Source organism: Simplicispira metamorpha, from assembly GCF_004341365.1.
Classification (GTDB): Bacteria; Pseudomonadota; Gammaproteobacteria; order Burkholderiales; family Burkholderiaceae_C; genus Simplicispira; species Simplicispira metamorpha.
This window is the reverse complement of the sequence record NZ_SLXH01000011.1, coordinates 56,674-114,170: the sequence shown is the minus strand read 5'-3', so window position 1 is coordinate 114,170 and position 57,497 is coordinate 56,674. Positions and strand designations below refer to the sequence as shown.

The 57,497-nt window shown below is 63.0% G+C and carries 48 protein-coding genes and 1 other RNA gene (2 of these 49 only partly in view); 19 read left to right on the top strand and 30 right to left on the bottom strand.

The annotated features are described in order from the left end of the window. The 6 genes from EV674_RS07950 to EV674_RS07925 all read right to left on the bottom strand — a co-directional run. A protein-coding gene (locus EV674_RS07950; RefSeq protein ID WP_119012625.1) for a tyrosine-type recombinase/integrase crosses the window boundary here: on the bottom strand, positions 1-315 show its beginning. It extends 930 nt beyond the left edge of the window; the window shows 315 of its 1,245 coding nt (coding positions 1-315); its start codon is at positions 313-315; its stop codon lies off the left edge, out of view. 192 nt (positions 316-507) lie between these two features. After that, positions 508-888, bottom strand: a transfer-messenger RNA (tmRNA) gene (ssrA, locus tag EV674_RS07945). 30 nt (positions 889-918) lie between these two features. Continuing rightward, positions 919-2,205 carry an NYN domain-containing protein gene (locus EV674_RS07940; protein ID WP_119012624.1) on the bottom strand — a complete coding sequence of 429 codons (1,287 nt, stop codon included), beginning with the start codon at positions 2,203-2,205 and terminating at the stop codon, positions 919-921. Between the two features lie 55 nt (positions 2,206-2,260). Further along, positions 2,261-3,391 carry a site-specific integrase gene (locus tag EV674_RS07935; protein ID WP_241524892.1) on the bottom strand — a complete coding sequence of 377 codons (1,131 nt, stop codon included), beginning with the start codon at positions 3,389-3,391 and terminating at the stop codon, positions 2,261-2,263. Then, a complete protein-coding gene (gene pdxH, locus EV674_RS07930) occupies positions 3,388-4,044 on the bottom strand; it encodes a pyridoxamine 5'-phosphate oxidase (RefSeq protein ID WP_119012622.1) in 657 nt (218 codons plus the stop codon). The genes EV674_RS07935 and pdxH overlap by 4 nt, the downstream gene beginning before the upstream one ends. A 65-nt stretch (positions 4,045-4,109) precedes the next feature. Then, on the bottom strand, positions 4,110-4,634 hold the full coding sequence (locus EV674_RS07925) for a superoxide dismutase family protein (RefSeq protein WP_119012621.1): 525 nt from the start codon (positions 4,632-4,634) through the stop codon (positions 4,110-4,112). A 186-nt stretch (positions 4,635-4,820) separates the two neighbouring features. Between EV674_RS07925 and EV674_RS07920 the strand changes: the two genes are divergently transcribed. Then, positions 4,821-5,342, top strand: coding sequence for an OmpA family protein (locus EV674_RS07920; protein WP_119012620.1), 522 nt, complete (start codon positions 4,821-4,823; stop codon positions 5,340-5,342). A gap of 161 nt (positions 5,343-5,503) precedes the next feature. On the opposite strand, the gene gloA is transcribed toward EV674_RS07920, so the two are convergent. Beyond that, positions 5,504-5,917 (bottom strand): lactoylglutathione lyase, encoded by a 414-nt coding sequence (gene gloA / locus EV674_RS07915; RefSeq protein ID WP_241524891.1) that lies wholly within the window; start codon positions 5,915-5,917, stop codon positions 5,504-5,506. 16 nt (positions 5,918-5,933) lie between these two features. Continuing rightward, entirely contained in the window at positions 5,934-6,932 is a 999-nt protein-coding gene (locus EV674_RS07910) for a DNA-binding protein (protein WP_119012618.1), read from the bottom strand. Between the two features lie 111 nt (positions 6,933-7,043). Between EV674_RS07910 and EV674_RS07905 the strand changes: the two genes are divergently transcribed. Then, a complete protein-coding gene (locus EV674_RS07905; RefSeq protein ID WP_119012617.1) occupies positions 7,044-8,108 on the top strand; it encodes a tyrosine-type recombinase/integrase in 1,065 nt (354 codons plus the stop codon). A 2-nt stretch (positions 8,109-8,110) separates the two neighbouring features. Here the strand turns inward: EV674_RS07905 and EV674_RS07900 are convergent, their stop codons facing one another. Continuing rightward, entirely contained in the window at positions 8,111-8,470 is a 360-nt protein-coding gene (locus EV674_RS07900) for an ArsR/SmtB family transcription factor (protein ID WP_119012616.1), read from the bottom strand. 150 nt (positions 8,471-8,620) lie between these two features. Here EV674_RS07900 and EV674_RS07895 point away from each other — a divergent pair, with 150 nt between their 5' ends. The 3 genes from EV674_RS07895 to EV674_RS07885 are packed head-to-tail and all read left to right on the top strand — an operon-like array spanning position 8,621 to position 9,501. Continuing rightward, the gene (locus EV674_RS07895) at positions 8,621-8,830 is read left to right on the top strand and encodes a YgaP family membrane protein (protein ID WP_119012615.1); all 210 of its coding nucleotides are present in this window, start codon (positions 8,621-8,623) and stop codon (positions 8,828-8,830) included. A gap of 50 nt (positions 8,831-8,880) precedes the next feature. Next, positions 8,881-9,261, top strand: coding sequence for a rhodanese-like domain-containing protein (locus EV674_RS07890; protein ID WP_119012614.1), 381 nt, complete (start codon positions 8,881-8,883; stop codon positions 9,259-9,261). Positions 9,262-9,294: 33 nt separating this feature from the next. Then, positions 9,295-9,501, top strand: coding sequence for a YgaP family membrane protein (locus tag EV674_RS07885; protein ID WP_119012640.1), 207 nt, complete (start codon positions 9,295-9,297; stop codon positions 9,499-9,501). A 53-nt stretch (positions 9,502-9,554) separates the two neighbouring features. Here EV674_RS07885 and bioB read toward each other — a convergent pair whose 3' ends face one another. The 8 genes from bioB to scpA form a co-directional block, all read right to left on the bottom strand. Then, complete coding sequence (gene bioB, locus EV674_RS07880) at positions 9,555-10,589, bottom strand: biotin synthase BioB (protein WP_119012613.1); 1,035 nt, start codon at positions 10,587-10,589, stop codon at positions 9,555-9,557. Between the two features lie 337 nt (positions 10,590-10,926). Further along, positions 10,927-11,796, bottom strand: a complete 870-nt coding sequence (locus tag EV674_RS07875; protein WP_206613234.1) for a spermidine synthase — start codon at positions 11,794-11,796, stop codon at positions 10,927-10,929. A gap of 170 nt (positions 11,797-11,966) precedes the next feature. Further along, on the bottom strand, positions 11,967-12,611 hold the full coding sequence (locus EV674_RS07870) for a fused MFS/spermidine synthase (RefSeq protein WP_119012611.1): 645 nt from the start codon (positions 12,609-12,611) through the stop codon (positions 11,967-11,969). Next, on the bottom strand, positions 12,611-13,096 hold the full coding sequence (locus EV674_RS07865) for a VOC family protein (RefSeq protein ID WP_119012610.1): 486 nt from the start codon (positions 13,094-13,096) through the stop codon (positions 12,611-12,613). Before EV674_RS07865 ends, EV674_RS07870 begins: the two co-directional genes overlap by 1 nt. 147 nt (positions 13,097-13,243) lie before the next feature. Beyond that, positions 13,244-15,292, bottom strand: coding sequence for an acetyl-CoA carboxylase biotin carboxylase subunit (locus tag EV674_RS07860; protein WP_119012609.1), 2,049 nt, complete (start codon positions 15,290-15,292; stop codon positions 13,244-13,246). Positions 15,293-15,581: 289 nt separating this feature from the next. Further along, a complete protein-coding gene (locus tag EV674_RS07855; RefSeq protein WP_119012608.1) occupies positions 15,582-17,114 on the bottom strand; it encodes an acyl-CoA carboxylase subunit beta in 1,533 nt (510 codons plus the stop codon). 21 nt (positions 17,115-17,135) lie between these two features. After that, the gene (gene meaB / locus EV674_RS07850) at positions 17,136-18,116 is read right to left on the bottom strand and encodes a methylmalonyl Co-A mutase-associated GTPase MeaB (protein ID WP_241524895.1); all 981 of its coding nucleotides are present in this window, start codon (positions 18,114-18,116) and stop codon (positions 17,136-17,138) included. Between the two features lie 80 nt (positions 18,117-18,196). Then, complete coding sequence (scpA, locus tag EV674_RS07845) at positions 18,197-20,359, bottom strand: methylmalonyl-CoA mutase (protein WP_119012638.1); 2,163 nt, start codon at positions 20,357-20,359, stop codon at positions 18,197-18,199. Between the two features lie 130 nt (positions 20,360-20,489). Here scpA and EV674_RS07840 point away from each other — a divergent pair, with 130 nt between their 5' ends. Next, a complete protein-coding gene (locus EV674_RS07840) occupies positions 20,490-21,125 on the top strand; it encodes a GntR family transcriptional regulator (RefSeq protein WP_119012607.1) in 636 nt (211 codons plus the stop codon). Positions 21,126-21,166: 41 nt separating this feature from the next. On the opposite strand, the gene EV674_RS07835 is transcribed toward EV674_RS07840, so the two are convergent. Together EV674_RS07835 and EV674_RS07830 are read right to left on the bottom strand one after the other, a co-directional pair. Beyond that, positions 21,167-22,501, bottom strand: coding sequence for a ferredoxin reductase family protein (locus tag EV674_RS07835; RefSeq protein ID WP_119012606.1), 1,335 nt, complete (start codon positions 22,499-22,501; stop codon positions 21,167-21,169). Positions 22,502-22,624: 123 nt separating this feature from the next. Then, positions 22,625-23,290, bottom strand: coding sequence for a c-type cytochrome (locus EV674_RS07830; RefSeq protein WP_119012605.1), 666 nt, complete (start codon positions 23,288-23,290; stop codon positions 22,625-22,627). Between the two features lie 222 nt (positions 23,291-23,512). Between EV674_RS07830 and dusA the strand changes: the two genes are divergently transcribed. The 4 genes from dusA to rsxB all read left to right on the top strand — a co-directional run bounded on the left by dusA (position 23,513) and on the right by rsxB (position 28,031). Continuing rightward, a complete protein-coding gene (gene dusA / locus EV674_RS07825; RefSeq protein ID WP_119012604.1) occupies positions 23,513-24,526 on the top strand; it encodes a tRNA dihydrouridine(20/20a) synthase DusA in 1,014 nt (337 codons plus the stop codon). Between the two features lie 29 nt (positions 24,527-24,555). Then, the gene (locus tag EV674_RS07820; RefSeq protein WP_119012603.1) at positions 24,556-25,623 is read left to right on the top strand and encodes a GTP pyrophosphokinase; all 1,068 of its coding nucleotides are present in this window, start codon (positions 24,556-24,558) and stop codon (positions 25,621-25,623) included. A gap of 234 nt (positions 25,624-25,857) precedes the next feature. Next, on the top strand, positions 25,858-27,366 hold the full coding sequence (locus EV674_RS07815; RefSeq protein WP_119012602.1) for a polyhydroxyalkanoate depolymerase: 1,509 nt from the start codon (positions 25,858-25,860) through the stop codon (positions 27,364-27,366). A 5-nt stretch (positions 27,367-27,371) separates the two neighbouring features. Next, positions 27,372-28,031: an electron transport complex subunit RsxB gene (gene rsxB, locus EV674_RS07810; RefSeq protein ID WP_119012637.1), complete on the top strand. Its 660-nt coding sequence runs from the start codon at positions 27,372-27,374 to the stop codon at positions 28,029-28,031. 4 nt (positions 28,032-28,035) lie between these two features. On the opposite strand, the gene EV674_RS07805 is transcribed toward rsxB, so the two are convergent. Next, entirely contained in the window at positions 28,036-29,550 is a 1,515-nt protein-coding gene (locus tag EV674_RS07805) for a methyl-accepting chemotaxis protein (protein ID WP_119012601.1), read from the bottom strand. Between the two features lie 243 nt (positions 29,551-29,793). On the opposite strand from EV674_RS07805, the gene dapC reads away from it, so the two are divergent. The 6 genes from dapC (at position 29,794) to EV674_RS07775 (ending at position 37,381) form a co-directional block, all read left to right on the top strand. After that, positions 29,794-30,999, top strand: coding sequence for a succinyldiaminopimelate transaminase (dapC, locus tag EV674_RS07800; RefSeq protein WP_119012600.1), 1,206 nt, complete (start codon positions 29,794-29,796; stop codon positions 30,997-30,999). Between the two features lie 8 nt (positions 31,000-31,007). After that, positions 31,008-31,832 (top strand): 2,3,4,5-tetrahydropyridine-2,6-dicarboxylate N-succinyltransferase, encoded by an 825-nt coding sequence (gene dapD / locus EV674_RS07795; RefSeq protein WP_119012599.1) that lies wholly within the window; start codon positions 31,008-31,010, stop codon positions 31,830-31,832. Positions 31,833-31,914: 82 nt separating this feature from the next. After that, entirely contained in the window at positions 31,915-33,084 is a 1,170-nt protein-coding gene (locus EV674_RS07790) for a PilT/PilU family type 4a pilus ATPase (protein ID WP_119012598.1), read from the top strand. 19 nt (positions 33,085-33,103) lie between these two features. Continuing rightward, the gene (gene dapE, locus EV674_RS07785; protein ID WP_119012597.1) at positions 33,104-34,288 is read left to right on the top strand and encodes a succinyl-diaminopimelate desuccinylase; all 1,185 of its coding nucleotides are present in this window, start codon (positions 33,104-33,106) and stop codon (positions 34,286-34,288) included. Then, complete coding sequence (gene prmB / locus EV674_RS07780; RefSeq protein WP_119012596.1) at positions 34,285-35,241, top strand: 50S ribosomal protein L3 N(5)-glutamine methyltransferase; 957 nt, start codon at positions 34,285-34,287, stop codon at positions 35,239-35,241. The genes dapE and prmB overlap by 4 nt, the downstream gene beginning before the upstream one ends. A gap of 67 nt (positions 35,242-35,308) precedes the next feature. Beyond that, on the top strand, positions 35,309-37,381 hold the full coding sequence (locus tag EV674_RS07775; RefSeq protein ID WP_119012595.1) for an ABC-F family ATP-binding cassette domain-containing protein: 2,073 nt from the start codon (positions 35,309-35,311) through the stop codon (positions 37,379-37,381). A gap of 304 nt (positions 37,382-37,685) precedes the next feature. Here the strand turns inward: EV674_RS07775 and phbB are convergent, their stop codons facing one another. The 4 genes from phbB to EV674_RS07755 form a co-directional block, all read right to left on the bottom strand. Further along, positions 37,686-38,423: an acetoacetyl-CoA reductase gene (gene phbB / locus EV674_RS07770; protein WP_119012594.1), complete on the bottom strand. Its 738-nt coding sequence runs from the start codon at positions 38,421-38,423 to the stop codon at positions 37,686-37,688. Between the two features lie 133 nt (positions 38,424-38,556). Further along, positions 38,557-39,327, bottom strand: coding sequence for an EAL domain-containing protein (locus EV674_RS07765; RefSeq protein ID WP_119012636.1), 771 nt, complete (start codon positions 39,325-39,327; stop codon positions 38,557-38,559). Positions 39,328-39,474: 147 nt separating this feature from the next. Continuing rightward, positions 39,475-40,653: an acetyl-CoA C-acetyltransferase gene (locus tag EV674_RS07760; RefSeq protein ID WP_119012593.1), complete on the bottom strand. Its 1,179-nt coding sequence runs from the start codon at positions 40,651-40,653 to the stop codon at positions 39,475-39,477. A 41-nt stretch (positions 40,654-40,694) separates the two neighbouring features. Continuing rightward, positions 40,695-42,407, bottom strand: a complete 1,713-nt coding sequence (locus tag EV674_RS07755) for a PHA/PHB synthase family protein (protein WP_119012592.1) — start codon at positions 42,405-42,407, stop codon at positions 40,695-40,697. Between the two features lie 115 nt (positions 42,408-42,522). Between EV674_RS07755 and EV674_RS17730 the strand changes: the two genes are divergently transcribed. Next, entirely contained in the window at positions 42,523-42,846 is a 324-nt protein-coding gene (locus tag EV674_RS17730) for a hypothetical protein (protein WP_119012591.1), read from the top strand. Here the strand turns inward: EV674_RS17730 and EV674_RS07745 are convergent. Continuing rightward, positions 42,766-43,656, bottom strand: a complete 891-nt coding sequence (locus tag EV674_RS07745) for a purine nucleoside phosphorylase YfiH/LACC1 family protein (RefSeq protein WP_119012635.1) — start codon at positions 43,654-43,656, stop codon at positions 42,766-42,768. The genes EV674_RS17730 and EV674_RS07745 overlap by 81 nt on opposite strands. Positions 43,657-43,917: 261 nt before the next feature. Between EV674_RS07745 and EV674_RS07740 the strand changes: the two genes are divergently transcribed. Then, positions 43,918-44,466 carry an NUDIX hydrolase gene (locus tag EV674_RS07740; protein ID WP_119012590.1) on the top strand — a complete coding sequence of 183 codons (549 nt, stop codon included), beginning with the start codon at positions 43,918-43,920 and terminating at the stop codon, positions 44,464-44,466. Positions 44,467-44,760: 294 nt separating this feature from the next. Continuing rightward, a complete protein-coding gene (locus EV674_RS07735; protein ID WP_119012589.1) occupies positions 44,761-47,358 on the top strand; it encodes a chemotaxis protein CheW in 2,598 nt (865 codons plus the stop codon). Between the two features lie 42 nt (positions 47,359-47,400). Here EV674_RS07735 and EV674_RS07730 read toward each other — a convergent pair whose 3' ends face one another. From EV674_RS07730 to EV674_RS07710, 5 genes are all read right to left on the bottom strand, one after another. After that, positions 47,401-49,854 carry a penicillin-binding protein 1A gene (locus tag EV674_RS07730; RefSeq protein WP_374761669.1) on the bottom strand — a complete coding sequence of 818 codons (2,454 nt, stop codon included), beginning with the start codon at positions 49,852-49,854 and terminating at the stop codon, positions 47,401-47,403. 189 nt (positions 49,855-50,043) lie between these two features. Then, on the bottom strand, positions 50,044-52,200 hold the full coding sequence (gene ligA, locus EV674_RS07725; RefSeq protein ID WP_119012588.1) for an NAD-dependent DNA ligase LigA: 2,157 nt from the start codon (positions 52,198-52,200) through the stop codon (positions 50,044-50,046). 14 nt (positions 52,201-52,214) lie between these two features. Next, a complete protein-coding gene (locus EV674_RS07720; RefSeq protein WP_119012587.1) occupies positions 52,215-53,405 on the bottom strand; it encodes a cell division protein FtsZ in 1,191 nt (396 codons plus the stop codon). Between the two features lie 33 nt (positions 53,406-53,438). Then, positions 53,439-56,978, bottom strand: coding sequence for a chromosome segregation protein SMC (smc, locus tag EV674_RS07715; protein WP_119012586.1), 3,540 nt, complete (start codon positions 56,976-56,978; stop codon positions 53,439-53,441). Between the two features lie 325 nt (positions 56,979-57,303). Beyond that, positions 57,304-57,497: the end of an isochorismatase family protein gene (locus EV674_RS07710; protein WP_119012585.1), read on the bottom strand. Its footprint extends 415 nt past the window's final position; the window shows 194 of its 609 coding nt (coding positions 416-609); its start codon lies off the right edge, out of view — the gene reads right to left on this strand; it ends in the stop codon at positions 57,304-57,306.

Sequence of the window (57,497 nt, the reverse complement as noted above, 5' to 3'; positions counted from 1 at the left end):
GGCCAATGTTTCGTAGGTGTTGGTGGCGGCCACCTTGGCGGCGTGCTTTTCCTCGCGCTTGGCGGTACTTGGGTCTATGTCTTGGGCCAGTTGCTCTTTGGCGCGCTTGCGGGCTTCGCGGGCGTCTGCCAACGACACTGCCGGGTAAACGCCAATGGCCAGTGTCTTTTGCTTGCCGTGCATGCGGTAAGCCATGCGCCAGTATTTGCCCGCTGCGGTGACGTGAAGGTACAACCCCCCGCCGTCGCTGTGCTTATCGCCGCTGGGCTTGCCGCTGTGTTTGGCGTTCTTGGTGAAGGTGTCTGTAAGGGCCATGGCTGCATCCTTGTGTTGGTTGTTGGTTGTTGGTATGCGGTTTGTGGGTATGCGCCACCTGCCAACAGAACTACCAACAAAGTGTTGGGATGCCATGATGCCCCGTGACACGGTATAAGGCAAAGAAAAAGCCCCGCTCCTATGGGGGAGGGGGGCTTTTGGGACGGCCTGATATGGCCTGATATGAGAAATTGGTGGAGCCGGGGGGAATTGAACCCCCGTCCGAAAGCCATCAACAAGCAGTTCTACATGCGTAGTCGTCTGATTTGGATCTCGTCTGGTATGCCGCGCAGCGACACGCTGCATACCCAACCAGTAACCTATTTTCTCGGTCTGTTCTAAGTTACCCAAAACAAACCCAGCCGAATTAAATTACCCCACAGCCTGGACAGCTTACGCCGCCCTTGCCCAGCCTATCGGCTTGCTGTTGTGAGGCTCACTGGCAATTAAGCAGCGAGTGCGAAACGTTCGTCGTTTGCAGTTACTTTTTTTCCAGAAAGATTAACGAGCTTACTGGAAGGCTCGGCACGCTCCACTTGAATCAGTACCCCCGTCGAAACCAAAGTCGGCCCCTGGAAAGTTGTCGCATTCTATACCAGAAGCCTAAAAAATGCTGGCGACGTCAGCGCCCACCCACTGGCGAACGGCGCTGCGTTGGCCATCGTCAAGCCACAGCTCTTCGCGGGCACAGAGTTTTTCCAGGTTGTTGGCCATCTGGGTGGCCAGCTGCTGCGGTGTGTCTTGACCTTGACCAAATTGGTGACCGCACATCAGCAGGCCGCGCAGCACCCAATTGACGTCTTCACGGCTGATATCGCATTGGGCAATGCGACATAGGTCACGCACACGCTTGCCGGTCTCGCGCAGGTGGAAGGGGTGCTCTGCCAGGTCGGTGGCCATGGCATTCCAGAGGCCCTGAAACTCTGCCCGCGTCAGATGTGGGGCGTCGGTGGCATCGCACACCTGCTGGAGTAGTTGCGGGTCGGTGGAGTCGAGCAGGTGATTTTTGCTGGCGGGGGGCTGAGGGCAGGCGTGCCGACGCGGGTCATAGAGGTAGCCGCCGGAGTGCGACCAGTCCAGCAGCAGTGGCTCCAGGTTGAGTATTTCCACAAAACGGCGAAAGCTGCCTTGTCCTGCCCAACTGGCGCCGTCCAGCCCTGGAACCTGAGTGGGCAGTTTGCTGGCCAGACGGGCCAGCGGGATGGCCAGATCGGAGTTAGCTACTTCGGTACGGATGATTTGTGTGGCGAGCTCACGCACATCTTGCTGGTCTGCACGGGTTTCCTGTTGGGGTTGGGCGAGGGGTATTGCTGTGCTGCTGAAATAGGTGCTAGGGCGCAGCGGTAAGCGCAGGTGGTCGTTGTCATCGTTCTCGCCCAGGGCGTCGCGTACAAAAGTGTCGGTATCGATCAGTAAATCGGCCGATGCTTGGTATGCCGCCGACGGAAAACCTACCGCCAACACGGTAGTGCGCCGGTCACTGCGGCGCAGTTTGCGCAACACCGGCGTAAAGTCAGCATCAGCAGAGAAGACGATGAATTCGTCGAAACGGGTTTCGTGCTGCAACAAGTCCACCATGTCCAGAACCATGTGGATGTCGGTGCTGGTCTTGCCCTCAGTGGTCATGGGCGGGCAGTCTATGGTCTCAAAGCCTGCGCGGTTGAAGTGGGGGCGAAAACGTTGATAGACGTGTGGGTTGAAGTAGCAGCGGCGCACTAGCAGGCGTCGGGTGTTGCTGCCTGTTGGGGCATGCTCAGGAAGCGGAAGGCGGTCAGTCAACCAGCGCAGCCAGTCCAGCGGCTGGCGGGCAAAGCGCTCGGCGTAGTGCAGGTCGAGGCGGCGCAATGCGCTGTAAACGTTGTCGAAATCGATAAAAAGTGCGCTTTTCATGGGCTGGCAGAAGTTGGGGCGCTGATTGTGCCTGCCTTATGTGTCTGTGCAGACGTTACAGGCCCGGTGTCGGTGTTTCGAGTTGGTGGCGTAAATGGCCCAGTGCGCGGGTGTTTTCGACGCCGATGCGGCGCACGATCTCCATTTCACTGAGGCCTGCGCGCAGCCAGGTAACGATGGCGGTATTGCGCATGACCTGTGGCCCCACCCGGTGCAGAGGCCATTGCTGCGTACTGCTGGGGGTATCAGCATGGGCCTGATGTATCACTTTGGATGCTACATGGAACAATGCACGAATGGACAGCGGCCCGCCACCTTTGCGTGAATGAAAGAGGCGGCCTGTCAGTTCGGGATTGTGGGCTTGGCGGTACTGTAGCCAGGCTGCAAGGGCGGTGCCCAAGCGCGGAGTCAGGGGCAGGGTGCGTTGCTGGGCTTTGCGTGCGCCGACAATGTGCAGGGCTGCGGGTGATGCGCCGCAAGATGGCGTCCAGGGCTGGCGTAGGTCATCAAGCAGACAGTCGTCGGTGAGGACGCGTACTTCCTCCGGAGCCAAAGCCAGGTCGTACAGCAGCAACAAAATGGCACGGTCACGGGCGCCTTGCAGGCAGTCGCTGTCGGGGAATTGTGCTGGCAGACGTGCCCACAGTGCAGGCGGCAGGCAATGTCCCAGTTGTTCTACTGCGCGTGGGCGCTCGGCACGGGGCAGGTGGGCGACAGGGCTGGTTTCCAGCCAGCCTTGCTGTACGGCGTAGGCATAAACCCGGTCGAGTACGCGCCAATAGCGTCTGCGTGTGACTTCGCTAAGTTGTCGCTCTGGCTCATGGTTTGCCCGTTGGCCTGCACGTATGCGCAGAAAACGGGCTACGTCTTCGGCGCGTGCCTCGTTCCATTGGCGTATGCGTGCAGGTGGGCAGGGCTGTGCTTTATCTGTGCTTGGCTGCAAGCTTTCCAGCCAAGCGTTCCAGATGGTTTCGTAAACGCTTTGGGGTTCATCGCGCAAGGCGTGAAAAGCTTTGTTGCTTTCGGCACCGAGCCAGCGCTGAAATACCAATGCACCAGTAGGAGCAGAAGAAGGTGATGGAGGTATGTCCATGACTTTAATGTAACTTACATTATTTATACAAAAACAAAAAATGGAGAAGTAATCAGAAATGGCAATTGAGCCCAACCCTTTTATTTGAATCAAGGTGCCAAGCGCTCGCGCACCCAGATCACGCCATCCTGGCGGTATTGCAGCCTGTCGTGCAGACGGCTTTTGCGACCTTGCCAAAATTCCCAGCGTTCGGGCCGCAGGCGAAAACCACCCCAGTGTGCAGGGCGGGGTGGTTGCAACAAAAACTGTGCACCATATTTGGCCGCATTGGCTACCAACACACCACGCCCAGAAATCACCTGGCTTTGCGGACTGGCCCAGGCACCAATGCGTGAATCAAGCGGACGGCTATGAAAATACGCGTCGCTTTCTGCATCGCTGACTCTTTCTACGGTGCCTTCAATGCGCACCACACGCTCCAGTTCCACCCAATGAAATTGCAGGGCAGCGTAAGGGTTGCCTGCCAGCTGCTGGCCTTTGCGGCTGGCGTAGTTGGTGTACCAGACGATGCCGTGCGCATCGTATCCCTTGATCAGTACCACGCGCGTGCTCGGGCGCAGGTCACTGCCCACGGTGGCCACGGTCATGGCGTTGGGCTCAGGTACTTGGGCACTGATGGCTTCTTTGAGCCATTGGTCGAACTGCTGTAGTGGGTCAGCGTGCGATGCGTCTTCGTGGAGTTCTGCGCGTTCGTAGCTTTTACGCAGGTCGGCGATGGAGGAGGAGAGACGGGTCATAGCGCACATTGTGCCCCCTGCCATCATCACCAAGGCCGACGGCAAGGGCACGGCAGGGTAGGTGAGATGTTGTTTTATTGGCGCGAGATCACTGCACAGGCCAGCCGAGGGCCTGCATTGCCTGTGGGCTGTGTGGTGTAGTCGTCTGGATCGCGGTGAACAATCAGGCCGCGTCCCACCACGTCATTGATGCCGCTGCCAACAGCAATGTTGCGCGATTCAAAGCTGAACGTGGCAACGCCGTGGGTATCGGCACGCAGGCTGGGTAAATCCCCAGTGTGGTGTTCGCCCATGCCATGGTGGCCATGCGGCTTGCCGGATGGATTGAAATGCCCGCCTGCGCTCAGGCCATCGCTGCTGGAACAATCGCCTTTTTCATGGATATGAAACCCGTGCTCGGCACCCGGCTTGAGGCCGCGCACCTCGCCAGAAACATGCACCACACCATTCGAAGATTGTTCAAAACGCACTGTGCCTGTGACGGTACTTGCGCGCGTTGGCTGGAGTTGGGCTAAGGCCGTCGGCCCGGCTGAGTAAGCAGCGCAACCGGCCAGTGACGCTATGGCAACAAGGCCCCAGAAAGCAGAAGAAGTACGCATGATTCAAACCCCTGTCGTAATGAAAAGACCCGATGCGCACTATGTGCTGTTTCTGGCCGCGCAGTCAATCGGTTCCTGGTCAGCGAACGGCATGCACCCGAGCAAACGACAAAGCCGTTGATACAAAACTTTAGAATTTGCAGGGATTTCTCAATCCGCCATTCCATTATTTACGGAGTTTCCAATATGTCTTTCAGCAGTTCCGATGACGACAGCCAGCAACGTTTTGCCTTGGGTTTTTTGTTTGCACTGATTGCGCTGGTCGTGTCTATCGTGGTGGGTACAGTGGTCTACAAACGGGGAATTCCCCACGCGCCGAAGCCCGCAGCAGCAGCGCCAGCGCAGGCAGCAGTTGCCGAGGTCGCAGTCGTCACCGAGGATGTGGCCAGTGTGCGCGTGGAGGGCGGCGTGGTGACGTTCTATTTCGCGTCTGGTAAAGCCGATGTGGCGTCCGGCGCCAGCAACGCGTTGGCAGACGTAGTGCAAGGCGTGGCTGCTGGAAAAAAGGCGCTGGTGTCGGGTTTTCATGACGCTACGGGCAGCGCTGAACTGAACGCCGAATTGTCCAAACAGCGCGCGCTGGCAGTGCGCGACGCGCTGTTGGCGCTGGGTGTGGCCGAGGCCAGCATTGAGCTGAAAAAGCCCGAAGAGACGCAACTCGGCGGCCCTGCTGAGCAAGCTCGCCGCGTGGAAGTGGTGCTGGAGTAAATCTGATGCTCACAGAAAAGGAGCGTGTACCGCTTGGTACATCACGCTTTCAGCACCAAAACTAGCTGAAAGCGTTGCAGGATAAGCGCAAGCAGCTCACTTTTTTGAATCTATGCAAGCGCCCAACGCCTGGAATGCAGGCGAGGGCGCTTTTCTTTTGTTCAGCGCAGGCCTGCGCCACCGGCGCCTTCAGCGCGCTGGATCAGCTCAATTTTGTAGCCATCAGGGTCGGTGACAAAAGCAATCACCGTGCTGCCACCTTTGACGGGGCCCGCCTCGCGCGTCACGTTGCCACCGGCGGCCTTGATTTTTTCGCAGGCGGCGTAGGCGTCGGGCACGCCCAGGGCGATGTGGCCGTAGGCGTTGCCATGGTCATAGGTTTCGGTGCCCCAGTTGTAGGTCAGCTCAATTTCAGCCTGGGCGGGATTGCCGCCTTCAAAGCCCAAAAATGCCAGCGAGTATTGGTATTCGGGGTTTTCGGACTGGCGCAGCAGTTGCATGCCCAGCACTTGGGTATAGAAATCAATCGAGCGTTGAAGGTTGCCAACGCGCAGCATGGTGTGGAGGAATCTCATGGCTGCCATTGTGCCGTCAGCGATTTTTCCCCAGTTTGCGGCGTGGAATACGCGTGGCAAGCGGGATGCTGCGTGCGGCGCTGATGGCGTGGGGTCTGGCCGTGGCTGTAGCTGTGCTGGCGGGCTGTAGCGCAGCGTTTTGCATTTGTGCCAGTAAGGTGTGCGCCTGTGCTGCTTGGATTTGCGTGCTGGCCAGTTCCTGGCGCAGGGCGCTGGTCTGGTTGGCGTGCTCCAGCGCCAATGCGTGGTGTGTGGCGCGCGTGGCGTCCAATTCGGCTTGCAGCGCTTGCTGCTTACGGGTGGCATCTTGCGCAATCAACACGGTTTTTTTGATCTCCTGGCGCGCGCGATCCAGCTCCTCCAGCCAATGGCGCTCACTGCTGCGCCAGCGTTCTTCCAGCGCGGTGCGCTCTTGTTGTGCCTGCACTTGCATGTGATCCAGACGTTGTTGTAGCCCGGCGCATTGCTGTGCGCTGTCGGCCAGGGCTGTGCGCTGCTGGGCAATATCGGCTTCGCGCTGCGCCAGCGTGTGCTGGAGCAATTGCCCGCGCTGCTGGCTCTCGTGCCATTGTTCTGTGGCCTTTTGCAAGGCGCCTTCGAGGGCCCGCAAGCGCTCAGTCCAGGCCAGCTCTTGGGCTTGCAGCCGGGTACTGGCTTCTTGCAGCTGCGCGGCCTCATCGGCCAGTGCCGCACGCTGGGCGGCGCAGGCGTCTTGTGCCTGCGCCAGCGACTCCTGGAGGGCGGTGGCCCACAGCGCGTTGGCCGCTTGCAGCACGGCGGCGGGCGTATCGGTCTGGCCTGGCGGATGTGTTGCGCCGCCCAGCCGCTGGCCCAACCCAGAAAACCATTGCTCCAGCATCGGCCCCACGGTGTTGGGCGAGCCACGGCCTATGCGCTGGCGAATGCGCTCAATGGTGGGGCGCAGGCCGTCTTGCAGCAGCGCATCGGCCGCCTGGGCAACGTCCTCGTACTGGATTCCACGGGCGGGTTTGGATGGGATGGGATGGTTTGGCATAGATTGAAATTAGAATACGATAATAAAATGTTATCGTGTTTTATTATTGATATTTGTAATACATCATACGTAACATGTATTTTTTAATATTTTAGCTAGTGCCATATACCCATGAACCTGTCTTTGCTTGCACCAGCCACGGCTTTGCAGCCGTCCACCCTGAACGATGTCACCCGCAGCGCCATGCAGGATTTGCTGCGCGAAGGCGAATCGCAAAACACCCTGGCCAGCTACCGGGCGGCGCTGCGCTACTGGGCAGCGTGGTACGGCCTGCGCTACGGTGGCCAAATCCAGTTGCCATTGCCCGTGGCGTGCGTGCTGCAATTTGTGGTGGACCACGCCCAGCGCATGACGGCCAAGGGTCTGCAATCCGAACTGCCCCGTGAGATAGATGAGGCGCTGGTGGCTGGCGGCTACAAAGGCAAGATCGGGCCGATGGCGCACACCACGCTGGTACATCGGATTTCTGTGATGTCCAAAGCGCACCAGATGCGGGCCGTGCCCAACCCCTGCCACGACGCCCAGGTGCGCGAGCTGCTCTCGCGCACACGCAAGGCCTACGCCAAACGCGGTGATTTGCCGCGCAAAAAGGCGGCCCTGACCAAAGACCCGCTGCAAGCCCTGCTGGAAACCTGCGATGACTCTTTGCGCGGCAAACGCGACCGCGCCTTGCTGCTGTTTGCCTGGGCCAGTGGCGGGCGGCGGCGTTCTGAAGTGGCCAGCGCCAGCCTGCAATCGCTGCGGCGCATCGGGCCTGCCGAGTTTGTGTACACCCTGGCCCACTCCAAAACCAACCAATCAGGCCGTGACCAGCCGGAAAACCAAAAACCCGTGCTCGGTCAGGCGGGTGCGGCTTTGCAGGTGTGGCTGGACGCCAGCGGCATCACTGAGGGGCTGATTTTTCGGCGGATTCTGAAAGGTGGGCACCTGGGCGGTGCCATGTCCGGTGCGGGGGTGCGCACCATCGTGCAGGCGCGCTGCGCGCTGGCGGGCATCGAGGGGGATTTTTCAGCGCACTCTTTGCGCTCGGGGTTCGTGACCGAGGCCGGACGGCAAAACGTGCCGCTGGCCGACACCATGGCGCTGACCGGCCACCAGAGCATTCCGACGGTGATGGGCTATTTCCGGGCCGAGTCGGTCATCCTGAACCAGGGTGCGCGCCTGCTGGACGAGTAACTTCAGGCCGCGTCGCTCACGACAGCGGCGCGGCTGAACAGGGCCTGCTGGCTTTGCGCGGCACGTTCAAATTGCCGGGCGATGTTGTCGCACACCAAGTCACACAGCGCGTACACGGAAGGATCGGAAATCCGGTAGTACACGCTGGTGCCCCGGCTCTCGCGAGCCACCAGGCCGTGCTGGCTCAACAGCGACAAGTGGCGCGAGATATTGGCCGCTGTGTAGCCGCACAGCTGGGCCAGTTCGCCCACGTTGTGCTCGCCCTGGCGCAAAAAATTCAGAATGCGCAGCCGCGTAGGTTCGGCCAGCGCCTGGAAATACGCTGCAACCTGCTGCAGCGCCTCGGGAGGTAAGTTTTTCATGGGGCATGCATTCTCGTATAGGCCGCCAGCCCGGGCTGGATGGACGCGGATGGATTCCATCTATGATACGCCAATTGACTAATTAGCTGATTAGTTAAACAATAGGCAAATAGACCTGTCCATACATTGCAATCGGGGAGAAACCGCACCATGACCTCTTGGCAAATTGTCCGGCTGATGGCTGGCATATTCATTCTTGTGTCACTGGCGCTGGGGGTGCCCGGCAGCCCGGTGTTTGTCAGCCCGTGGTGGCTGGCGTTCACGGCGTTTGTCGGGGCCAATTTGCTGCAAAGCGCCCTCACCCGCTGGTGCCTGATGGAAACCATCTTGCGCAAATTGGGCGTACAGCCCGGCTGCTGATGCGGCCTGCTCTGCCGGTGCAGAACCTTCATCTACCCAGGAAATCATCCATGAAAAATGCCCACGATCTGGTCGCCACTGCCAAGGCGCGCATCCAGGAAGTCTCTGTGGAACAGGCTGAGCAAGCCATCCTTGATGCCGATGTGCTGCTGGACGTGCGCGAGGCTGACGAATTTGCAGCAGGCCACCTGCCCGGCGCTGTGCTGGTGCCACGCGGCCTGCTGGAGTTCAAGCTCAGCGCCGACCCGGCGCTGCAAGCGCGTGACCTGAAAGTGGTGCTGTATTGCAAAACCAGTGGCCGCGCGGCCTTGGCGGCCTGCGCCATGCAAGACATGGGCTACCTGAACGTGCGCTCCATTGCGGGCGGATTTGACGCCTGGGCCGTTGCGGGCAAGCCCGTGGCACGGCCCGAACTGCCTTCCTTTGAGTAACCGCGCCTGCCCTTTTTTTCAAGGAGAACAATGATGAAAGCCAATGTAGGAACCATAGACCGGGTGCTGCGCATCGTGGTGGGTTTGGTGTTGATGGCCCTGGCCGCCACCGGCACGGTGGGCTGGTGGGGGTGGCTGGGCGCCATTCCTTTAGCGACCGGGCTTTTCCGGTTTTGCCCGGCCTATACGCTGCTGGGCGTGAACACCTGCCCACTGAATCCGTCCGAGCCAAAACCCTGAAATTTGAAGCCAAATCGGCCTCAAACCCTTGCTTGGTAAGCGCTTTCAGCTATTTAATCCATAGCGCTGACCTGGTGCCCCTGCAACCCCAGTTTGTGCAGCAATTGCACATCCGCTTGCACGTCGGGGTTGCCGGTGACGAGCAGCTTGTCACCGTAAAAAATCGAGTTGGCCCCGGCCATGAAGCACAGCGCCTGCACGGCGTCGCCCATTTGCTGGCGCCCGGCTGACAAGCGCACCCGCGCCGTGGGCATGGTGATGCGGGCCACGGCAATCACGCGCACAAAATCAAACGGGTCAATGGGCGCACTGTCGGCCAGCGGCGTTCCGGGCACGCGCACCAGGCTGTTGATGGGCACCGACTCCGGGTAGGGGTTGAGGTTGGCCAGCTGCGCAATCAGCCCGGCGCGGTGTACGGGCGCCTCGCCCATGCCCACAATGCCGCCGCAGCACACGCTGATGCCTGCCGCGCGCACATGCTGCAAAGTGTCCAGCCGATCCTGGTAGGCGCGGGTGCTGACCACGTCCTGGTAGTACTCGGGCGCGGTGTCGAGGTTGTGGTTGTAGTAATCCAGCCCTGATTCCTTGAGCGCCTGCGCCTGGTGCGCTTGCAACATGCCCAGCGTGGCGCAGGTTTGCAGGCCCAGTCCTTTGACGGCAGACACCAGCTCCGACATCTTTTCAATATCGCGGTCTTTGGGCGCGCGCCAGGCGGCGCCCATGCAAAAGCGCGTGGCGCCAGCGTCTTTGGCGGCCTGCGCGGCGCGCACCACCTCGTCCACCGCCATCAGTTTGTCGGCCTGCACGCCGGTATCGAACTCGGCCGACTGGGGGCAATAGCCGCAGTTTTCTGGGCAGCCGCCGGTTTTGACCGACAGCAGCGTGGCCAGCTCGATATCGCCTGCGGGCCAGTGCTGGCGGTGAACGGTTTGCGCCTCAAACAGCAAGTCGAGCAAAGGCTTGTCCAGCAACACCTGGATGGCCTGCACCGACCAGGGGCCGGGCTGTGCAGCGGGTGCCGCCGGGGTGCGGTGCCATTGCACGGTGTGGGACGTGGCGGCATCGGGCGTGGTAACGGGTGCGGGCATGGAGGGGGTCTTTCTTTCAAGGTGGCGGGTCACGGTGGCGCCCCAAAGGCGCTGGCCCGCAGGTCACAAATCACGCCACATGGTGGGCAGTGGCGTTGGCATAAAAACCGGATTTTGCGTGATAAATAAAGGACTTTTATCGCCGAAAGGTGACAAATTGCGCCACTTTTATGAAAGCTATTTTGGTCTTTTGCCAGCAGATGCAGTGCTTTTGCCAGCCGATCAAAACACCCCAGCGGGCCATGCGCCAACCCATGCCATCGTGCAGCGATATGGCGCTATCTCCGGGGCGCCGCGCGTGGCCCGGTGCGGGCTTTTCTGCCGCAAGCGCCCTGCTCTAGCGCAGCAACAGGTTGGATGGGGAGTACTGGTCGGTCAGCACCCGCACGCCGGTTGCGCTGGGCTGCTGTGCAAAACGCGGCAGCAAATCGCGCGATGACAAGCCCAGCAGGGCCAGCCGCTCGTCCCACAGCGCCGCATTTTTTTGCACCTCTGGTAGCGGCGGCAGGCCATCTCGGCGCGCCAGCATGATGCGGTTGCCGCCCTGCATGTCCACGTTGTAGAGCTGGCCAAACACCGCCTGGTAGGTGGCGGCCTCATGCTGGGCCAGCGTACCGGCGGCAAAGGTGTTGGCCGCTAGCACGCCCTGCGGGGCCAGCAGGGATTGGACTTCGTGCAGAAACTCGCGTGTCAGCAGGTGCTCGGGGATGTAGTCGCGGTCAAAGGCGTCGATCAGCACCAGGTCGTACACGGCGGCGGCGCGGCGCTGCTTGCGCACAAACACCCGCGCGTCATCGACATGGCTGCGCAGGCGCGCGTCTTCGCGGTAGCCAAAATGCGAGCGCGCCACGGCCAGCACGGCGGGGTCGAGCTCCACGGTGTCGATGTGCATATTGGCATCGACGGCGCGCAGCGCCATCGGCATCACGCCCCCGCCCAAGCCCAGAATAAGCACCCGGCGCGGCGGCTGCGGCGCCAGGTACAGCGCCGTGAACAGCCCCCGCGTGTAGTTGAGCACCAGCCGGTGCGGCTGGCCGATCTGGATGCAGGTCTGGCGCGCCTGAAAACGGCCAAACTGCATGCAGCGGTAGCCCTCGCCTTCGCGCACCAGGATGTTGCGGTACAGCGATTTTTGCTGGTACACCGTGTCGGTCAGCACAAACTGCTCGCCCTGCCCGGCGGCAGCGCTGCTGGCACCGGCTGTCATGGCCAACGCCAGCGCAACTTTTCCCATACCGTGCCAAAGCGCCCTGGCAGCGACGGGCCAGCGTATTCCGCTGCGTAGTCTGAGCAGCACGGCGGCAAGCAGGAGCGGCCACGCCGTTCCGGTCCAGCACGCCCAGTAGCCACGGCCTGGCGGCGTCTGTCCGCTGGCCATCACGGCGACGCCCGGCGCCAAAGCCGGTCGGCCAGCACCAGGCTGCTGCCCACCAGCGCCGATACGCCCATGAAGCACAGCAAGATGGTGTGAATCTCCAGGTACAGCACCAGGTAGAACGAGGTCAGGATGGTGCCCGCCGCCGAGCCCAGCGTAGAGACAAAATACAGCCGCCCCGCCGACAGCCCCGAGCTGTCCAGCGCCGACACCAGCAGGCGCACGGCATACGGCGAGATCATTCCCGACAGCACCGTGGGCGCGCCAAACAGCAGCAGCGACCCCAGCAGCGAGCCATAGCGCGGATCTGGCACGGCGTCGGCCAGCGCCTCCAGCACCACATCGCCCAGTGCAATCACCGGCAAGGCCAGCAGCGCCTCGCCCAGCAGCAGCAGGCCCAGCCGACTCAGCGTGGGCTGGTGCAAGGACAGCCGCCCGCCCAGCAAATAGCCCACCGAGAGGCAGGCCATGAACACGGCAATCACGCCGCCCCAGACAAAAATGCTGTTGCCGAAAAACGGGGCCAGCAAACGCCCGCCCAGCAGCTCGACCCCCATGACGAAAAAGCCGCTCCAGAGCGCAGCGGCATACACCAGCAGGGTGCGCGGTGACAAAGCGGCGGGCAAAGACAGCGGCGGCGCAGGCATCAGCCCAGCGCGGCAATCACTTCGGGCGGGGCCTGCACCAGCTCGATCAGCACGCCCTCGCCTGCAATCGGAAACTGCTCGTTGCTCTTGGGGTGCAAAAAGGTGATGTCGTAACCGGCGGCGCCCTTGCGGATGCCACCGGGCGCAAAGCGCACGCCCTGCGCCGTGAGCCATTCCACCGCTTTGGGCAAATCGTCAATCCACAGGCCGATGTGGTTCAGCGGCGTGGTGTGGACGGCGGGCTTTTTCTCGATGTCCATGGGCTGCATGATGTCCACTTCCACCTTGTAGGCGCCCTGCCCCATGGCCAGGATGTCTTCATCGACGTTCTCGCGCTCGCTCTGGAAGGTGCCGGTTTGCTCCAGGCCGAACATGTCCACCCACAGGGTTTTCATGCGCTGCTTGTCGGTGCCGCCAATGGCGATTTGCTGGATGCCCAGTACCTTGAACGGGCGGGCGGTGGTGGGCGTGGTGCTCTGGGTCATGGTGTTCTCCGGAAAAGGTGCAGTTTTTACTATGCTTTTAATAGCTTTCAGCGCCCGCTGCGCAAGGGCTGAAGGCCAAAAACATTCAAAATTCAGGCAAAAGAAAGGGGCACGAAGCCCCTTTCCTGTTCAGCGTGGGCGCTGGGTTTATTGGAACTCGATGATGACCTGATCCACGCTGAGCGATTCGCCCTTGGCCGCCACGATCTTGCTGACCACGCCATCTTGCGCGGCAAACAGCACGTTTTCCATCTTCATGGCTTCGATCACGGCCAGCTTTTCGCCGGCCTGCACGGCCTGGCCGGGCGCTACCGCCACATCCACCAGCAAGCCGGGCATGGGCGAGAGCAGGAAGCGCGACAAATCGGGCGGTGCCTTGTAGGGCATCAGCTGGTGCAGGCGTGCGCCCAGGGGCGACAGCACCATGGCTTCGATCTGCGTGCCGTTGTGCGCGATGCGCAGGGCCAGCGGGTTCTTGGGCGTGCCGCGCTCGACCTGGGCGGTAAAGCCCATGCCGTTGCACTGGCCCTGCACGCGGATCTGTCCCAGCGTGGCGGTGCTACTGATTTGGTAGCTGCTAGCGCCCACCGTGACTGCGCTGGAGCGCGATTTGTCTTCAAAGTCTGTGACCGAGACGTCGTGGTAGTCTTTCTGGCCTTCGTGGCCCAGCACGGCCACCACGAACTGCTCGCCCACCTTCACTTCGTGCCCGGCCATCTGGCCGCTGATGCCCGAGGCGCGTGCGCGGTAGCGGCGGTTCATGTAGGCGGCCAGCGCCACCAGGAACAGCGGATCTTCGTGCGGCACATCGGCAGCGTGGAAGCCCTGGCTGTAGTTTTCTGCGATGAAGCCAGTGTTGAAGTCGCCCGAGACAAACTTCGGGTGCGCCAACAAAGCCGCCTGGAACGGGATGTTGCTGCTGATGCCGCGAATGACAAAACCGTTCAGCGCAGCGCGCATCTTGGCAATGGCGTCGTTGCGGTCAGTGCCGTGCACGATGAGCTTGGCGATCATCGAGTCGTAGTACATCGGGATCTCGCCGCCCTCGTACACGCCGGTGTCCACGCGCACGCCCAGCTTTTTGCTGGTGTCGGACTGGAACATGGTTTCTTCCGGCGGCTGAAAGCGCACCAGACGGCCCGTGGACGGCAAAAAGTTGCGGAACGGGTCTTCGGCGTTGATGCGGCACTCGATGGCCCAGCCGTCGCGCTTGACATCGGCTTGCGTGAGCGGCAGCGCCTCGCCAGCGGCCACGCGGATCATCAGTTCCACCAGATCGAGGCCGGTGATGCATTCCGTCACCGGGTGCTCCACTTGCAGGCGGGTGTTCATCTCCAGGAAGTAGAAATCCTGGTCTTTGCCGACCACGAATTCGACGGTGCCCGCGCTTTGGTACTTCACGGCCTTGGCCAGTTGTACGGCCTGCTCGCCCATGGCCTTGCGTGTGGCCTCCGAGATAAAGGGCGACGGCGCCTCTTCAATCACCTTCTGGTGGCGCCGCTGGATGGAGCATTCGCGCTCGTTCAGGTAAATCACGTTGCCGTGGCTGTCGCCCAGCACCTGGATTTCGATGTGGCGCGGCTCCTGCACAAATTTTTCGATAAAGATGCGGTCGTCGCCAAAGCTGTTGCGTGCTTCGTTCTGGCAGCTGGCAAAGCCGTCAAACGCCTCCTTGTCGTTGAAGGCCACGCGCAGGCCCTTGCCGCCGCCGCCCGCCGATGCCTTGATCATCACCGGGTAGCCAATGCCTTTGGCGATTTCCACGGCCTGCTCGGGGCCGCTGATGGCATCGTTGTAGCCGGGGATGGTGTTGACCTTGGCCTCGTTGGCCAGCTTCTTGGACGCGATCTTGTCGCCCATGGCGGCAATCGAGTGCGCCTTGGGGCCGATGAAGGCAATGCCTTCGTCTTCGCAGCGCTTGGCAAAGGCTTCGTTTTCGCTCAGAAAACCGTAGCCGGGGTGGATGGCCTGGGCGCCGGTCTGTTTGGCAGCGGCAATGATTTTGTCGGCCAGAAGGTAGCTGTCGCGGCTGGGCGCGGTACCAATGCGCACGGCCTCGTCGGCCAGCAGCACGTGGCGCGCTTCTTTGTCGGCGTCAGAGTAAACGGCGACGGTGGCAATGCCCATTTTTTTCGCCGTGGCAATCACGCGGCAGGCAATTTCGCCACGGTTGGCAATCAGAATTTTGGTGAACATGTGAATCTCCGGAATCTTTACTGGATGGCGTTGGGGCCCGCCATGGGTGGGGTGCATTTATCTCCGCTCATGTCCCCCGCCCTGCGGGCTCCTCCTTGACTTCGCTGCGATAAACGCACCCCATCCATGGCTACAAAGGAGGTGTTTTCCATCCTTGAAAATGCGGCACCAAGACGGGGCTGTGTGGGCGTTTTGCGCAGGTCAAGGAGGAGCGCGCAGCGCGGGGGACACGGAGCAAAGCGCCCACGCAGCCCCATCCACCCCCTGACGTGTCGCACTGGTGTTGCCTTTACAGCGGAATATTCCCGTGCTTGCGCCACGGGTTTTCCAGCTTCTTGTCGCGCAGCATGACCAGGCTACGGCAGATGCGCTTGCGCGTCTCGTGCGGCAGGATCACGTCGTCGATGAAGCCGCGCGCGCCCGCCACGAAGGGGTTGGCAAAGCGTTCTTTGTATTCGGCTTCGCGGGCGGCGAGCTTGACGGGGTCGTTCTTGTCTTCGCGGAAGATGATCTCGACGGCGCCCTTGGCACCCATCACGGCGATTTCCGCATCAGGCCAGGCCAGGTTGACGTCGCCGCGCAGGTGCTTGGAGCTCATCACGTCGTACGCGCCGCCGTAGGCCTTGCGCGTGATGATGGTGATCTTGGGCACGGTGCACTCGGCATACGCGTAGAGCAGCTTGGCGCCGTGCTTGATGATGCCGCCGTACTCTTGGCTGGTGCCAGGCATGAAGCCGGGCACATCGACAAACGTAATGACCGGGATGTTGAACGCATCGCAAAAGCGCACAAAGCGCGCGGCTTTGATGCTGCTCTTGATGTCCAGGCAGCCGGCCAGCACCAGCGGCTGGTTGGCCACGATGCCCACGGTCTGGCCTTCCATGCGGCCAAAGCCGATGATGATGTTCTTGGCGTAGTCGGGTTGCAGCTCAAAGAAGTCGCCATCGTCCACGGTTTTGACGATCAGCTCCTTCATGTCGTAGGGCTGGTTGGCGTTGTCGGGCACCAGCGTGTCCAGCGACAGGTCGGCGCGGTCTGCCGGGTCGTGGCTGGGGCGCACGGGGGCTTTTTCGCGGTTGGACAGCGGCAGGTAGTTGTACAGGCGGCGCAGCATGAGCAGCGCTTCGACATCGTTGTCAAAGGCCATGTCGGCCACGCCGCTCTTGGTGGTGTGGGTGATGGCGCCGCCCAGCTCTTCAGCGGTCACGTCTTCGTGCGTCACGGTCTTGACCACTTCAGGGCCGGTGACAAACATGTAGCTGCTGTCTTTGACCATGAAAATGAAGTCGGTCATGGCAGGCGAATACACCGCACCGCCCGCCGAGGGGCCCATGATCATGCTGATCTGGGGCACCACACCGCTGGCCATGACGTTGCGCTGGAACACATCAGCGTAGCCGCCCAGGCTGGCCACGCCTTCCTGGATGCGCGCGCCGCCCGAGTCGTTCAGGCCGATCACCGGAGCGCCCACTTTCATCGCCTGGTCCATGACCTTGCAGATTTTCTCGGCGTGCGCTTCCGACAGGGCGCCGCCAAACACCGTGAAGTCCTGGCTGAACACGAACACCAGGCGGCCGTTGATCATGCCGTAGCCCGTGACCACGCCGTCGCCCGGAATCTTGTTGTCCTGCATGCCGAAGTCGGCGCAGCGGTGCTCGACGAACATGTCCCATTCTTCAAAAGTGCCGTCGTCCAGCAGCAGCTCGATGCGCTCGCGCGCGGTGAGCTTGCCTTTGCTGTGCTGCGCGTCGATGCGCTTTTGCCCACCGCCCAACCGGGCCTGCGCGCGCTTTTTCTCCAGTTGTTCCAGGATGCTTTGCATGGTTCGTCCTTGTTGAATGTGCTATGTGTTTGCTATGGATTGTGTAGCTGTAAGCGCTTGCCCCGCGTGGGCTGAGAGCAGATTTCGTGCTGCGGTAGAGGCCGCAATGCGCCCCGCCGACACATCGGCCAGCAAGGCAGGCAGGCGCGCTTGCACCAGCGCGTTCTGGTGGAAAGCGTGTTTCAGGCCGGCCTCGATGCGTTGCCACATCCAGGCCAGGTTTTGCTGCTGGCGCCGGGCAGCGCGGCGGCCATTGGCGGTTTGCAGGGTATTGAACTCGGTCACGGCGGCCCAGAACTCCGCCACGCCCGTGCCCGCCAGGGCACTGATCTGCAACACCTTGGGTTGCCAGAAGCTGGCGTCGTGGCGCTCGTGGCCAGCGCTGCCGTGCAGGCCCAGCAGGCGCAGGCTGGAGGTGATTTGTGCCTGTGCGCGCGTGGCGGCATTCGGGTCGATGTCGGCCTTGTTGATGACCACTAGGTCGGCAATCTCCATCACGCCCTTTTTGATGGCTTGCAGCTCATCGCCTGCGTTAGGCAGTTGCAAGAGCACGAACATGTCGGTCATGCCCCACACGGTGGTCTCACTCTGGCCCACGCCCACGGTCTCGACGATGACCACGTCGTAGCCAGCGGCCTCGCAGACCAGCATGGCCTCGCGGGTTTTTTCGGCCACGCCGCCCAGGGTGCCGCTGCTGGGGCTGGGGCGGATGTAGGCCTCTTCGCGCACCGACAGATGCTCCATGCGCGTCTTGTCGCCCAGGATGGAGCCGCCCGAGACGCTGCTGGAGGGGTCAATGGCCAGCACCGCCACGCGCAGGCCCTGGCCAATCAGGTACAGCCCCAGTGTTTCGATGAAGGTGGATTTGCCCACGCCCGGCACACCGCTGATGCCCAGCCGCAGCGCTTTGCCCGTGTGCGGCAACAGCTGCGTGAGCAGCTCATCACCCTGCGCGCGGTGGTCGGCGCGGGTCGATTCGAGCAGCGTGATGGCCTTGGCCATGGCGCGGCGCTGCTGCACTGGATTGCCATGCAGCAGCGCCTGTTGCAGCGCTGTCACCGCAGGGGTCGGCACCGCCGCGCTCACGCCGCCAGGGCCTTGCGGATTTGTTCCAGCACATCCTTGGCGCTGGCCGGAATCGGCGTACCGGGGCCGTAAATGCCCTTGACGCCCGCTTCGTACAGGTGCTCATAGTCTTGCGCCGGGATCACGCCGCCGACAAACACGATGATGTCGTCCGCGCCCTGGTCTTTGAGCGACTGGATGATGGCGGGCACCAGCGTTTTGTGGCCCGCAGCCAGCGTGCTCACGCCCACGGCGTGCACGTCGTTTTCGATGGCCTGGCGGGCGCATTCTTCGGGTGTCTGGAACAGCGGGCCCATGTCCACGTCAAAGCCCAAATCGGCAAAGGCCGTGGCCACCACTTTGGCGCCGCGGTCGTGGCCGTCCTGGCCCAGTTTGGCGATCATCACGCGCGGGCGGCGACCTTCTTGCTCGGCAAAGGCGTTGATCTCTTCTTTCAGCTTGTCCCAGCCTTCGGCGGAGTCGTAGGCGGCTGCGTACACACCGGTCACCTTTTGCGTGTCGGCGCGGTGGCGCCCGTAGATTTTTTCGAGCGCATCCGACACCTCGCCCACCGTGGCGCGCAGGCGAATGGCGTTGATGGCCAGCTCCAGCAGGTTGCCCTGGCCGCTTTCTGCTGCGGAAGTGAGAGCATCCAGCGCTTGGCTAACACGGGCTGCATCGCGTTTGGCCTTGATATTTTTCAGGCGCTCGATCTGGCCGTCGCGCACCTTGACGTTGTCAATTTGCAGAATATCGACCGGGTCTTCCTTGGCCAGCTTGTACTTGTTCACGCCGACGATGACTTCCTTGCCCGAGTCGATGCGCGCTTGCTTCTCGGCAGCGGCCGCTTCAATCTTCAGCTTGGCCCAGCCGCTGTCCACGGCAGCAGTCATGCCACCCATGGCCTCGACTTCTTCGATGATCTTCCAGGCGGCGTCCATCATGTCCTGGGTCAGCTTTTCCATCATGTAGCTGCCGGCCCAGGGGTCCACCACGTTAGTGATGTGCGTCTCTTCCTGGATGATGAGCTGCGTGTTACGGGCAATGCGCGAGCTGAACTCGGTGGGCAACGCAATGGCTTCATCCAGCGCGTTGGTGTGCAGGCTTTGCGTGCCGCCAAACACCGCTGCCATGGCCTCGATGGTGGTGCGCACAATGTTGTTGTAGGGGTCTTGCTCGGTCAGGCTCCAGCCGCTGGTCTGGCAGTGCGTGCGCAGCATCAGGCTCTTGGGGCTCTTGGCGTCAAAGCCCTTCATGATGCGGCACCACAGCAGGCGTGCGGCGCGCATTTTGGCCACTTCCAGGTAGAAGTTCATGCCAATGGCCCAGAAGAACGACAGGCGCCCGGCAAAGGCGTCCACGTCCATGCCCTTGTCGATGGCGGTCTTGACGTATTCCTTGCCGTCGGCCAGCGTGAAGGCCAGCTCCAGCGCCTGATTGGCACCGGCTTCCTGCATGTGGTAGCCCGAAATCGAGATCGAGTTGAACTTCGGCATGTTTTGGGCCGTGTACTCGATGATGTCGCCGATGATTTTCATCGACGGCTTGGGCGGATAGATGTAGGTGTTGCGCACCATGAACTCTTTCAGAATGTCGTTCTGAATGGTTCCGGAGAGCTTGTCCTGGCTCACGCCCTGCTCTTCTGCTGCTACCACGTAACCGGCCAGCACGGGCAGCACGGCGCCGTTCATGGTCATGGAGACGCTCACCTTGTCCAGCGGAATCTGGTCGAACAGGATTTTCATGTCCTCGACCGAGTCAATGGCCACGCCGGCCTTGCCCACGTCGCCGGTGACGCGCGGGTGGTCGCTGTCGTAGCCGCGGTGCGTGGCCAGGTCAAACGCCACCGACACGCCCTGCCCGCCTGCGGCCAGGGCCTTGCGGTAAAACGCGTTGGATTCTTCTGCGGTGGAAAAACCAGCGTACTGGCGAATCGTCCAGGGGCGCACCGCGTACATGGTGGCCTGGGGGCCGCGCAGGTAGGGCTCAAAACCGGGCAGCGTGTTGGTATGGCGCAGATCGGCGGTGTCTTCTGCCGTGTACAGCGGCTTGACCACGATGCCATCGGGCGTCGTCCAGTTCAGGGCATCGACATTGCCGCCGGGGGCGGATTTGGCGGCGGCGCGTTGCCAGTCTTCGAGGGAGGCGGACTTGAATTGGGGTTCGTCAGGGCTGCTCATGGGCATGTTCTCCGGTCGCTAAGAGAGTTGCTGGCTCGCTCGCAATGCTTCGCAGGCCCGCACGATTGGCGGCGAGTGTAACGCATCCATAATTATTAATTTATAGTTTTCTTCGGTATATTGCGCGCCTATGTCTGCTGTCATCCTGACCCCCCGAGCGCTCTATGAACAAGTGGCTGAGCAGTTGCGCCAGCGTATTTTCCAACGCGAGCTGGAGCCCGGCAGCTGGATTGACGAACTGAAGATTGCCGAAGAGTTCGGCATCAGCCGCACGCCGCTGCGCGAGGCGCTCAAAGTGCTGGCTGCCGAAGGTCTGGTCACGATGAAGGTGCGCCGTGGCGCCTATGTGACAGAAATGAGCGAAAAAGACCTGCGTGACGTGTACCACCTGCTCAGTTTGCTGGAAAGCGACGCTGCTGGCGTGCTGGCCACCACGGCCACTCCGGCCCAATTGCAGACGCTGCAAGCACTGCATACCGAGCTGGAAGCGGCGGCCCCCGAGCGAGAGCGTTTTTTTGCCGTCAATGAGCGCTTTCACATGCAGGTACTGGAGATGGCAGACAACCGCTGGCGCAGCCAGATGGTGGCCGATTTGCGCAAGGTGATGAAGCTCAACCGCCACAACTCGCTGCTCAAGCAGGGGCGCATTGAGGACTCTCTGCAAGAGCACCGTACCATTCTGGATGCCCTGCTGGCGCGCGATGCCACCGCCACGGTGGCCGCCATGCAGGCGCACTTTGCGCAGGGGCTGGAAGCCGCAACCTGATTCCATTGTCTGCTTGGCCCGGCATGTGTCCGCTGCGCTGGTTAGCGCATCTGGAACAGCTCCTGGTGAAAGCGCTCGGGCGGCAGTCCCATGGCCACCAGGTCTTTTCGCAAAGACTGGCCAAACGGTGCAGGGCCGCAAAACCAGATATCGGCCTCGCGCCACGCGCTCACCTGCTCGGTCAGGCGCTCGGCAGTGAGCAGGCCGTCGCGCTGGCTCCAGAGCACATGCAATTGCACTTGGGCGGCATCGGCGTCGCGCTGCACCAGGGAGATGGCGTGCTCGTCATAAACCGCAGTGGGGTGAAACAGATCAATGGCCCTGCCATCGGGCGCTGCTGCCAGCGCCTTCATGCGCGCAATGAACGGCGTGATGCCAATGCCCGCGCCCACCCAAATCTGCCGCTGCGCCGTGCCCTGAAAGTTGAAGCGCCCGTAAGGCCCTTCCATCTTGACCACATCGCCCACGCGCAGGCGCTTGCTCAGGGTGCGGGTGTAGTCGCCCAGCGCCTTGATGATGAAGGTGATGTGCCCGTCGCCCGTCCAGGCCGATGAGATGGTGTAGGGGTGTGGCCCCTCGTCCTCGTGCAGGGTGACAAAGGCGAACTGGCCCGTGTCATGCCCGGCCCAGCGGCCTTTGCACTGGATTTCCACCTCGATCACGTCCAAGGCAGCATGGTGCCGGATACGGGCCACCTCGCCCACCACCTGGCGCCCTACCGCCACGCGCCGAAACAGCACCATCAGCGCAGACACCGTACCCGCAGCCATCCACAGCGCCATCACCGGGCCGAGCAGACCGCTCCAGTAATCAAACTTGAGCAGCACCACCGAATGCCACATCAGCGCCAGATAGGCCACGGCCAGCAGGTGGTGTGTTTTGAAAAAATGCCGGTACGGAAAGCGCTTGACCAGTGCCAGCACCATCAGCAGCGCAGCGGCGTAAAAGGCCCACTCGCCAATGCCCTCGGCCAGGCCACGCTGGCCCATGAAGAACTGCTGCACGGGTGCATCCAGCAACACGGCCCGGGGGCCGCGTGCAGGCCGCTGCAACCAGCCCCAGCCCACCATCCACTTGGGCGCCACGGCCAGCAGCCAATGTGCCACTGACACCACCAGTGCCGTGATGCCCAGCCATTTGTGCAGGCGGTACATCTTGTCCAGGCCGCCCAGATACGGCTCAAATACCACCGGGCGCACGGCCAGCACCATGGCCACGCTCATCACGCCCATGGCCAGCACGCCGCTGTATTGCATCAGCAGCGTGCGCCAGGCAAAAAAGTGCGGGGGTGGCGTCCAGGCGGGCAGTTCTGCCAGCAGCCACAGCGCTGTCAGAACGGCCAGAAAGCCGACAAAAAATCGTTGAATGTTGCGCATCAGGCACCTCTGGCAATGAATTTTTGCACTATAGGCAGGCTGTGTAACAGCGAACGGCGTTGCCTGGTGTCTGCCTGGTAAAGGTCTGGTACGAGGTGGCCCGTGCGCGCGGTGGGGCCGTGTTCAGGGCATGGCGGCGACAAAGGCCACCACGGCCTGTATGTCGGCGGGCGTCATCTGCCGCGTGCTGGGCGTCATCACCGAGTTGGCGCGCACGCTGGAGCCATCGCGGTAGCGCTGCAAGGTCAGGTTCAGGTAGCCCGGCTGTTGTCCGGCAATGCGCGCAATCTGGGCATTGCCCTGGCCATCGGTGCCGTGGCACTGTTGGCAGGATTTGGCATATACCGCCTGCCCTTTGGCTGCCAGCGTAACCGCCGTGGCCGGGCGGTGCACCACCGACTGGCCCGCGTAAAACAGCACCATGCCCACTTTTTCATCGCTGTCCATGGCCTTGATCATCCCTTCCATGAACTCATTGCGCCGCCGCCCCTCGGCAAACTGGCGCAACTGTTCCAATAAATAGGCTGGGTTTTGCCCGGCCAGATTGGGAATATCGGTTTTGACGCTGTTGCCGCCTTCGCCGTGGCAATGCGCGCACACGGCTGCCACCTTGCGCCCCGTGGCGAGCAACGTTTGCGCCAACTGGGGGTCGGCCTGGGCCTGCTGCAACCGCGCATTCAGGTCTACAGAGGCGGTGGCACGGGCCTTGGCCGGTTGGGCCGCCACCGGCTGCCACCAGAGCACGGTCAACAATGCAGTGGCCAAGACCACCGGAAAGCGCTTTGCCATGGGAAACCCCTTTTTGTGAAAAGGTCATTCTAGACAGGTCTTGCGGCTGGCTTGGGTGGCTAGCGCAGTCTGTGCGCCCTACCTGCCTGCAAGGCGGTGTGTGGCGCTGAAAAAAGATTCATTTTTGATAGCTGCTAGCGCCCGTCACGTAAGGGATTGAAGCCAATTTTGTCTTTAAAACAAGCCCCCCAGGCACGGACGAGCAGTGGGATAATGCCACCCATGTCTGATGCCCCCGAAGCCGTTTTTACCCCCCTTTCCGACAGCCACAACCCCTGGCGCATGAGCGTGGCGCCCATGCTGGACTGGACAGATCGGCACTGCCGGTTTTTTCATCGCCTGCTCTCGCGCCACGTGCTGCTGTACACCGAAATGGTCAATGCGGGCGCCATCGTCCACGGCGGCACCGAGCGCCATTTGCGCTTCAACGCCGAAGAGCACCCCGTGGCGCTGCAACTGGGCGGCAGTGACCGCGACCTGCTGACCCAAGCCGCCCGCCTGGGCGCGCAGTGGGGCTACAACGAGATCAACCTCAACTGCGGCTGCCCCAGCGAGCGTGTGCAGCGCGGCGCCTTTGGCGCCTGCCTGATGCAAGAGCCCGCGCTGGTGGCCGATTGCGTCAAGGCCATGGTCGATGTGGTCAGCGTGCCGGTCACGGTCAAGCACCGCATCGGCATTGACAAGGACGAGAGCTACAGCTTTGTGCGCGACTTCATTGGCACCGTGGCCGAGGCGGGCTGCAACGTGTTCATCGTGCATGCACGCAACGCCTGGCTCAAGGGCCTGTCGCCCAAAGAAAACCGCGATATTCCGCCGCTGCGCTACGGCGTGGTGGCGCAGCTCAAGCAAGATTTTCCGCAGCTCACCATTGCCATCAACGGCGGCTTGAACACCGATGAGGCGGTGCAGGCACAGCTGGCGCTGGTCGATGGCGTGATGGTCGGGCGCGAGGCCTACCACAACCCCTGGTGGCTCACCCGCTGGGACGCGCTGTACTACGGCGCGCCGCAAAACACCCTCACCCGCGAGGCCATCGAAGCCACCATGGTGGACTACATGGCGCGCGAAGCCGCGCAGTACGGCACCCCCTGGCCGCACATTGCCCGCCACATGCTGGGCCTGCGCCACGGCCTGCGCGGCGCGCGGCTGTGGCGCCAGGTCTGGAGCGACCACCGCCTCAAAGACCTGCCCGCGCACCAGGTGCTGGCGCTGGCCACGCAGACTTACGCAGACTAAAGGTTACAGCCCTTTTGCCCCTTACCGCTATGCCCTCTTTGGACTTTGACCTGGAAGAATCCGTCTTCCACGCCTTCTACGGCCAGCACCGGCAACTGCTGGAGGCCGCCCTGGCCGACTACGTAGCGCAACTGACCAGCGCCCTGGAGCGTGCAGGCGGCATCGAGGTGTCCAAAATCGAAGGCCGCGTCAAAGACAAAACCGAGTGCGTGCGCAAGTTTTCGCGCAAATACCGCACGGCGCTGGAAGAGAGCAACACCGCCTACACCATCGCCCCTTACATCACCGACCTGATCGGCGTGCGCGTGGTGTGCCTGTATGAGGACGAACTCGACAAAGTGGCGCAGGCGGTGCGCGCGCAGTTTGACGTGATGGAAGTGACCGACAAGGCCGCAGCGGTCGAGAGCACCGAGGCATCGTTTGGCTACAAGGGCCTGCACCTGGACTTGCGCCCCCGGCTGCTGCCCGGCGCACCGCCAGCGCCCCCCGGCGCGCAGCGCTACCCGTTTGAATTGCAGGTGCGCACCATCGTGCAAGACGCCTGGGCCGTGCTGGACCACAAGATCAAATACAAAAAAGCCATTCCGGGCCCGCTCAAGCGGCGCATCAACGTGCTGGCCGCCTTGTTTGAACTGGCTGACCGGGAGTTTCGCCAAATCCGCGACGCCACCGAGGCCGAATTGCTGCAAGCGCCCGACGAAACCGCCACCGCCCCGTCTGGCGAACCCGAACAGCCCCCCGAGAGCGCGCCCGCGCCGGGCAGCCGCCTCAATGCGTTCACCTTTTTGAAAATTGCCACGCATTTCTTCAAGGACTACACCTTCGAACCCCACCATGTGGACAGCTTTGTTGATGACGTGCACCACTGGTCGCCTGACATCACGCGCGCGGGCTTCAACACCTTGGTGCGCGAGAACATTGGCACCGTCAAGCGCTACAAGCAGTACCTGGAAGAGCAAAAAAATGGCCGCAAGCTCAACCCCTATACCGTGATGCGTCACAGTTTGTATCTTGGCAACAACAGCGTATTCAGCGCGGCACTGGGCAAAGGCGCACGTGAATCGTTTGAAACCTGGTTGAGCGACAACCCGACGTAACCTGCAAGCCTGCCAGCGCGGATCAGCGACCCTTTCTATTTTTTGATCAAAAATGCCTGAAAGGCGCATGCAGAAAGCGCATACAGCTATCATTTTTGATAAATTGAAAAAATCCTTATGCCGAGTGTGGTTGACACCAAACTGACGGATAGATGCAGGTGCAGAAGCGCAAAATTTCCCCGTGCCACGTAACAGAGTGCTGTTATATTGCACTGCAACATAACGGATATCCCTATGCTTTATCAGCTCTATGAAACCCAACGCTCCCTGATGGAGCCCTTTTCGGACTTTGCCCAAGCCTCCGCAAAGCTCTTCAGCAATTCGGCCTCGCCTTTGGGCCAAGCGCCGATGGCACAGCGCATTTCAGCGGCTTACGACCTGTTTTACCGCCTGGGTAAAGACTACGAAAAGCCAACGTTTGATATCAAGACCGTCAACGTGGACGGCGTGGAAGTCGCCATCCACGAGCGCATCTATCTGGACAAGCCGTTTTGCGAGCTGCGCCGCTTCAAGCGCTTCTCCGATGACCCGGCCACCCTGACCAAACTCAAGAACCAGCCTGTGGTGCTGATCGTGGCCCCCCTGTCGGGCCACTACGCCACGCTGCTGCGCGATACGGTGCGCACCATGCTGCAAGACCACAAGGTCTATATCACCGACTGGAAGAACGCCCGTCTGGTGCCCCTGTCCCAAGGCGAGTTCCACCTCGACGACTACGTGAACTACGTGCAGGAGTTCATCCGCAACCTGCAAGCCCAGTATGGCAACTGCCATGTGGTGAGCGTGTGCCAGCCTACGGTGCCGGTGCTGGCTGCCGTGTCGCTCATGGCCAGCCGGGGCGAGAAGACACCCCTGTCCATGACCATGATGGGCGGCCCGATTGACGCGCGCAGCTCCCCCACGGCGGTGAACGACCTGGCCGCCAAGCGCAGCTACGAGTGGTTTGAGAACAACGTCATTTACCGGGTGCCAGACAGCTTTCCGGGTGCCGGGCGCCGCGTTTACCCGGGCTTCTTGCAATACACCGGCTTTGTCGCCATGAACCCTGACCGCCACATGGTCAGCCATTACGACTACTTCAAGAACCTGATCAAGGGCGACGACGCCAGCACCGAAGCGCACCGCAAGTTCTACGACGAGTACAACGCCGTCCTGGACATGGACGCGCACTACTATCTGGAAACCATCCGTACCGTGTTCCAGGAATATTGCCTGGTCAACGGCACCTGGGATGTGCGCTCCACCGAAGGCAATCTGGAGCGTGTGCGCCCGCAAGACATCAAGAACACCGCGCTGTTCACAGTCGAAGGCGAACTGGACGATATCTCCGGCGCAGGCCAAACCCAGGCAGCGCACGGGCTGTGCAGCGCTATTGCCGAGAGCGATAAGCTTCACCTGGAAGCCAAGGGCGCAGGCCATTACGGTATTTTTAGCGGTCGGCGCTGGCGCGATGTGGTGTACCCGGCAGTGCGTTCCTTCATCCTGCGCAGCCAGAAAACCATGTCCGCACAGGCTGCTCCGCAGGCGATCATTGCTGCCGCCGTGGCTGTTGCGCCTACTGAGGTGCCAGTCGGTGTGCCAGAGGCCGTACCAGACAACGCACCTGCCGCTGAAGCGACCCGCAGTGCCACGGGCGCGGCCGCTTCGATGCAACACAGCGATGCGGAACACGCCACCACCACCGTGACTGCAGCGCCCAAAGCATCGCCAACAACATCCAGGCGATCGTCGCGCAAGGGTTGAGCACCGTGTCCGGCGCCACACACCAGCGCTCTGGCTGGCAGGCGCTGGCCGTGCGCATTGATGCGGCCTTGCCGCAAACGCAGTGCACACGCTGCGGCTACCCTGATTGCAGGCGCTACGCCGAGGCCATTGCCCAGGGCGAGGCTGCGATCAACCAGTGCCCTCCCGGTGGCGCCGCTGGGGTGGCCCGCCTGGCGGCCCTGACCGGTCAGGCATTGACCCCGCTCAATCCAGAACACGGTGCCGAAGGTTCTCGCGCCGTGGCACTGGTGGATGAAAACTGGTGCATTGGCTGCACCTTGTGCATCAAGGCCTGTCCAACAGACGCCATCGTGGGCGCCAATAAATACATGCACACCGTGGTGTCAGCGCACTGCACGGGTTGCGAGTTGTGTATTCCGGTGTGTCCTGTTGATTGCATCGCGCTGGTCAATGCCAGCGGCGCGGCCACTGGCTGGTCTGCCTGGTCGGCAGCGCAAGCCCAGCACGCCCGGGAGCGCTATGGGCAGCGTCAACAGCGGCTGGCGTTGGATTCCGATGGCTCAAACGCCGACGGCAGTGCTGTCTCGGCGAGCCAAGCGAGCACTCCCCCCACGGCACTACCAGACCGGAAAGCCACGATCGCCGCTGCCCTGGAAAAAGCCCGCGCCCAGCGCATGCGCTGATATATCAGCCGCGCTGCACCAGGGTTTTGTACACCCCACAGCCCAGGTAGGCGTCGTCCACACGCTGCACAAAAGACATTTTGGTTTGCACCGCCCCTGTCACCGGGTTGGTGAAGTCGTACTCTACCCAGCCGGGGCCACGCTGGGCCTGCGCCATGATGTCGTGTACCAGCTGGTCGCCCGCAATACCCGGCACATCCTGCACCCGCGTTCCCACCCGCGCGGGATTGCCGGCAAAGGCCCGGTAAGCGCCCGTGCTGTCGAGCACAAATACATACATATCGCGGTCATGAAAAGGCTGGGCCGGGTCTGTCAGGGTGCGCAGGTACTGATCGCGAGGACAGCGAGCGCGCAGGGCCGCTGCCCGTTCAACCAGTGCCACCGCCTCCTCGGCGGTGCCTTGTTGTAGGCGAAACGTAGCCACCGCGCGCGACAGCGTGCTGGCACGCCCCTCCAGCGCCAAAGCCTGCTGCACTGCGTGCCCCACCATCTGGGCGTTGTCCTGGGTGATCTGGTCAAGTTGGCGCACGGCGGTGGTAATTTCTTGCAGACCGTTGCTTTGCTCCATGCCCGAGGCCGCAATGCCCGACATGCTGGCAGCCACGCCCCGAATGCCCCCAGCCATCTCGGCAATGCCTGCGCCCACGCTGCGGATGATGGCGGCACTGGCCTCCACTTGCTGCACCGAGGTGTTGATGAGTTTGCGAATCTCGCGCGCCGCTTCGCCAGAGCGCCCCGCCAGCATGCGCACTTCAGACGCCACCACGGCAAAGCCACGTCCTTGTTCACCGGCACGCGCGGCTTCCACCGCTGCGTTGAGCGCCAAAATATTGGTCTGAAAAGCGATGCCATCGATCACGCCAATGATTTCATTCATGCGCCGCGCACCTTGCTGGATGGCTTCCACCGATTGCACTGCCCGCGCCATCTCCTGGGTACCTTGGTCTGCCGTCTGGCTGACTTGGCTGGCACGCTGGTCAGTGGCGCTAGCCACCTGGGCGTTGCTTTGCACGGTGGCAAAAATCTGCTCGACGCTGGCGGCGGTTTCTTCCAGGTTGGCTGCCTGCTGCTCTGTGCGCTCGGACAGGGCGCGGTTATCGGCGGCCAGGCTTTGGCCCGCGTGCGACACCAACGCCGCGTTGCTGCGGATGTCCGCCACCATGGCCGAGAGCGTGAGCACCATGCGGTCCAAGAGCCGCGCCAAATCCGACAGTTCATCGCGCCCTTGGGTGGGCAGGTGTGTACACAAATCGCCCTGGGTGGTTTGCTCCATGGCATGGGCCAGCGCCTGAAGGTCGGCTGACCAGCTGGCATACAGCGCGGCCATCAAATACAGCACCAGTGCCACGGATGTTGACACCCCACCCCACACCACACCCGCCGACATGCCCCAAGCCGTGGAGGCACTCACCGCCAACAGCGTGGCCAAAAACACCAGGCCCAGCAGCAGCAATTTGCCCGACAGGCGCAAACGGCGCATCAACCACAGACCGGGGCGCAGGGGATGGAATCCAGACATAAGCAGCAAGTCTCCAGGGCATTTTTTATAAGGCAATTCGCTGTGCTGTCATCCTGGCCCCGCAGGTGCAGCACTTGCAGCGTGCATGCCAAGTGCTGCTAACGCGCCTTGGCAAAGGCGCATAGTGGTAAAAATTACTTGCTCCTTACTGACAATTTGTTGTAAATCAAGGTTTACCCCCATGGTTGAAGGGTGGCTTCCCGTGCCGCGCAACGCAGCAGCCATCACGGATAATGGCGCCCCATGAATCCCCTGCTCTCGCGCCTACAGCCCTATCCTTTTGAGCGTCTGCGGCAACTTTTTGCCTCCGTGACCCCGCCCGCACACCTCTCGCCCATCAGCCTGGGCATGGGTGAGCCACGCCACGCCACGCCTGCCTTCATCAAAGACGCTCTGGTGGCCGGCCTGGGCGGGTTGGCCAGCTACCCCGCCACGGCGGGCGAACCCCGCCTGCGCGAAGCCTTCACAGGCTGGATAGCGCGCCGCTACGGTCTGGCGCTCGACCCGGCCACGCAGGTGTTGCCCGTCAATGGCTCGCGCGAGGCGCTGTTTGCCTTTGCGCAAACCATCATCGACCCGACCCGTGAAGGCGCCGTGGTGGTTTGCCCCAACCCGTTCTACCAAATCTACGAAGGCGCCGCCCTGCTCTCAGGGGCCACGCCCTACTACGCCCCCAGCGACCCGGCGCGCAACTTTGCCGTCGATTGGGACAGCGTGCCAGAGGCCGTCTGGCAGCGTACCCAGTTGCTGTTTGTTTGCTCGCCAGGCAACCCCACGGGCGCAGTGATGCCGCTGCCCGAGTGGGAAAAACTGTTCGCCTTGTCAGACCGCCACGGCTTTGTCATTGCCTCGGACGAGTGCTACAGCGAGATCTACTTCCGTGACGAGCCGCCGCTGGGTGGCCTGGAGGCCGCCGCCCAACTGGGCCGCAGTGATTTCAAAAACCTGGTCTCTTTCACCAGCCTGTCCAAGCGCAGCAACGTGCCTGGCCTGCGCAGCGGTTTTGTCGCCGGTGATGCGGCGCTGCTCAAAGCCTATTTGCTCTACCGCACCTACCACGGCAGTGCCATGGGCCCGGCGGTGCAAGCCGCCAGCATTGCTGCCTGGAACGACGAGCAGCACGTCATCGACAACCGCGCCCAATACCGCCAAAAATTTGCCCAGGTCACGCCGCTGTTGGAGCGCGTGATGCCCGTGTCCTTGCCTGACGCGGGTTTTTACCTCTGGGCCCAAGTGCCCGAGCATCTGGGCATGAGCGATACCGACTTCGCCCGCCAACTGCTGGCTCAATACAATGTGACCGTGCTGCCCGGCAGTTACTTGGCCCGCGAAGCCCACGGCGCCAACCCCGGCGCCCAGCGCGTGCGCATGGCCTTGGTGGCCGAAACCGCTGAGTGCCTGGAAGCGGCCCAGCGCATCGTGCAATTCATCCAGTCTCCCTCCCCCTGAAGCCTCCCATGACCCAACAACTGCAAAGCACCATCGAATCCGCGTGGGACAACCGCGCCAGCCTCTCCCCCGCCTCGGCCCCTGCCGAAGTGCGTGAAGCTGTCGATTACGTCATCTCCCAGCTCAACAACGGCAGCCTGCGCGTGGCCACCCGCGAAGGCGTGGGCCAGTGGACGGTTCACCAGTGGATCAAGAAAGCCGTGCTGCTGTCTTTCCGCCTGAAAGACAACGAACTCATCCGCTCGGGCGATCTGGGCTTTTACGACAAGGTGCCAACCAAGTTTGCCCACCTCTCGGCAGAAGAAATGGCCGCCACCGGCGTGCGCGTGGTGCCGCCCGCTGTGGCCCGCCGTGGCAGCTTCATTGCCAAGGGCGCCATCCTGATGCCCTCTTACGTCAACATTGGCGCCTATGTCGATGAAGGCACCATGGTTGATACCTGGGCCACCGTGGGTTCTTGCGCGCAAGTGGGCAAGAACGTGCATTTGTCGGGCGGCGTTGGCCTGGGCGGTGTGCTCGAACCCCTGCAAGCAGGCCCCACCATCATTGAAGACAACTGCTTCATCGGTGCGCGCTCGGAAATCGTCGAAGGCGTGATCGTCGAAGAAAACTCGGTCATCAGCATGGGTGTGTACATCGGCCAGAGCACCCCCATTTACGACCGCGCCACCGGCGAGATCAGCTATGGCCGCGTGCCCTCGGGTTCGGTGGTGATTTCTGGCAGCCTGCCCAAAGACAATGGCCGCTACAGCCTGTACGCCGCCATCATCGTCAAGCGCGTCGATGCCCAGACCCGCGCCAAAACCAGCCTGAACGACCTGCTGCGCGACTAAAAACGCAAGGCCACTGCCCGCAGCGCCCTTGCGGGCGCAGGTTCGCCGCCCACCCGCTACACCACGATAGGGACTACATCCAATGAGCACGATGGAGCGCATCCTGCGCCTGATGGCCGAAAAAAAGGCCTCGGACGTTTACCTTTCGGCCAACGCACCGGCGCTGATCAAGATCAATGGCGAATGCCTGCCGATCAACAACCAGATCCTGCCGCCGGATGCGCCGCGCAATCTGCTCTCGGAGATCGTGGCCCCCAATCGCATCGAGGAGCTGGAAGAAACCGGTGAGCTGAACATGGGCGTGCCACTGTCGGGTGTGGGGCGTTTTCGGGTCAGCGCCATGCGCCAGCGTGGCAGCTACGCCGTGGTGATCCGCTTCATCGCTCAGGAAGTGCCCAACCTGCAAGACCTGAACCTGCCGCCTGCCTTGGGCGACCTGATCATGGAAAAGCGTGGCCTGGTGTTGGTGGTGGGTGCCACCGGTTCGGGCAAAAGCACCACGCTGGCGGCCATGATCGACAAGCGCAACACCCTGCAAACCGGCCACATCCTGACGATTGAAGACCCGGTCGAATTTCAGTTTCGCAACAAAAAATCCATCGTCAACCAGCGCGAGGTGGGCAGCGACACGCAATCGATGCAAATCGCCCTGAAAAACGCCCTGCGCCAGGCGCCAGACGTGATTCTGATTGGCGAAATCCGCGACCGCGAATCCATGTCGGCGGCCATTGCCTACGCCCAGTCGGGCCACTTGTGTCTGGCTACGCTGCACGGCAACAACAGCTACCACGCACTGAACCGGATTTTGAGTTTCTACCCCGTCGAGGTGCGCGCCACCATGCTGAGCGATTTGTCTTCGGCCCTCAAGGCCGTGGTCACGCAGCGCTTGGTACGCACTGCCGCCGGGGCCCGCGTGCCCGCCGTCGAGGTCATGCTCAACACCAAACTGGTGTCTGAGCTGATTGAAAAAGCCGATTTTTCGGGCGTCAAAGAGGCCATGGAAAAATCCATGGCCGAAGGCTCGCAAACCTTTGAAGAGGATTTGGCCCGCCTCATCCTCGAAGGCCGCATCGACCGCAAAGAGGGCCTGGCCTACGCCGACTCGCCCACCAACCTCATGTGGCGCCTGCAAAACGACTTCTCCCTGGCAGCCAAGGCCGCGCAGGTGAACAAGGCCGTGCAGGATGCCAAGCTCGAAGACGACGTGCCCTCTTTCACTGAAATCATTTTGGACGTCAAGCCTGGCGCCTGACCTTTCCCCTCTTTTATCCATGTCCCTGACCCTGAACCTGGCCGAGCAGCTCATCTCGCGCCCCTCCGTCACGCCCGAGGATGCCGGCTGCCTGCAACTGCTCACCGAACGCCTGCAACCCCTGGGCTTTGTTTGCGAACCCATGGACAGCGGCCCTGCCGAGTTCCGTGTGCAAAATTTGTGGTCAAAACGGCCTGTAGCGCCCGCGCAGCAAGCGCAAGCAGCTATCAAAACCATAGTATTTGCTGGCCATACCGACGTGGTTCCCACCGGCCCGCTGGCGCAGTGGAAAAGCGATCCCTTCATCCCCACGCACCGCGACGGCAAGCTCTATGGCCGGGGCGCCAGCGACATGAAAACCTCCATCGCCGCCTTCGTGGTGGCCGTGGAAGAGTTTTTGGCCGCCACGCCCGCGCCGCTGTTGAACATCGCCTTCTTGCTCACCAGCGATGAGGAAGGCCCCTCGGTCGATGGCACCAAGGTGGTGGTCGAGCAGCTCAAGGCGCGCGGCGAGACCATGGACTACTGCATCGTGGGTGAGCCCACCGCGGTCAAGCGCACGGGCGACATGATCAAGAATGGCCGCAGGGGCACCTTGAGCGGCAAGCTCACCGTGCGCGGCATCCAGGGCCACATTGCCTACCCGCACCTGGCGCGCAACCCCATCCACGAAGCCGTGCCCGCACTGGCCGAACTGTCCGCCACCCGCTGGGACGAGGGCAACGCATTCTTCCAGCCGACCAGCTGGCAGATGAGCAACATCCACGGTGGCACCGGGGCCAGCAACATCATCCCCGGCGCGGTGGTCATCGACTTCAACTTCCGCTTCTGCACTGAATCCACCGCCGAGGGCCTGAAAAAGCGCGTCCACACCGTGCTCGACCGCCACGACCTCGAATACGAACTGCAATGGACGCTGGGTGGCCAGCCCTTTCTGACCACCCCGGGCGATCTGGTGGAGGCCGTGCAGCAAGCCATTGCCGCCGAAACCGGTCTGACCACCGAGCTGTCCACCACCGGTGGCACCAGCGATGGCCGCTTCATCGCCACCATCTGCCCGCAGGTGGTGGAGCTGGGCCCGCCCAACGCCAGCATCCACAAAATTGACGAGCACATCGCCATTGCCGACATCGAACCCTTGAAAAACATCTACCGCCGCACCCTCGAAAACCTGCAGGCGCAAGCCGTGGCAGCCAGCGCATGAGTGGCGCACTGCCCTCCTCTGCCGCCCCGCAGGCCACACCCGCCAATCTGCCCCCGCTGGCGGGCGACACCCTGGGCGCACTGGTCGAATCCGGCACGCGCCTGCTGCAAGCGGCGGGCGTCTCTTTTGGCCACGGCACCACCAACGCCCACGACGAAGCCGCTTGGCTGGTGCTGTGGCGCCTGGGTCTGGCGCTCAATACCCCGCTGGACGCTGACGACACCGATTCACAACAAAACAGGCCGGTAACGCCCGCCCAGCTTGCGCAAGTAGCTACGCTTTTTGATGAGCGCATCGCCACGCGCAAGCCCGCCGCCTACCTCACGCGCCAGGCCTGGCTGCAAGGCGTGCCGTTTTATGTGGACGAGCGCGCCATCGTGCCGCGCAGCCTGATTGCCGAGCTGATCGTTGATGGCGGTTTTGACGACTTTCTGGGCGAGCACACCCAGCGCGTGCTGGATTTGTGTACCGGCAACGGCAGTCTGGCCGTGCTCACTGCCATGGCCTGGCCTGAGGTGCAGGTCACGGGTGCCGATATTTCCGAAGACGCCCTGGCCGTGGCCCGCATCAACGTCGATCAACACGGCCTGCAAGAGCGCATCACGCTGCAAGTGTCGGACGGCCTGGCCTTCGTTCCCGGCCCTTGGGACTTGATCATCTGCAACCCGCCCTACGTCAACAGCCAAAGCATGGCCCAGCTGCCCGCCGAGTACCGGGCCGAACCCGTGCTGGCGCTGGCGGGCGGAGCCGATGGCATGGACTTCATCCGCCGCCTGCTGCAAGACGCCCCCGCCTGCATGACCGAACATGCCGTGCTGGTGCTGGAAATCGGCAACGAGCGCGATTTTTTCGAAGCCGCCTTCCCACAGCTGCCTGTGTTCTGGCTCGACACCAGCGCAGGCGGCGACCAGGTTTTGCTGGTCACGCGCGGCGCCCTGCAACGCTTTGTTTGAAACCCACCCGTTCGGGGTGCCCTGTGCGCCCTGAACCAACCGTGCGCCCCTGCGCGCACCGCACCCCATGATTACCCTGAAAAACGTCACCTTGCGCCGCAGTGCCAAGGTGCTGCTCAATGGCGTCAACGCCACCATCAACCCCGGTGAAAACGTCGGTCTGGTCGGACGCAACGGCGCTGGCAAGTCCAGCCTGTTTGCGCTGCTCAACGGCTCGCTGCACGAAGACGGCGGCGACTTCTACATTCCCACCCAATGGCGCATGGCGCAGGTGGCACAGAACATGCCTGAAACCGACGAATCGGCCACCGATTTCGTCGTCGCGGGCGACACCCGCCTGACCGAGCTGCGCGCCGCACTGGTGCGCGCCGAGGCCGAAGACGACGGCATGGCCATTGCCCACGCCTACACCGATCTGGCCGACGCAGGCGACCACGACGCCGTGCCGCGCGCGCAGGCGCTGATTCTGGGCCTGGGCTTCAAAGTGTCCGAGCTGGACAAGCCCGTCAACAGCTTCTCGGGCGGCTGGCGCATGCGCCTGCAACTGGCGCGCGCGCTGATGTGCCCGTCAGACTTGCTGCTGCTCGATGAGCCCACCAACCACTTGGACTTGGACGCCCTGGTCTGGCTGGAGGCCTGGCTCAAGCGCTACGAAGGCACCATGATCGTCATCAGCCACGACCGCGAGTTTCTCGACGCCGTGACCAACGTGACCATGCACATCGACAACGCCCAGCTCACCCGCTACGGCGGCAACTACAGCAAGTTTGAAGACTTGCGCGCCCAGCAGCTGGAGTTGCAACAGGCCAGCTTTGCCAAGCAGCAAGAAAAAATCGCCCACCTGAAGAAGTTCATTGACCGCTTCAAGGCCAAGGCCAGCAAGGCCAAGCAGGCGCAAAGCCGGGTCAAGGCGCTGGACCGCATGGAGAAAATCGCGCCCGTGCTGGCCGATGCCGACTTCACCTTCGAGTTCAAGGAGCCCACCAACCTGCCCAACCCCATGCTGGCCATCAGCGATGCCGCGTTTGGCTACCGTGCCGAAGACGGCAGCGAAACGGCCATCCTGCACAACGTCAGCCGCAGCGTGCTGGCGGGCCAGCGCATCGGCATTCTGGGCGCCAACGGCCAGGGCAAATCCACGCTGGTCAAAACCATTGCCCGCACCATGGCGCCGCTGGCAGGCACCGTGACCGAAGGCAAGGGCTTGTCGATTGGCTACTTTGCCCAGCAAGAGCTGGACGTGCTGCGCCCGCACGAAAACCCGCTGGAGCACATGATTCGCCTGGCCAAAGAGCTGGGCCCGCAAAGCCGCGAATCCAGCCGCGAGCAAGATTTACGCAGCTACCTGGGCACGTTCAACTTCACGGGCGACATGGTCAAGCAAAGCGTGGGCAGCATGAGCGGCGGCGAAAAAGCCCGTCTGGTGCTGGCCATGATCGTCTGGCAGCGCCCCAACCTGCTGCTGCTGGACGAGCCCACCAACCACCTCGATTTGGCCACGCGCGAGGCGCTGTCCATGGCGCTGAACGAGTTTGAAGGCACGGTGATGCTGGTCAGCCACGACCGCGCCCTGCTGCGCGCCGTGTGCGATGAGTTCTGGATGGTGGGCCGGGGTGCTGTCGGCCCCTTCGATGGTGATCTGGACGACTACCAGCGCTACCTGCTCGACGAAGCCAAACGCCAGCGAGAACTGGCCAAGCTGGAGGCCGCTGCCGACAGCGCCGCGCTCAAAGCCGCTGGGGCCGCACCACAGGCCGCAGCAGCCACCACCGCCGCTGCGCCGGAAGTTACTCCTGTTTTGATAGCTGATAGCGCACGTCCAGAAATCGCTACAGGCCAAAATGACCCTAAAAAATCAGGCGATGGCCGCGACCAGCGCAAGCAAGACGCCCAGGCACGCCAGCTGCTAGCACAAAAGCTGCGCCCGCTCAAACGCGAGCTGGAGCAAATCGACCAGCGCATGGCCGCCTTGAATGCCGAGTGCAGCACCCTGCACGAGCGCCTGACCCAGCCCCTGCCCCCCGCCGAGATTGCCGACAGTGGCCGTCGCCTGAAAGCCTGCACCGATGAAATCGCCACCCTGGAAGAGCGCTGGCTGGAGCTGTCCGAAGAAATAGAAGCGCAAACCGCCGCGTTGTGATGGTGCGCCAACGGCGTCTGCGGGCCCGCGCATACCTTGTTGCATTTTTTTTGAAATGGCTGTCAACGCACTGCATTGGGGCCGCGTTGAAGTTCCATCACAGACACTTTTGCAAAGCAAATGACCATGACCACCACCACCATCCTCTCCGCCTGGCCTGAAGACGAACGCGATCGCAAGCGTGCTCCCAGCCGCATGTGAGGTGTGTTCCCTGCGGTCAGTGCGCTGAATCATCCCAGCGCCCACCGCCCACAAAAAAACCCCGCATTGCGGGGTTTTTTGCAGTCTGGTCGAAACCAGAAAATCAGCTCATGTGCAGGCCGCCGTTGACCGAGAACTCGGCGCCCGTGGCGTAGCCACCTTCATCCGACGCCAGCCAGGCGATGATGGAGGCAATCTCGCTGGGTTTGCCCAAGCGCTTGACGGGCACGGTGGCGATGATCTTCTCCAGCACATCGGGGCGGATGGCGTTGACCATATCAGTGCCGATGTAGCCAGGGCTGACGGTGTTGACCGTTACGCCCTTGGTGGCCATTTCTTGTGCCAGGGCCATCGAGAAGCCGTGCATACCCGCCTTGGCAGCCGAGTAGTTGGTCTGGCCAGACTGGCCTTTTTCACCGTTGACCGACGAAATGTTGATGATGCGGCCCCAGCCTTTTTCCACCATGTCGGCCACCACTTGCTTGGTGACGTTGAACATGCTGTTGAGGTTGGTTTCGATGACCTGATCCCAGTCTTCGCGGGTCATCTTCAGGAACATGCGGTCGCGGGTGATACCGGCGTTGTTCACCAGCACGTCAATGCTGCCGTGCTCGGCCTTGGCTTTGGAGAACGCCTCGACGGTAGAGTCCCAATCGCCCACGTTGCCCACCGAAGCGTAGAAGGTGTAGCCCAGCTCTTTTTGCTCGGCCAGCCACTTGGCATGGTCGCGCGTGGGGCCGCAGCCGGCGATGACCTTGAAACCCTCTTGGTGCAGGCGCTGGCAGATGGCCGTTCCAATGCCACCCATGCCACCAGTGACGTACGCTACTCTTTGGCTCATTCTCGTTCTCCTTGTTGCAGATTCTTGTTGCTATCACTTTAACCAAGATTTGTGATGCAGCAGTGCAGGAAAACACTGTAGTGCGGTATTTTTTATCGCCTGTATGTGAGGGTTCCGACAACAGTGGGGGTGCTCAAGACAGCGGCAGCGCTTCCCAGGCGGGGCGGGCAAACCAGTAACCCTGCTGGTAGCGAACGCCTACCGAACTCAGGTACTGCGACTCCTGCACGGTCTCTACCCCTTCGGCCACCAAGTCAATCTGCAGCTTGTCACACACCAGGGCAATGCCACACACAATGGCCTGGCGCACGGGGTCTTGGTGGATATTGCGGATCAGCTCCATATCGAGCTTGATTACGTGCGGCTGGAACTGCACCAGCATGTTCAGGCCCGCATAGCCCGCGCCAAAATCATCAATGGCGGTGATCAGGCCCTGGCGGCGGTACTCGTTGAAGATGGCCTTCAGGTGCGCACCGTTGGTGACTTGTTCGCCCTCGGTCACTTCAAACATGATGCGGTCGTGCGGAAAACTGAAGTTGTGCGCTGCTTCCATGGTGGCACGGATGCAGGTTTCGGCGCGGTACACCGCATTGGGCAAAAAATTGATGCTCAAACGGCAACCTGGCAGCGCAGCCAGATGGAGCCGCGCCGCCAGTTCAATCGCCTTGACGCGGTAAGCCTGGTCAAAACGGTAGCGGTTGGAATCATCGACCCAGCCCAACACCGTGGCCGCTGATTCGCCATTGACACCGCGCACCAGTGCCTCGTAGGCAAAGGGGCGTTCTTCGACCAGATCCATGATGGGTTGGAACGCCATGGTGAAGTCGAATGGCAACTGGCTTTTGTCCCGGCAGACATTGCAGCCTACGGGTTCAAAGGGTTGGGCAAAAAATGTGGTGTTCATGGGGTGACCCAGTGTAAATGCACTGCCTTTGACAATCCCACGAAAAAAGCCGCGCAACGGCGCGGCAGAAAACCCCAAGGGGTGGGGTGCAAAGACGGACTCAGCGCACCAGCGCGCCACTCCTTTGCACCCGTTGGGGGGCTTGGCTTAGCGCTCCAGAGCCAGCGCCACGCCCATGCCGCCGCCAATACACAACGCGGCCAGACCTTTCTTTGCGCCACGGCGCTGCATTTCGTGCAGCAGCGTCACCAGAATGCGGTTGCCCGATGCGCCGATAGGGTGACCGATGGCGATGGCACCACCGTTGACGTTGACCTTGGCGGGGTCAATGCCCAGCTCCTGGTTGACAGCACAGGCCTGGGCGGCAAAAGCCTCATTCAACTCGAACAGGTCGATGTCGGCAGCGCTCCAGCCTGCGCGCTGCAATGCCTTGCGGGTGGCCGAGACAGGGCCCATGCCCATGATGGCGGGGTCCAGGCCGCTGGTGCCGTAGGCGGCAATGCGGGCCAGGGGTGTCAGGCCCAGGGCAGCGGCTTTTTTGGCGGTCATCACCACCACGGCGGCGGCACCGTCGTTGATGCCCGAGGCGTTGCCAGCGGTCACGGTGCCGGCTTTGTCAAACGCGGGGCGCAGGCCTGCCAACACGTCGGCGCTGGTTTTGCGGTTGAGGTATTCATCGGCGTTGAAGACGACGGGGTCACCTTTGCGCTGGGGAATGCTCACGCCCACGATTTCATCGACAAACTTGCCAGCGTCCTGCGCGGCAGCGGCCTTTTGCTGGCTGGCCAGGGCCAGAGCATCTTGCATGTCGCGCGTGATGCCGTATTGCTTGGCCACGTTTTCAGCGGTGATGCCCATGTGGTACTGGTTGTACACGTCCCACAGGCCATCGACGATCATGGTGTCCTGCATTTTCCAGTCGCCCATGCGCTGGCCGTCGCGCGAACCGTTCAGCACGTGGGGGCTGGCGCTCATGTTTTCCTGGCCACCGGCGACCACGATCTCGCTGTCACCCGTGGCCACGGCCTGGGCCGCCAGCATCACGGCCTTGAGGCCCGAGCCGCACACGGCGTTGATGGTCATAGCGGGGGTTTCCTTGGCCACACCGGCTTTGAGCATGGCCTGGCGCGCAGCGTTCTGGCCCACGCCAGCGGTCAGCACCTGGCCCATGATGACTTCACCCACCTGGTCCAGGCCCACACGGGCGCGTGCCAGGGCTTCTTTGATCACGATGCTGCCCAGTTCGGTGGCAGGCACCTTGGCCAGTGCGCCGCCAAATTTGCCAACAGCCGTGCGTGTGGCGGAAACGATAACGATGTCTTCCATGGTGCGATCCTTGTTGTCGAAAATTGAAGAAAAGTACGGGCTCAGGCTTTTTGTTTCACGTAGCGGCCAGGGGCAGGCTCAATGGCTTTGAACTTGACACCTTTGCCGTAGGTTTTGGGTGCAGCAATTTGCTTGCCAGCGTGGGCTTGCAGCCAGTTGCTCCAGTCCGTCCACCAGCTGCCTTTGTGCTCTTGGGCGCCTTCCAGCCAGGCCTCCAGCGTGTCGGGCAGTTCACCGTCCTCGCGCGTCCAGTGGCTGCGCTTGTTTTTGGCCGGTGGGTTGATGACGCCAGCAATGTGGCCCGATGCGCCCATGACAAAGCGTTTCTCACCGGGCAGCACCTGGGTGCTGGCGTAAGCGCCGTTGATGGGCACGATGTGGTCTTCGCGCGAGCCGTAGATGTACACCGGAATATCGATCAGCCCGAGGTCGATTTTTTCACCGCAGACGGTCAGCTTGCCCGGCTGGATGAGGTTGTTTTCCAGGTACATGTTGCGCAGGTACCAGGCATAGAACGGCCCGGGCAGGTTGGTGCTGTCGCTGTTCCAGTACAGCAGGTCAAACGGCGGCGGGGTTTCGCCCTTGAGGTAGTTGCCCACCACGTAGTTCCATACCAGGTCATTGGGCCGCAGAAAACTGAAGGTGGACGCCAGCTCCTGGCCTTTGAGCAGACCGCCCTTGCCCATTTGCATCTCGCGGAACTTGACCGACGTTTCGTCAATGAACACATCCAGAATGCCAGTGTCGGTGAAGTCCAGCAGCGACGTCAGGAAGGTGGCGCTGGCCACTGGCTCACGCCCGCGCGCGGCCAGCACGGCCAGGGCATTGCTGAGCAAGGTGCCGCCCACGCAAAAGCCCAGCGCATTGACCTGCTCGGCGCCGGTGACTTGCTGCACCACACTGATGGCTTCGATCACGCCGTCTTCGACGTAGTCGTCCCAGGTTTTCTGGGCCATTTCGGCATCGGGGTTGCGCCAGCTCACCACAAAGGTGCGGTGGCCTTGTGCCACGGCATAGCGCACCAGCGAGTTCTCGGGCTGCAAGTCCAGGATGTAGAACTTGTTGATGCACGGTGGCACCAGCAGGAAAGGCCGCTCATAGACTTTGCCCGTCAGGGGCTTGTACTCGATGAGCTGGAAGATGTCGTTTTCAAAAACCACGGCGCCTTCGGTGGTGGCGACGTTGCGGCCCACCTCGAACAAACTCTCGTCGGTCATGGAGACATGGCCCTGGCGCAGGTCGTTCACCAGGTTTTTCAAGCCTTTGGCAATGCTCTCACCTTTGGTTTCGATGGCTTTTTTCTGTGCCTCGGCATTGAAGGCCAGGTAATTGCTGGGCGCCATGGCCGCCAGCCATTGCTCGACACCAAAACGCACGCGGTTGCGGGTTTTTTCATCGGCTTGCACCGACTCGGCCAGCTCCATCAGCGTGCGGGCGTTGAGCAAATACGTGGCCGCCGAAAAGGCCGCAACCGGGTTGCTCTGCCAGCCGTCGCCACTGAAGCGTTTGTCAGAGGCCGCCAGGGTAGAGGCTTGCAGGCTCTGGTTCCACAGCGCTTTGGCCTCTTCAAGGTACTGTTGCTGCACTTGTTGCAGCTTCTCGGCGGGTATTTGCAAGGGTGCTGCTGCGGCGCCAGGGGCTCCTGCACCGCCTGCCCCCATTTGCTGCAAGGATTGCAAGACCTGCGAAATCTTGTCTCCAAAAATCTGCTGAAATTGCTGGGCGTTCTGTGCCCAGGGTGATTCAGAATCCATGTTGCCTCCTGAGAATTGCGGCTGGCTCACCCGTAGCGACTTTCGCCCCGATGGTTGCTGACCGCACAGCTATGGTAACGCCCCAATCCCCCTCTTTTACTTACTTGGAACGCTGATGTACCTGGTCGTTATCGCTTGGCTTTATGTCACCATCATGATGTCTGTGGCAGAGGCTACGAGCAGCACCGGCTCAGTGCTCGGGGCAATTGTTACGTTTGTGCTGTATGGGCTGCTGCCGTTGTCCATCGTGGTGTACATCATGGGTACACCGGCCCGCAAGCGCGCCATCCACGCCCGTGCCATGGCCGAGCGCGCGGAAGCAGAAGCCGCAGCCGCGCTACCAGAGCCTTCATCGCCCTCAGCCCAGCCAGATGCAGGCAGCCATGCGCCCGCTGGCGCCCAGGGTGGCGCCGTCGCGCCGGTGCGAAAAGAACCGTGACGCGTTGCCCACCGTACACCAGGGCGCACTGCTGTCGTTGCCATACACCTGTGTGATGCCCAGGGCGTGCAGACGCTGGCGTGCCAGCCCGGCCAGATCGGCGTTGTATTTGCCCGCGCCCCGCGCCTGAAAATGCTGCGCCGCCGCGTTGTCGTGGTCACAAAACGCGGCGCGTACTTCGGAGCCCACCTCAAACGCCTGCGGCCCAATGCACGGCCCCAGCCAGGCCAGGGTGTCGGCGGCGATGCTGGCAGTATCCACGGCTGTGGGCTGATCCGCTTCTTTTTTGATAGCTGCTTGCGCCCACCCGGCAAGGGCCAGAGCCGAAAAATCCTTGAAAACCGATTCCAGCACGCCCTCCCCTCCGGTGCCGGCCAATCCCCGCCAGCCCACGTGGGCTGCGGCCACGGCGCGGCCCTGGCGGTCGGTGAGCAGCACGGGCAGGCAATCGGCCACCATGATGGTGCAGACCTGCCCCGCACGGGCGCTGGTGCAGGCATCGGCGCAGGTGCCGTCGGGCAGATCGGCGCGCAACTGCGCCACCTGCGTGCCATGCACCTGTTGCAAAAATACGGCCTGGGCACCGGGCGTGGTGTGGGCCAGCGCCGCTTGCAGCACTGCCCGGTTGGCTTGCACGGCTGCGGGGGCATCGCCCACGTGGTCGCCCAGGTTGAGGCTGTTGTAGGGGGCGGCACTGACACCGCCTGCGCGCGTGGTACACAGTGCATGGACATGGGCCGGGGCGGGCCACTGCGGGCGCAGCCAGTCGGCGTGGGGGGCCTGCGCTGCGGGCAAATTGGTGTGCTGCATGGTGGTATCGGCAAAGAAACAAAATGGGGCCAGGCGCCCCATCGGCCCGGGTGGCCAAAGGTGCAGCGCCAGTGTATCGGCCATGGCACACTGCCAGCTTCGCTCTGGCGCCACTGAAAATACCGCAGGCCCCCGCACGCAGCACTGGCTGGCCCACAGGGGCTGTGCGGTGTGCCTTTGGCTCTATTTTCGCTTCTTTTTTAATAGCTGATAGCGCATGCCCCGCGTGCCCTGAAGCCTTATTTGACCCAAAATTACTGCATGACTTACCGCAGCCCGATCCAACACTGCCGCGCCTGTGGCAGCGCCGTGGTGTACCGCCTGCCCGACGATGGCGACACCCGCCAGCGCGCCGTCTGTCCGGCGTGCCGCACCGTGCATTACGAAAATCCGCTCAACGTGGTGGGCACCGTGCCTGTGCTGGGCGATCGGGTGCTGCTGTGCAAGCGCAACATCGAGCCGCGCTGGGGCAAGTGGACGCTGCCCGCAGGTTTCATGGAGCTGGATGAAACCACCGCCCAGGGCGCTGCCCGTGAAACCGATGAGGAAGCCGGCGCGCAGTTCGAGATGGGGCCGTTGTTCAGCCTGCTGAACGTGCCGCGCGTGGGCCAGGTGCATCTTTTTTACCGCGCCACGCTGCTCAGCGACCAATTCAACCCTGGCTTTGAAACGCTGGAGGCACGCCTGTTTGCAGAAGAAGAAATTCCTTGGGACGAACTGGCTTTTCGCACCGTCAAGGAAACGCTGGAGCGCTATTTTTCAGACCGCCGCAATGGTGCGTTTGGCATCCATTGCATTGATATTGCCTAATGAATAGGCACCGGGCACACTTTGCCCGGCCAACCCCCCCTTCTTGTTGACGTTTCTCATCTGTTTTTTTAATTTTTTAAAAACAATGTAAGTTACTTTCAAAGTCTCTTTGGTGGCCACTTAAGCTATTAAAAAAGGAGCTGCCAGCGCCCGCTTGGTAACGGCTAATCCCCTTTTTTCTTGAGACATGGCTGCGATGGCTTGCGCCGGCAGGCCGCACCAAGGGCTGGCGCGGCTCTTGCATTGCAGCAGTGTGCGCAAGCCAGCCTGCGCGCTTTACCAAGAAAGCCGTCCATGCCATCGAATGCCCTAGCCCACACCGATACCCTCATGCCTTTCATGCGCAATGTGGCGCGCTGTGAGGGTGCGCTGCGCGAGTTGAACCTGATGTGGCGCCTGATTGAGGCATCTGCCAAGATGAATTGCCCGCAGGAAGCGCACAGCATCCTGCCCATGGTGGCGGCCACGCGCGAAGGCTTTCAACGGCTGGAGGGCGATCTGGTCACCTCTTTGGTGCAGGAATCAATGGGCAAGGTGATGGCGGAAATCGGCACCCACGCCCGCCATGTGATCGACATCGTGGTGCGCAACCTCTACGAGCGCACCGCCGATGTAGGCTTTCTGGCCACCGACCAGGAGCTGTGCCGCTTTGTGGCGGGCACCGACAACGCCCGCCCGGTGCTGGCGCGCCTGCGCGAATACCGCAGCAAATACACCGTCTATGACGACATCCTGCTGCTGGATTTGCAGGGCAACGTGCTGGCGCAAATCGACGAAAACTCCCCCGTAGAGGGCAGCCGCGACCCCCTGCTGGCGCAAACACTGCAAAGCCAGGGCTACGTGGAGACGTTCCGCGCCACCGACCTGCGCCCGGGCAAGCCCCATGCCCTCATCTATTCGCACCGCATGCTGCACCCGCGCACCGGCGAGCCCGTGGGCGTGCTGTGCCTGAGTTTTGCCTTTCAGGAGGAGATGCAAGGCATCTTCCACTCCCGGCAAAACGAAGACCAGCGCAACATCGCCCTGCTGCTGGATGCGGACAACCGCGTCATTGCCAGCGCCGATCCGCTGTGGGTGGCCGTGGGTGCGCGGGTGCCAGTGAACCAACATGGTGCATCGCCCCTGCTGCTGCACGGCGGACGCACCTATTTGACGCAAACCGTGGTGGCGCAGGGCTACCAGGACTACCCCGGCCCGCCCGGCTGGCGCGGTCAGGTCATGGTGCCGATAGAGCTGGCATTTCTGGCCCAGGCCAACCGCGCCATCGACCAGCTCGAACCCGCCATTGCCCAGGGCCTGCTGGCGCATGCCCACCGCTTTTGCCCGCCGCTGTACGACATCGTCCGCGCGGCAGACACCATCCGCCGCGTGGTCTGGAACGGCCAGGTCATGAGCGCCGGGCCATCGGGCGGGGCGCAAAAGCTCAAGGCGGTGCTGGAGCAGATTGGGGAGACAGGCGCGCGCACCAACGAGGTGTTTGACCAATCCATCCGCGATTTGTACGACACGGTGCTCAGCTCCAGCATGCGCGACAGCGAGTTTCTGACCCAGCTGCTGGTGGACTTGCTCGACCGCAACCTGTACGAGCGCGCCAACGACTGCCGCTGGTGGGCCCAGGCCAGCGTCCTGCGCACCCTGCTGGCCGATGGCGCGCAAAGCGCTGCCGCAGCCTGCCAGATGCTGGAGCACATCAACGGCCTCTACACCGTGTACACCCGCCTAGTGGTGTATGACCGCCAGGGCTGCATCGTGGCCGCCAGCCGCCCCACCTGCCAGGACGGCAGCAGCGTACTGGGCACCTGGGTGGAGCCAGCCACGCTGGCCGCCGTGCTCGCCCTGCCCAGCACGCAGTCCTACCACGTCACGCCCTGGGGCCCTTCGCCGCTAGACGATGGCAAGAGCACCTGCGTGTACCACGCCGCCATCCGCGCCCCCGACAACGATGGCAGCGTGCTGGGGGGCATCGGTGTGGTGTTCAATGCCAGCGGAGAATTTGCCGCCATGCTGCATGGCGCCGTGGCAGGCAAACCGAACACGGTGGCGGTGTTTGTTGACCGCCACGGAGAGATTCTGGCCAGCACCGATCCCGCCCGCCCCGTGGGCCAGCACTTGGATCTGGCCGCCGATATGCAGGCCCTGTCCGCAGGCGCCAGCCTGGCGCGTGCCATGGTGCACGACGCGCACTACTGCATCGTGGGCTGCTCGGCGTCCAACGGCTACCGTGAATTCAAGGTCAGTGACGGCTACCGCCACGACGTGCTGGCGCTGTCGTTTGAATCGTTCGGCGCCGTGCAAAGCAGCGCCATGGATGCCGCACACCGCCAGCGCACGGTGTTGGTATCAGATCCCCCCGCCACCGACAGCCAGGAAATGGCCACCTTTTTCGTCGATACCGGGCTGTTTGCGCTGGACACCCAGGGCGTTCTGGAGGCCCTGCCCGCCAGCGCCATCGCCACCGTATCGGCGGGGCGGCTGCCCTACTGCGTGGGTGCCCTGGCGCGCAAGGCGCAGGGCAACATCACCGGCTATGTCTGGGTGTTTGATCTGGGCCACCTGCTGCGCGGCACGCCCTCGCAGATCACGCCCCACAGCCAGGTCATCGTGCTGGAACACGACGGGCGGCGCATCGGCCTGCTGGTCAACGAGCTGCACGGCGTGACCACCTTTGCCAGCCACCGCATCATGCAGGCTCCGGCGCTGGGGCACTACAGCGGCCAGCTGGTTCACCGCCTGATCAAAGCCAACCAGGGCCAGGTGCTGGTGCAGTGCCTGGATGTGGAAAAACTCATGTCCATACTGCGCCGCCCCGCAGAGGCAGCCGCCCGCGCGCTACCGGACGATGCCGCCGCTGGCGTAGCCGACACCACGCCAGCCCACCGGCTGGCCGCGTAAGCACCGACCGCACCACAGCCCCTGCGACAGGGGCCGCACCGGCTACGGCGATGGCGAGCGATCGGCAGGGCCTTGCCAGTCCTCGGGCGCCACCACCACACCGGGGCGCACTGCGGGCCGAGGCCAATCCTGCGCTGGCACCACCACGCCGGGCAACACCGGCGCTGCCGATGGCGTGCTGCTGGGCAGGGGCAGCAGCTCGGCTGACTCGGTGATTTCTGCCGGGGGCTGGGGCGGCACCTCCGGGGGCGACGGCAATGGCAACTCTGGCGGCACGGGCAACGGTGCGGGCACCGGGCGCGGTGGCGGCGGTGCGGATGGCGCGGGAACCAGCGCCAGCAGCGCCTGCCACCAGCCGCGCAGACGTTCGCGCAGCGGGCCAAAGAAATCGCGCTCTTGCGCATCCACAAAACGCACGCGCGCGTCCAGCGCCTTGCTGCGCAGCGCCTGCTGGAAAAAATCACCCACGATGGGCAACGCGCTCTGCGCCCCCTGCCCCCAGTGGTCGCTGCGCAGCGTGATGCGGCTGTCGTTGAAGCCCACCCACGCCCCGCCCACCAGCTGCGGGTGCATGAGGATGAACCAGCCATCGGCGTTGTCCTGCGTGGTGCCGGTTTTGCCCGCCACATCGGCGCGGATGCCAAATCGCGTGCGGATGCCCCGGCCCGTGCCCTGGTCCACCACACCGCGCAGGGCATCGCGCAGGGTTTGCGCCGCCTGCACCGGCAGCACCTGCTGCGCGGCCACGGGGGCAAACTCTTGCAACACCCTGCCCTGGCGGTCTTCAATGCGGGTCACCCACACCGGGGGCCGGTAAGCGCCCGCGTTGGCAATGGTGCCGTAGGCCGACACCATCTCTTTGAGCGTGACCGGGCTGGTGCCCAGCGCCAGCGAGGGCACTATGTCCAGCTTGCTGTCGCGCACGCCCATAGCACGGGCCAGTTGCGCCACTTCGCCCACGCCCACCTTTTGCACCAACTGGGCGGTGATGGTGTTTTTGGAATACACCAGCGCCTCGCGCAGCCCCATGGCGCGGCCCGTGGGCGCGCTGGCGTCGCTGGGGCGCCAGACTTCGCCACCGGGGAGGTTGATTTCCACGGCCTCATCTACCAGCGTGTCGGTGGGTTTCCAGCCCTGGGCAAAGGCAGCGCCATAGACAAACGGCTTGAAGGTCGAGCCCGGCTGGCGGCGCGCCTGCTGTACGTGGTCGAAAGCATCCTGCGCAAAATCGCGGCTGCCCACCCAGGCGCGGATCTGGCCCGTGGCAGGCTCCAGCGCCACAAAGCCGGCCTGCACGCGCGTCTTGTTCTGGCGCAGTGCGCGCATGAAGGCGGCATCTGCCCACAGCGCTTTGGCCGCCTCCTCGGGCGTCTGGCCTTTGGCCACGGCGGTGCGGTACTCGGGCGACTCGCGCACCAGCGTTTGCACCAGCGCGTTGCCCGTGCCCCAAGCACCGCGCTGCGACCAGGCCGCATCGGCCACGTTTTGCAACTGGCGCCCCTGGCGCGCCACCGCCTGATTGGCCCAGGCTTGCAGGCGCGAATCAATGGTGGTGTGTACCACCAGCCCATCGGCATAGAGGTTGTAGCCCTGGTCATCGGCCCAGGCGATCAGCCATTTGCGCAGCTGCTGGGCAAAGTGCGGTGCCGGGCCCTGGGGCTCGGCCTGGCGCTCGAAGTTGATGCGCAGCGGGCGTTTTTTCAGGGCTTCAAACTGCTCAGGCGCCAATTTGCCGCGCTTGACCATCTGCGCCAGCACCGTGTTGCGCCGTTGCAGCGCGCGCTCGGGGTTGAGCACCGGGTTGTAGTAGCTGGTGCCCTTGAGCATGCCGATCAGCGTGGCGCTTTGCAGCACCGTGAGCTTGTCGGCGGAGGTGTCGAAATACGTGCGCGCCGCCATCTCGATGCCGTGGGCGTTGTAGAGAAACGGCACCGTGTTCAGGTACGTCTCCAGAATCTCGTCTTTGGTGTAGAGCAGCTCGATCTTGAAGGCGGTGATGGCCTCTTTGAGCTTGCGCGTGAGCGTGGGCGCACGGCCAATTTCTTCGGGGAACAGGTTGCGTGCCAGCTGCTGCGTGAGCGTGGAGCCGCCCTGGCGCTCGCCGCCGAAAGTGGCCAGCGCGGCGCCAGCCGTGCGCCGCCAGTCCATGCCCCAATGTTGGTAGAAGCGGTGGTCTTCGGTGGCGATCAGCGCCGCGCTGACGGGGGGCGCCATGCGGCCCAGGGGCACCCATTCGCGGTGCGCCCACTGGTACTGCGCCAGCAGTTTGCCGTCGCTGGAAAGCACCTGCGCGGGCTGCTCGGTCTTGGCCTTGCGGATGTCGCTGATGGCGGGCGTGAACGGAATCAAGACCAGCGTGTACAGCAACAACAGCGCAGGCGGCGTGGCCAGCGCCCACAGCACCATGCGGCGCGTGGGGCGCCAGCGCCGCAGCGGCGCCAGGCGCTGGCGGGCAGCGTGCAGGCGGGGCAGCAGAGAGGAAAAAACGGGGGGCATCAAAAACCAATCACTCCAGAGAGATGGCGCCAGCGCAGGTGGCAGCGCCAGCCAGTGCAGCGGCGCGTGGGTGGGCGGCTGCGGGTGCCAGCAGGCATTGATTTTTCAGTCAAAACGCCTTCAAGCCCTTACGCAGCAAGCGCTATAAGCTATCAAATCAATAGTATTTATCGGCCCCACACCGGCGCATCAAGGCGTGGCCAGCAGGGCACGCATACCGGCTTCGTCCAGCACAGGCACGCCCAGCTCCAACGCCTTGGCCAGCTTGCTGCCCGCCTCGGCGCCAGCCACCACATAGCTGGTTTTTTTGCTGACCGAACCGGCCACTTTGGCGCCTGCGGCTTCGAGCAGGTCTTTGGCCTCATCACGTCCCAGGGTGGGCAGCGTGCCGGTAATCACCACCGTCAGGCCGGCCAGCGGCTGCGTGGCGCGCTCGGTGGGCACGCCCTCGGGCCAGGTCACGCCGCAAGCGCGCAGTTGCAGGGCCACCTCGCGGTTGTGCGGCTGGGCGAAGAAGGTGTGGATGCTCTGCGCCACCACCGGCCCCACGTCGTTGACCTGCAGCAGCTGCGCCTCGGTGGCGTCCATGATGGCGTCCAGGCCACCAAAGTGGCGCGCCACGTCCTTGGCCGTCGATTCGCCCACATGGCGAATGCCCAGCGCAAACAAAAAGCGCGCCAGCGTGGTCTGTTTGGATTTTTCCAGCGCGGCCAGTACGTTCTGCGCTGATTTGTCGGCCATGCGCTCCAGGGCGATGAGCGAAGTCAGCCCAAGCCGGTACAAATCGGGCAGCGTGCGGATCACGCCCGACTCCACCAGTTGATCGACCAGCTTGTCACCCAGGCCCTCGATGTCCATGGCGCGGCGGGCGGCAAAGTGCAGCAGCGCCTCTTTGCGCTGGGCCGGGCAGAACAGGCCGCCGGTGCAGCGGTGGTTGGCCTCGCCTTTTTCGCGCACCACGGCGCTGCCACACACGGGACATTGGCGGGGCATTCTGAAATTGGGCACGTAGGCCGGTCGCGCGCCCGCCACCACGCCCACCACTTCGGGGATCACATCCCCGGCGCGGCGCACGATCACCGTGTCACCCACGCGCACGCCTTTTTTGCGGATTTCGAACAGGTTGTGCAGCGTGGCATTGGTCACCGTCACGCCGCCGACAAACACCGGCGCCAGGCGCGCCACGGGCGTGAGCTTGCCGGTGCGCCCGACCTGCACGTCAATGCCTTCGACGCGCGTCACCATCTCTTGCGCCGGGTATTTGTGCGCCACCGCCCAGCGCGGCTCGCGCGTCTTGAAGCCCAGCTCGCGCTGCAAGGCCAGGCTGTTGACCTTGTACACCACGCCGTCGATGTCGTAGGGCAACTGGTCGCGGCTGGCGCCGATGCGCTGGTGAAACGCTATTAATTCAGAAGCACCTTGCGCAACACTGGTCTGCTCTGCCACCGGAAAACCCCATGATTTCAGGGTGTGCAGCAGCTCAAAATGGGTGCCCCACTGCGGGCCGCCCTCGCTGGCGGGCGTGACCTCGCCCACACCGTAGGCAAAAAAGCTCAGGGGCCGCTGCGCCGCAATGCCGGGGTCCAGCTGGCGCACCGCTCCAGCGGCGGCGTTGCGCGGGTTAACAAAGGTTTTTTGTCCGCGCTGGCGCTGCGCTTCGTTGAGGCGGTCGAAATCAGCGCGGGCCATATAGACCTCGCCGCGCACCTCTACCACCGGTGGCGCGCCAGGCGGCAGCGACAGCGGTATCTGGCGGATGGTGCGGATGTTGTGCGTCACGTCCTCGCCCACCTCGCCGTCGCCACGTGTGGCGGCCTGCACCAGCACACCGCCCTCGTAGCGCAGGCCCATGGCCAGGCCGTCAAATTTGAGTTCGGCCACGCATTCCAGCGGCGCACCTGCCAGCACGGCCAGGGCCTCGGGGCACAGTGGCTCGGCGCGGTAGCGGGCATCCGTGGCGGGCAGTTCGGTGCGGCGCTGCTCGGTGGCCAGGTAGTTGCGCACCTGCTGTTCAAAATTTTCAGCGCCTGCGGGCGTGGTGTCGGTCTCGGTGCGGATGCTGAGCATGGGCACAGCGTGGCGCACGCTGGCCAGTGACGCCATCACGGCGCCACCCACGCGCTGGGTGATCGAGTCGGGGGTGATGAGGTCGGGGTACTGCGCCTCCAGCGATTGCAATTGTGCAAAAACGCGGTCGTATTCGGCGTCGGGCACGGTGGGCGCGTCTTGCACGTAGTACTGGTGCGCCCACTGGTTGAGCTGCTGCCGAAGCGCTTCTATTTTGATAGCTGCTAGCGCTCGTCCATCGGGCGCTGGAGCCGCAAAAAGCTCCAAATTCTCGGTCATGGCGAACCGCCCTGTCAGCTAAAAAGGCGCCGCGCCAGCACCGAGCCTGCCGACAGCTCGCGGCCATCGAGCTGGTCATACAACAGCTCCAGGTCGGTGGCGATGGGGTCCATGGCCATGGCGGGCAAGGGCTGGCCGTTCTGGTCGCACAGAACACCGTCCATGACGTTGCACAGCACGGCAGCAATCTCGCGCAGGCGGGCAAAGGGCTGCTCGGTGCGGTGGACTTGCGCCACGTCCAGGCTGAGCATCAGCTCGCGCACGGCCGATTGCTCCAGGTCTTCGGCCAGGGCGGCCTGGGTGTCAAACGACAGACCCAGCAACGGCGGCAGGCCCGGTGTGGGCGCGGGCAGCAGCATGCGCCCGGGGATGGCGCCTTGCACAAAGCCCAGGCGCGCAGCGTTTTGCTGCAAATAGCCTGCACTCCAGGCGGCCTGGCGGGCGCGCAGCATGAAGGCCAGTTGTGCATCGTGCTCGCTGGCAAACTGGTCCAGCTCGCGGGCGCGCAGCACCTCATTGACCATGTCCGGAAAATCAATCGAGGCGCTGATGCTGTCGGCAAAGGCCTGCGCCTTGTGGACGAACTCCGAAAACTCGATGTCATTGAGCGCGCCCACCCGGTTGGCCAATTGCACACCGGCCTGGAACAGGTGGTAGCGCTCGCCGGGTGTGGGCATCTCCCACTGCTGGGTGGTTTCGTTGAAGCCTTCGATGGCAAAGGGCTTGCTGCCTACGCGGCGGGTGGGTGGCAAAGCGGCCAGCGCGCTCTCGCCGGGGATGGCGTGCTCGCACTGCAAGGCGGCGATGGCATCGATCAGCGGGTCCAGGCCGGGGCGGCGGTCGGCCACGTGCGTGGGGGCCGCAGGCACGGGAGCGTCAGGCGCGGCGGCGCTGGCGGCGGCCTCTGCGGTGCGATCGGGCGGCGCAAAGTCTGCGCCGGGCAGTTCCTCGGGTGCTGGTGCACCCGGGGCGGCAGATGCCACAGGCGTGCGCGGCGGCGCGGCACTGCCCCGGGCCACGGGCGGGGCGCCCAGAGCGGCATCAAACGCGGGCTCTTGGCGCAGCGCGGGTTCTGCCCGTGGGTCGTCCTCCACGGGACGGGCTTTTTTGGGTTGGTTGCGGTGCGTCGTCCAGGCGTTGTAGGCCACGATCAAGGCCAGCAGGACGACACCGATAACGGCCAGGCTGATTTGCAAGGTGCTCATGGTTGCGTGCGGGTAAGTAGTTCAGGCGGCGATTCAGGCAGCGTCGGCCATCGACAGGGCAGACTCCATGTCCACCGCCACGATGCGCGAGACACCCTGCTCCTGCATGGTCACGCCGATCAATTGTTCGGCCATTTCCATGGCAATTTTGTTGTGGCTGATGAACAGAAACTGGGTGCCTTGTTTGCTCATGCTGCTGACCAATTTGGCATAGCGCTCGGTGTTGGCGTCGTCCAGTGGCGCATCCACCTCGTCGAGCAAACAAAACGGCGCCGGATTGAGTTGAAAGATGGCAAACACCAGCGCAATGGCCGTGAGTGCTTTCTCGCCGCCCGACAGCAGGTGGATGGTCTGGTTTTTTTTGCCCGGCGGTTGGGCCATGACCTGTACGCCGGAATCGAGAATTTCATCGCCCGTGATGATGAGCCGCGCCTGTCCGCCACCAAACAGCTCGGGAAACATGCGGCCAAAGTGCTGGTTGACGGCATCGAAGGTGCCCGAGAGCAGGTCGCGCGTCTCGGCATCGATCTTGCGGATGGCGTCTTCGAGGGTATTCATGGCCTCGGTCAAATCGGCGTTTTGCGCGTCCAGGAAGGTCTTGCGCTCGCGGGCGGCGGTCAGTTCATCCAGCGCAGCCAGGTTGACGGCGCCCAGGGCGGCAATCTCACGGTGCAGGCGGTCGATCTCGGCTTGCAGGCCCATCAGGCGCACGTTGGCCTCGGTGATGGAGCGGGCCACGGCCTCCAGGTCGGCCTGGGCGTCTTGCAACAGCGTGGTGTATTGCTCCAGACCCAAGCGCGCAGCCTGCTCTTTGAGCTGGAATTCGGTGATGCGCGCGCGCAGCGGCTCCAGGGCGCGCTCCAGTTGCAGGCGGCGCTCGTCGCTGGTGCGCAGCCGGTTGGTGAGATCGTCGTACTCGCTGCGCCGGGCGGCCAGTTGCTGTTCGCGCTCCATTTTCTGCGCCAGCACGTCTTGCAGGCCGCCTTGCGCAGCGGCATCCGACAGGCGCATCAGCTCGGCCTGGGCGCGCACCTGTTCGTCGGCCAGGGCGGCGCTTTGCTGGTCGGCGGTGGCCAGGGTGCGGGCCAGTTCGGCCTGGCGGGCCTCCAGGCTGCGCTGGGCAAAGGTGGCCTCTTGCGCCTGGCGCTCCAGGCTGCGCTGCTGTTCGCGGCACTCGGTCAGCTTGCGCTCGGCCTCGATCACCTGGTCGCCGTGCTGGGCGTGGCGCTCCTGGGTGTCGGCCAGCTGCATGTCCAGCTCGTCAAAACGCTCTTCGGCCACGGCACGGCGCTCTTGCAGGTCAGAGAGCATGGCCTCGACTTCGGCCAGATCGGCGCCGATTTGCTCGCTGCGCAGGCGTGTTTGCTCTACCAGCTGCGACAGGCGCAGGTGCTCGACTTGCAGCTCGTGGGTGCGTGCCTGCGCCTCGGTGGCTTCGCGGCGCACGGTGCTCAGGCGCTGGGTGGCATCTGCGTAGGCTGCTTCGGCACGCACCAGCGCGGCGCGGGCCTCTTCGCTGATGAGGGCCTGGGCGCGCAGTTCTTTGTCCAGGTGCTCGATTTCCTGGGCGCGCGCCAGCAGGCCCGATTGCTCGGAGTCCTGGGCATAAAAACCCACGCTGTGCGCCGTGACGCTATGGCCTGCGGGCACGTACAGCGCCTCGCCGCGCTGCAATTGGCTGCGGCGGTTCAGGGCCTCGTCCAGCGTCTGTGCGGTGTAGCAGCCTTGCAGCCAGTCGGTCAGCACGGCGCTCAGGCCCGCATCGTGCAGGCGCAGCCAATCGGACAGGCGTGGCAAGCCGCTGGCAGGCGCGGGCGTGGCCGCCGCCGGGGGACTGAAAAACACCAGCTTGGCCGGGGGCGCATCGCCACCACCGGCATCCACAGCCCCCAGAAAACCGCGCACGCGGTCGAGGCTGCCCACTTCAAGGGCGCCCAGGCGCTCACGCAGGGCGGCCTCCAGGGCATTTTCCCAACCGGGCTCGATGTGGATGCGGCTCCACAGGCCCTGCAAACCATCCAGGCCGTGGCGTGCCAGCCAGGGCCTGAGCTTGCCATCGGTTTTGACCTTTTCTTGCAGCGCCTTGAGCGCCTCCATGCGCGCCGACAGATCGGCCTGGCGCGCAGCCTCGTGGTTGACGGCCTGCTGGCGGCTGCGGCGCTCGTCATCGAGCTGCGGCACGGCCTCTTGCAACTGGGCCAGGCGCGCCTCGGCGGTTTCAGTGGCTTCCTGGGCCGCGTCAAGCTGGCTGCGCAAATGCAGCAGCCGCGAACCATCGGGCGCGGCCAGCGCGTTGCGGTCAGCGCGCAGGCGCTCGTAGCGGGTATCGAGCTGGCGGCTTTGCTCGTCAATGCTGCGCTGCTCGGCGGCCAGCACCTGAATCTGCTGCTGCACCTGAGCCACGGCCTGGCGCTGCGTATTGGCACGCTGCTGGCTTTGGCGCAGGGCGTCTTCCAGCTCGGGCAGGCGCAGGGATTGCTCCTCGACCTGGGCGGCCAGCAACTCGGCTGTTTCTTCGGCCTCGACACCCGCACCAGCGAGGTCTTCCAGCCCGGCCTCGGCGTCTTCTTTGCGCGTATTCCACTGGGCGATTTGCTCGGCCAGCGTGTGCAGGCGCTGCTCCACGCGCTGGCGCCCTTCCAGCACGTAGCGGATTTCGGCCTCCAGCCGCCCCACTTCCGCCGTGGCCTCGTAGAGCTTGGCCTGGGCCTGGTTGAGCGCATCACCCGCACCGTAGTGCGCCTGGCGCACGGTTTCGAGTTCAGATTCGACCTGGCGCAGCTCGGCCATGCGCGCTTCCAGGTCGTTGACGGCTTGCAGGCCCTCCAGACGCACTTTGTTTTGCTGCTCTTCGGCTTCGGCGCGTTTCAGAAACCACTGCTGCTGCTGTTTGAGCGTCACGCTGGCGTGCAGGGCGTGGTATTTCTGGGCAATGGCCGCCTGCGCTTCGAGTTTTTCGAGGTTGGCATTCAGCTCGCGCAGGATGTCTTCCACGCGGGTGAGGTTTTCGCGGGTGTCGGAGAGGCGGTTTTCGGTTTCGCGGCGGCGCTCTTTGTATTTGGATACGCCCGCAGCCTCTTCGAGGAACAGGCGCAAATCTTCGGGGCGGCTTTCAATGATGCGGCTGATGGTGCCCTGGCCAATGATGGCGTAGGCGCGCGGCCCCAGGCCGGTGCCCAGAAACACGTCCTGCACATCGCGCCGGCGCACTGGCTGGTTGTTGATGTAGTAGCTGCTGGTGCCGTCGCGGGTGAGCACGCGCTTGACGGCAATCTCTACATATTGGTTCCACTGGCCACCGGCGCGGTGGTCTTCGTTGTCGAACACCAGCTCCACGCTGGCGCGGCTGGCACTCTTGCGCGTGGTGGTGCCGCTGAAGATCACGTCCTGCATGGATTCACCGCGCAGCTCGCTGGCTTTGCTCTCGCCCAGCACCCAGCGCACCGCATCCATGATGTTGGATTTGCCGCAGCCGTTCGGCCCCACCACGCCCACCAGTTGGCCTGGCAGCATGAAGTTGGTGGGTTCAGCGAACGACTTGAAGCCAGAGAGCTTGATGGAATTGAGACGCACGAAAGACCCTGTAACACCGCGCCGCTGGCACAGCGCCAGTGCCGGACAGTCAACGCTGCCCTGCGCGCTGCTATGCCAAACGGTTCAAGGTGCGAATGTTACCCGAGGCGTCCACCCGTTCGGACGCCTGCGGGCGTATTACCTGACGTTATGCAACCTGTCGGTGCTGCACCGCCGTGTACAGGCGACGGCCATGGCAGCAAGCGGCCCTGCGGCAAGGTGCCAGTTACTCACTTTTCAGGAGCTGCCAGCGCATACCAGCAAAGGGCCAGGGCCACAAAATGCTTGAAAAAATCAAGCCCACTTCGCACCCCATCAGCGGCGCTTATTTCACCAGCGCCAGCATGTCTTTGAAAGCCGGGTGCTCGCAACTGCGCAGCCACTCGAAGGCCACCATTTCCGCCGTCACCAGTTCGGCGCCCGCACCGGCCAGGCGGTCAAAAGCGGCGTCGCGGTTGCGCTCGGTGCGCGAGCTGCACGCGTCGGTCACCACCCACACGTCAAACTCGTCTTCGATCA

What these genes read in the sequence shown, in the direction of transcription:
- EV674_RS07905 (WP_119012617.1), top strand. Translation starts at nt 7,044, where the DNA reads ATGAACCTGTCTTTGCTTGCACCAGCCACGGCTTTGCAGCCGTCCACC.
- EV674_RS07910 (WP_119012618.1), bottom strand. Translation starts at nt 6,932, where the DNA reads ATGCCAAACCATCCCATCCCATCCAAACCCGCCCGTGGAATCCAGTAC.
- EV674_RS07885 (WP_119012640.1), top strand. Translation starts at nt 9,295, where the DNA reads ATGAAAGCCAATGTAGGAACCATAGACCGGGTGCTGCGCATCGTGGTG.
- EV674_RS07730 (WP_374761669.1), bottom strand. Translation starts at nt 49,854, where the DNA reads ATGCCCCCCGTTTTTTCCTCTCTGCTGCCCCGCCTGCACGCTGCCCGC.
- EV674_RS07855 (WP_119012608.1), bottom strand. Translation starts at nt 17,114, where the DNA reads ATGCAAAGCATCCTGGAACAACTGGAGAAAAAGCGCGCGCAGGCCCGG.
- EV674_RS07925 (WP_119012621.1), bottom strand. Translation starts at nt 4,634, where the DNA reads ATGCGTACTTCTTCTGCTTTCTGGGGCCTTGTTGCCATAGCGTCACTG.
- EV674_RS07765 (WP_119012636.1), bottom strand. Translation starts at nt 39,327, where the DNA reads ATGAACACCACATTTTTTGCCCAACCCTTTGAACCCGTAGGCTGCAAT.
- EV674_RS07790 (WP_119012598.1), top strand. Translation starts at nt 31,915, where the DNA reads ATGAGCACGATGGAGCGCATCCTGCGCCTGATGGCCGAAAAAAAGGCC.
- EV674_RS07760 (WP_119012593.1), bottom strand. Translation starts at nt 40,653, where the DNA reads ATGGAAGACATCGTTATCGTTTCCGCCACACGCACGGCTGTTGGCAAA.
- EV674_RS07740 (WP_119012590.1), top strand. Translation starts at nt 43,918, where the DNA reads ATGACTTACCGCAGCCCGATCCAACACTGCCGCGCCTGTGGCAGCGCC.
- gloA (WP_241524891.1), bottom strand. Translation starts at nt 5,917, where the DNA reads ATGAGATTCCTCCACACCATGCTGCGCGTTGGCAACCTTCAACGCTCG.
- ligA (WP_119012588.1), bottom strand. Translation starts at nt 52,200, where the DNA reads ATGACCGAGAATTTGGAGCTTTTTGCGGCTCCAGCGCCCGATGGACGA.
- EV674_RS07870 (WP_119012611.1), bottom strand. Translation starts at nt 12,611, where the DNA reads ATGCCTGCGCCGCCGCTGTCTTTGCCCGCCGCTTTGTCACCGCGCACC.
- dusA (WP_119012604.1), top strand. Translation starts at nt 23,513, where the DNA reads ATGTCTGATGCCCCCGAAGCCGTTTTTACCCCCCTTTCCGACAGCCAC.
- EV674_RS17730 (WP_119012591.1), top strand. Translation starts at nt 42,523, where the DNA reads ATGTACCTGGTCGTTATCGCTTGGCTTTATGTCACCATCATGATGTCT.
- EV674_RS07920 (WP_119012620.1), top strand. Translation starts at nt 4,821, where the DNA reads ATGTCTTTCAGCAGTTCCGATGACGACAGCCAGCAACGTTTTGCCTTG.
- EV674_RS07840 (WP_119012607.1), top strand. Translation starts at nt 20,490, where the DNA reads ATGTCTGCTGTCATCCTGACCCCCCGAGCGCTCTATGAACAAGTGGCT.
- EV674_RS07895 (WP_119012615.1), top strand. Translation starts at nt 8,621, where the DNA reads ATGACCTCTTGGCAAATTGTCCGGCTGATGGCTGGCATATTCATTCTT.
- EV674_RS07830 (WP_119012605.1), bottom strand. Translation starts at nt 23,290, where the DNA reads ATGGCAAAGCGCTTTCCGGTGGTCTTGGCCACTGCATTGTTGACCGTG.
- EV674_RS07745 (WP_119012635.1), bottom strand. Translation starts at nt 43,656, where the DNA reads ATGCAGCACACCAATTTGCCCGCAGCGCAGGCCCCCCACGCCGACTGG.
- phbB (WP_119012594.1), bottom strand. Translation starts at nt 38,423, where the DNA reads ATGAGCCAAAGAGTAGCGTACGTCACTGGTGGCATGGGTGGCATTGGA.
- EV674_RS07735 (WP_119012589.1), top strand. Translation starts at nt 44,761, where the DNA reads ATGCCATCGAATGCCCTAGCCCACACCGATACCCTCATGCCTTTCATG.
- EV674_RS07900 (WP_119012616.1), bottom strand. Translation starts at nt 8,470, where the DNA reads ATGAAAAACTTACCTCCCGAGGCGCTGCAGCAGGTTGCAGCGTATTTC.
- EV674_RS07820 (WP_119012603.1), top strand. Translation starts at nt 24,556, where the DNA reads ATGCCCTCTTTGGACTTTGACCTGGAAGAATCCGTCTTCCACGCCTTC.
- EV674_RS07860 (WP_119012609.1), bottom strand. Translation starts at nt 15,292, where the DNA reads ATGTTCACCAAAATTCTGATTGCCAACCGTGGCGAAATTGCCTGCCGC.
- EV674_RS07835 (WP_119012606.1), bottom strand. Translation starts at nt 22,501, where the DNA reads ATGCGCAACATTCAACGATTTTTTGTCGGCTTTCTGGCCGTTCTGACA.
- dapE (WP_119012597.1), top strand. Translation starts at nt 33,104, where the DNA reads ATGTCCCTGACCCTGAACCTGGCCGAGCAGCTCATCTCGCGCCCCTCC.
- meaB (WP_241524895.1), bottom strand. Translation starts at nt 18,116, where the DNA reads ATGGCCAAGGCCATCACGCTGCTCGAATCGACCCGCGCCGACCACCGC.
- dapC (WP_119012600.1), top strand. Translation starts at nt 29,794, where the DNA reads ATGAATCCCCTGCTCTCGCGCCTACAGCCCTATCCTTTTGAGCGTCTG.
- prmB (WP_119012596.1), top strand. Translation starts at nt 34,285, where the DNA reads ATGAGTGGCGCACTGCCCTCCTCTGCCGCCCCGCAGGCCACACCCGCC.
- EV674_RS07865 (WP_119012610.1), bottom strand. Translation starts at nt 13,096, where the DNA reads ATGACCCAGAGCACCACGCCCACCACCGCCCGCCCGTTCAAGGTACTG.
- bioB (WP_119012613.1), bottom strand. Translation starts at nt 10,589, where the DNA reads ATGCCCGCACCCGTTACCACGCCCGATGCCGCCACGTCCCACACCGTG.
- scpA (WP_119012638.1), bottom strand. Translation starts at nt 20,359, where the DNA reads ATGAGCAGCCCTGACGAACCCCAATTCAAGTCCGCCTCCCTCGAAGAC.
- pdxH (WP_119012622.1), bottom strand. Translation starts at nt 4,044, where the DNA reads ATGTGCGCTATGACCCGTCTCTCCTCCTCCATCGCCGACCTGCGTAAA.
- EV674_RS07815 (WP_119012602.1), top strand. Translation starts at nt 25,858, where the DNA reads ATGCTTTATCAGCTCTATGAAACCCAACGCTCCCTGATGGAGCCCTTT.
- EV674_RS07940 (WP_119012624.1), bottom strand. Translation starts at nt 2,205, where the DNA reads ATGAAAAGCGCACTTTTTATCGATTTCGACAACGTTTACAGCGCATTG.
- EV674_RS07875 (WP_206613234.1), bottom strand. Translation starts at nt 11,796, where the DNA reads ATGACAGCCGGTGCCAGCAGCGCTGCCGCCGGGCAGGGCGAGCAGTTT.
- EV674_RS07805 (WP_119012601.1), bottom strand. Translation starts at nt 29,550, where the DNA reads ATGTCTGGATTCCATCCCCTGCGCCCCGGTCTGTGGTTGATGCGCCGT.
- EV674_RS07755 (WP_119012592.1), bottom strand. Translation starts at nt 42,407, where the DNA reads ATGGATTCTGAATCACCCTGGGCACAGAACGCCCAGCAATTTCAGCAG.
- dapD (WP_119012599.1), top strand. Translation starts at nt 31,008, where the DNA reads ATGACCCAACAACTGCAAAGCACCATCGAATCCGCGTGGGACAACCGC.
- EV674_RS07775 (WP_119012595.1), top strand. Translation starts at nt 35,309, where the DNA reads ATGATTACCCTGAAAAACGTCACCTTGCGCCGCAGTGCCAAGGTGCTG.
- EV674_RS07720 (WP_119012587.1), bottom strand. Translation starts at nt 53,405, where the DNA reads ATGAGCACCTTGCAAATCAGCCTGGCCGTTATCGGTGTCGTCCTGCTG.
- EV674_RS07890 (WP_119012614.1), top strand. Translation starts at nt 8,881, where the DNA reads ATGAAAAATGCCCACGATCTGGTCGCCACTGCCAAGGCGCGCATCCAG.